The 57,671-nt window shown below is 57.3% G+C and carries 46 protein-coding genes and 5 pseudogenes (2 of these 51 running past the window's edge); 25 read left to right on the top strand and 26 right to left on the bottom strand.

Features of this window, described 5'->3' with window-relative positions; genetic code table 11:
• On the top strand, positions 1-415 hold the 3' portion of the coding sequence (locus ACZ522_RS02310) for a helix-turn-helix domain-containing protein (RefSeq protein WP_379694624.1). The gene continues 251 nt to the left of window position 1, outside the view; the window shows 415 of its 666 coding nt (coding positions 252-666); its start codon lies off the left edge, out of view; the stop codon is at positions 413-415.
• Between the two features lie 96 nt (positions 416-511).
• On the opposite strand, the gene ACZ522_RS02305 is transcribed toward ACZ522_RS02310, so the two are convergent.
• On the bottom strand, positions 512-772 hold the full coding sequence (locus ACZ522_RS02305; protein ID WP_379694628.1) for a hypothetical protein: 261 nt from the start codon (positions 770-772) through the stop codon (positions 512-514).
• Positions 773-1,522: 750 nt separating this feature from the next.
• Between ACZ522_RS02305 and ACZ522_RS02300 the strand changes: the two genes are divergently transcribed.
• The 4 genes from ACZ522_RS02300 (at position 1,523) to epsC (ending at position 8,095) form a co-directional block, all read left to right on the top strand.
• On the top strand, positions 1,523-4,096 hold the full coding sequence (locus tag ACZ522_RS02300; RefSeq protein ID WP_379694631.1) for a GcvT family protein: 2,574 nt from the start codon (positions 1,523-1,525) through the stop codon (positions 4,094-4,096).
• Between the two features lie 376 nt (positions 4,097-4,472).
• Positions 4,473-4,778, top strand: a complete 306-nt coding sequence (locus ACZ522_RS02295; RefSeq protein ID WP_379694633.1) for a molybdopterin dinucleotide binding domain-containing protein — start codon at positions 4,473-4,475, stop codon at positions 4,776-4,778.
• A 374-nt stretch (positions 4,779-5,152) separates the two neighbouring features.
• Positions 5,153-6,403, top strand: coding sequence for a serine hydroxymethyltransferase (locus ACZ522_RS02290; RefSeq protein ID WP_379694635.1), 1,251 nt, complete (start codon positions 5,153-5,155; stop codon positions 6,401-6,403).
• Positions 6,404-7,222: 819 nt separating this feature from the next.
• The gene (gene epsC / locus ACZ522_RS02285) at positions 7,223-8,095 is read left to right on the top strand and encodes a serine O-acetyltransferase EpsC (RefSeq protein ID WP_379694638.1); all 873 of its coding nucleotides are present in this window, start codon (positions 7,223-7,225) and stop codon (positions 8,093-8,095) included.
• Between the two features lie 209 nt (positions 8,096-8,304).
• On the opposite strand, the gene ACZ522_RS02280 is transcribed toward epsC, so the two are convergent.
• A complete protein-coding gene (locus ACZ522_RS02280; RefSeq protein WP_379694640.1) occupies positions 8,305-8,925 on the bottom strand; it encodes a phosphogluconate dehydrogenase C-terminal domain-containing protein in 621 nt (206 codons plus the stop codon).
• 634 nt (positions 8,926-9,559) lie between these two features.
• Between ACZ522_RS02280 and ACZ522_RS02275 the strand changes: the two are divergent.
• A pseudogene (locus ACZ522_RS02275) lies at positions 9,560-10,801 on the top strand (primase-associated protein); the annotation flags it as partial.
• 10 nt (positions 10,802-10,811) lie between these two features.
• Here the strand turns inward: ACZ522_RS02275 and ACZ522_RS02270 are convergent.
• Entirely contained in the window at positions 10,812-10,988 is a 177-nt protein-coding gene (locus ACZ522_RS02270; protein WP_379694641.1) for a hypothetical protein, read from the bottom strand.
• Positions 10,989-11,075: 87 nt separating this feature from the next.
• Here ACZ522_RS02270 and ACZ522_RS02265 point away from each other — a divergent pair.
• The 3 genes and pseudogenes from ACZ522_RS02265 to ACZ522_RS02255 form a co-directional block, all read left to right on the top strand.
• Positions 11,076-11,306, top strand: a pseudogene (locus ACZ522_RS02265) (DUF2270 domain-containing protein); the annotation flags it as partial.
• Between the two features lie 480 nt (positions 11,307-11,786).
• A complete protein-coding gene (locus tag ACZ522_RS02260; RefSeq protein ID WP_379694643.1) occupies positions 11,787-13,160 on the top strand; it encodes a four-carbon acid sugar kinase family protein in 1,374 nt (457 codons plus the stop codon).
• A gap of 95 nt (positions 13,161-13,255) precedes the next feature.
• Positions 13,256-14,935, top strand: coding sequence for a glycoside hydrolase family 13 protein (locus ACZ522_RS02255; protein ID WP_379694646.1), 1,680 nt, complete (start codon positions 13,256-13,258; stop codon positions 14,933-14,935).
• 30 nt (positions 14,936-14,965) lie between these two features.
• Here the strand turns inward: ACZ522_RS02255 and ACZ522_RS02250 are convergent, their stop codons facing one another.
• The 3 genes from ACZ522_RS02250 to ACZ522_RS02240 all read right to left on the bottom strand — a co-directional run bounded on the left by ACZ522_RS02250 (position 14,966) and on the right by ACZ522_RS02240 (position 20,259).
• The gene (locus ACZ522_RS02250; protein WP_379694648.1) at positions 14,966-17,098 is read right to left on the bottom strand and encodes an FAD-dependent oxidoreductase; all 2,133 of its coding nucleotides are present in this window, start codon (positions 17,096-17,098) and stop codon (positions 14,966-14,968) included.
• Between the two features lie 475 nt (positions 17,099-17,573).
• Complete coding sequence (locus tag ACZ522_RS02245; RefSeq protein WP_379694651.1) at positions 17,574-18,173, bottom strand: sugar phosphate isomerase/epimerase family protein; 600 nt, start codon at positions 18,171-18,173, stop codon at positions 17,574-17,576.
• 1,894 nt (positions 18,174-20,067) lie between these two features.
• Positions 20,068-20,259: a hypothetical protein gene (locus ACZ522_RS02240; protein ID WP_379694654.1), complete on the bottom strand. Its 192-nt coding sequence runs from the start codon at positions 20,257-20,259 to the stop codon at positions 20,068-20,070.
• Between the two features lie 161 nt (positions 20,260-20,420).
• Here ACZ522_RS02240 and ACZ522_RS02235 point away from each other — a divergent pair, with 161 nt between their 5' ends.
• Positions 20,421-20,732 (top strand): hypothetical protein, encoded by a 312-nt coding sequence (locus ACZ522_RS02235; protein ID WP_379694656.1) that lies wholly within the window; start codon positions 20,421-20,423, stop codon positions 20,730-20,732.
• A 33-nt stretch (positions 20,733-20,765) separates the two neighbouring features.
• Here ACZ522_RS02235 and ACZ522_RS02230 read toward each other — a convergent pair whose 3' ends face one another.
• The 4 genes and pseudogenes from ACZ522_RS02230 to ACZ522_RS02215 form a co-directional block, all read right to left on the bottom strand.
• A complete protein-coding gene (locus ACZ522_RS02230; protein WP_379694659.1) occupies positions 20,766-21,083 on the bottom strand; it encodes a hypothetical protein in 318 nt (105 codons plus the stop codon).
• 231 nt (positions 21,084-21,314) lie between these two features.
• Positions 21,315-22,670, bottom strand: coding sequence for a sodium:calcium antiporter (locus ACZ522_RS02225; RefSeq protein WP_379694662.1), 1,356 nt, complete (start codon positions 22,668-22,670; stop codon positions 21,315-21,317).
• A gap of 202 nt (positions 22,671-22,872) precedes the next feature.
• On the bottom strand, positions 22,873-23,055 hold the full coding sequence (locus tag ACZ522_RS02220; protein ID WP_379694664.1) for an HVO_2922 family protein: 183 nt from the start codon (positions 23,053-23,055) through the stop codon (positions 22,873-22,875).
• Positions 23,056-23,451: 396 nt separating this feature from the next.
• Positions 23,452-23,496: pseudogene (locus ACZ522_RS02215) on the bottom strand (hypothetical protein); the annotation flags it as partial.
• A 41-nt stretch (positions 23,497-23,537) separates the two neighbouring features.
• On the opposite strand from ACZ522_RS02215, the gene ACZ522_RS02210 reads away from it, so the two are divergent.
• Positions 23,538-23,687, top strand: a complete 150-nt coding sequence (locus ACZ522_RS02210; RefSeq protein WP_379694666.1) for a hypothetical protein — start codon at positions 23,538-23,540, stop codon at positions 23,685-23,687.
• A 448-nt stretch (positions 23,688-24,135) separates the two neighbouring features.
• Positions 24,136-25,950 (top strand): ribosome biogenesis/translation initiation ATPase RLI, encoded by a 1,815-nt coding sequence (locus ACZ522_RS02205; protein ID WP_379694671.1) that lies wholly within the window; start codon positions 24,136-24,138, stop codon positions 25,948-25,950.
• Between the two features lie 276 nt (positions 25,951-26,226).
• On the opposite strand, the gene ACZ522_RS02200 is transcribed toward ACZ522_RS02205, so the two are convergent.
• The gene (locus ACZ522_RS02200; protein ID WP_379694673.1) at positions 26,227-26,562 is read right to left on the bottom strand and encodes a TFIIB-type zinc ribbon-containing protein; all 336 of its coding nucleotides are present in this window, start codon (positions 26,560-26,562) and stop codon (positions 26,227-26,229) included.
• A gap of 585 nt (positions 26,563-27,147) precedes the next feature.
• On the opposite strand from ACZ522_RS02200, the gene ACZ522_RS02195 reads away from it, so the two are divergent.
• Positions 27,148-27,363, top strand: coding sequence for a hypothetical protein (locus tag ACZ522_RS02195; RefSeq protein WP_379694675.1), 216 nt, complete (start codon positions 27,148-27,150; stop codon positions 27,361-27,363).
• Between the two features lie 3 nt (positions 27,364-27,366).
• Complete coding sequence (locus ACZ522_RS02190; RefSeq protein WP_379694677.1) at positions 27,367-27,699, top strand: hypothetical protein; 333 nt, start codon at positions 27,367-27,369, stop codon at positions 27,697-27,699.
• A gap of 69 nt (positions 27,700-27,768) precedes the next feature.
• On the opposite strand, the gene ACZ522_RS02185 is transcribed toward ACZ522_RS02190, so the two are convergent.
• Genes ACZ522_RS02185 through ACZ522_RS02170 form a run of 4 tightly spaced genes read right to left on the bottom strand, consistent with a single transcriptional unit; the run spans position 27,769 to position 30,859 of the window.
• Positions 27,769-28,515: a YqcI/YcgG family protein gene (locus ACZ522_RS02185; RefSeq protein WP_379694680.1), complete on the bottom strand. Its 747-nt coding sequence runs from the start codon at positions 28,513-28,515 to the stop codon at positions 27,769-27,771.
• Positions 28,516-28,536: 21 nt separating this feature from the next.
• Complete coding sequence (gene cysC, locus ACZ522_RS02180; RefSeq protein ID WP_379694683.1) at positions 28,537-29,394, bottom strand: adenylyl-sulfate kinase; 858 nt, start codon at positions 29,392-29,394, stop codon at positions 28,537-28,539.
• Positions 29,394-29,645: a hypothetical protein gene (locus ACZ522_RS02175; RefSeq protein ID WP_379694686.1), complete on the bottom strand. Its 252-nt coding sequence runs from the start codon at positions 29,643-29,645 to the stop codon at positions 29,394-29,396. The genes cysC and ACZ522_RS02175 overlap by 1 nt, the downstream gene beginning before the upstream one ends.
• Positions 29,636-30,859 (bottom strand): hypothetical protein, encoded by a 1,224-nt coding sequence (locus tag ACZ522_RS02170; RefSeq protein ID WP_379694689.1) that lies wholly within the window; start codon positions 30,857-30,859, stop codon positions 29,636-29,638. The genes ACZ522_RS02175 and ACZ522_RS02170 overlap by 10 nt, the downstream gene beginning before the upstream one ends.
• Positions 30,860-31,172: 313 nt before the next feature.
• Here ACZ522_RS02170 and ACZ522_RS02165 point away from each other — a divergent pair, with 313 nt between their 5' ends.
• The 3 genes from ACZ522_RS02165 to ACZ522_RS02155 all read left to right on the top strand — a co-directional run bounded on the left by ACZ522_RS02165 (position 31,173) and on the right by ACZ522_RS02155 (position 35,384).
• Positions 31,173-31,775: a hypothetical protein gene (locus ACZ522_RS02165; RefSeq protein ID WP_379694691.1), complete on the top strand. Its 603-nt coding sequence runs from the start codon at positions 31,173-31,175 to the stop codon at positions 31,773-31,775.
• Between the two features lie 470 nt (positions 31,776-32,245).
• Positions 32,246-35,128 carry a bacterio-opsin activator domain-containing protein gene (locus ACZ522_RS02160; RefSeq protein ID WP_379694694.1) on the top strand — a complete coding sequence of 961 codons (2,883 nt, stop codon included), beginning with the start codon at positions 32,246-32,248 and terminating at the stop codon, positions 35,126-35,128.
• Positions 35,129-35,240: 112 nt separating this feature from the next.
• The gene (locus tag ACZ522_RS02155; protein WP_379694697.1) at positions 35,241-35,384 is read left to right on the top strand and encodes a rubrerythrin-like domain-containing protein; all 144 of its coding nucleotides are present in this window, start codon (positions 35,241-35,243) and stop codon (positions 35,382-35,384) included.
• A 138-nt stretch (positions 35,385-35,522) separates the two neighbouring features.
• Here the strand turns inward: ACZ522_RS02155 and ACZ522_RS02150 are convergent, their stop codons facing one another.
• The 4 genes from ACZ522_RS02150 to ACZ522_RS02135 form a co-directional block, all read right to left on the bottom strand.
• Entirely contained in the window at positions 35,523-36,494 is a 972-nt protein-coding gene (locus ACZ522_RS02150) for a diacylglycerol/lipid kinase family protein (RefSeq protein ID WP_379694699.1), read from the bottom strand.
• 144 nt (positions 36,495-36,638) lie between these two features.
• The gene (locus ACZ522_RS02145) at positions 36,639-37,280 is read right to left on the bottom strand and encodes a DUF2238 domain-containing protein (RefSeq protein ID WP_379694702.1); all 642 of its coding nucleotides are present in this window, start codon (positions 37,278-37,280) and stop codon (positions 36,639-36,641) included.
• Positions 37,277-37,867, bottom strand: a complete 591-nt coding sequence (locus ACZ522_RS02140) for a hypothetical protein (RefSeq protein ID WP_379694705.1) — start codon at positions 37,865-37,867, stop codon at positions 37,277-37,279. The genes ACZ522_RS02145 and ACZ522_RS02140 overlap by 4 nt, the downstream gene beginning before the upstream one ends.
• Before the next feature lie 189 nt (positions 37,868-38,056).
• Positions 38,057-38,866 carry a hypothetical protein gene (locus ACZ522_RS02135; protein ID WP_464391763.1) on the bottom strand — a complete coding sequence of 270 codons (810 nt, stop codon included), beginning with the start codon at positions 38,864-38,866 and terminating at the stop codon, positions 38,057-38,059.
• A gap of 499 nt (positions 38,867-39,365) precedes the next feature.
• On the opposite strand from ACZ522_RS02135, the gene ACZ522_RS02130 reads away from it, so the two are divergent.
• Positions 39,366-40,451: a hemolysin family protein gene (locus ACZ522_RS02130; protein ID WP_379694710.1), complete on the top strand. Its 1,086-nt coding sequence runs from the start codon at positions 39,366-39,368 to the stop codon at positions 40,449-40,451.
• Positions 40,452-40,480: 29 nt separating this feature from the next.
• Here the strand turns inward: ACZ522_RS02130 and ACZ522_RS02125 are convergent, their stop codons facing one another.
• The 4 genes from ACZ522_RS02125 to ACZ522_RS02110 form a co-directional block, all read right to left on the bottom strand.
• Positions 40,481-40,828 (bottom strand): DUF7344 domain-containing protein, encoded by a 348-nt coding sequence (locus ACZ522_RS02125; protein WP_379694713.1) that lies wholly within the window; start codon positions 40,826-40,828, stop codon positions 40,481-40,483.
• 755 nt (positions 40,829-41,583) lie between these two features.
• Positions 41,584-43,923 (bottom strand): DUF7827 domain-containing protein, encoded by a 2,340-nt coding sequence (locus ACZ522_RS02120; protein ID WP_379694716.1) that lies wholly within the window; start codon positions 43,921-43,923, stop codon positions 41,584-41,586.
• 1,091 nt (positions 43,924-45,014) lie between these two features.
• Positions 45,015-48,353, bottom strand: a complete 3,339-nt coding sequence (locus tag ACZ522_RS02115) for a nitric-oxide reductase large subunit (protein WP_379695227.1) — start codon at positions 48,351-48,353, stop codon at positions 45,015-45,017.
• A 382-nt stretch (positions 48,354-48,735) separates the two neighbouring features.
• Positions 48,736-49,407 (bottom strand): CPBP family intramembrane glutamic endopeptidase, encoded by a 672-nt coding sequence (locus tag ACZ522_RS02110; RefSeq protein WP_379694719.1) that lies wholly within the window; start codon positions 49,405-49,407, stop codon positions 48,736-48,738.
• Between the two features lie 640 nt (positions 49,408-50,047).
• On the opposite strand from ACZ522_RS02110, the gene ACZ522_RS02105 reads away from it, so the two are divergent.
• From ACZ522_RS02105 to ACZ522_RS02095, 3 genes are all read left to right on the top strand, one after another.
• Positions 50,048-50,296 (top strand): hypothetical protein, encoded by a 249-nt coding sequence (locus ACZ522_RS02105; protein WP_379694722.1) that lies wholly within the window; start codon positions 50,048-50,050, stop codon positions 50,294-50,296.
• Between the two features lie 29 nt (positions 50,297-50,325).
• Entirely contained in the window at positions 50,326-50,688 is a 363-nt protein-coding gene (locus ACZ522_RS02100; protein WP_379694724.1) for a PIN domain-containing protein, read from the top strand.
• A 219-nt stretch (positions 50,689-50,907) separates the two neighbouring features.
• Positions 50,908-51,717, top strand: coding sequence for an aldo/keto reductase (locus ACZ522_RS02095; protein WP_379694726.1), 810 nt, complete (start codon positions 50,908-50,910; stop codon positions 51,715-51,717).
• Positions 51,718-52,468: 751 nt separating this feature from the next.
• Here the strand turns inward: ACZ522_RS02095 and ACZ522_RS02090 are convergent.
• Both ACZ522_RS02090 and ACZ522_RS02085 read right to left on the bottom strand, forming a co-directional pair.
• The gene (locus ACZ522_RS02090) at positions 52,469-53,830 is read right to left on the bottom strand and encodes an arylsulfotransferase family protein (protein ID WP_379694729.1); all 1,362 of its coding nucleotides are present in this window, start codon (positions 53,828-53,830) and stop codon (positions 52,469-52,471) included.
• Between the two features lie 676 nt (positions 53,831-54,506).
• Positions 54,507-54,584: a hypothetical protein gene (locus ACZ522_RS02085; protein WP_379695229.1), complete on the bottom strand. Its 78-nt coding sequence runs from the start codon at positions 54,582-54,584 to the stop codon at positions 54,507-54,509.
• A gap of 16 nt (positions 54,585-54,600) precedes the next feature.
• On the opposite strand from ACZ522_RS02085, the pseudogene ACZ522_RS02080 reads away from it, so the two are divergent.
• A pseudogene (locus ACZ522_RS02080) lies at positions 54,601-54,705 on the top strand (hypothetical protein); the annotation flags it as partial.
• 36 nt (positions 54,706-54,741) lie between these two features.
• Positions 54,742-55,812, top strand: coding sequence for a D-xylose 1-dehydrogenase Gfo6 (gene gfo6 / locus ACZ522_RS02075; protein ID WP_379694732.1), 1,071 nt, complete (start codon positions 54,742-54,744; stop codon positions 55,810-55,812).
• Between the two features lie 586 nt (positions 55,813-56,398).
• On the opposite strand, the pseudogene ACZ522_RS02070 reads toward gfo6, so the two are convergent.
• A pseudogene (locus ACZ522_RS02070) lies at positions 56,399-56,488 on the bottom strand (helix-turn-helix domain-containing protein); the annotation flags it as partial.
• 98 nt (positions 56,489-56,586) lie between these two features.
• Here ACZ522_RS02070 and ACZ522_RS02065 point away from each other — a divergent pair.
• Together ACZ522_RS02065 and ACZ522_RS02060 are read left to right on the top strand one after the other, a co-directional pair.
• Positions 56,587-57,093 carry a Cdc6/Cdc18 family protein gene (locus ACZ522_RS02065; RefSeq protein ID WP_379694734.1) on the top strand — a complete coding sequence of 169 codons (507 nt, stop codon included), beginning with the start codon at positions 56,587-56,589 and terminating at the stop codon, positions 57,091-57,093.
• Between the two features lie 553 nt (positions 57,094-57,646).
• Positions 57,647-57,671 carry the start of an inorganic phosphate transporter gene (locus tag ACZ522_RS02060; protein ID WP_379694736.1) on the top strand. 1,220 nt of this gene lie beyond the right edge of the window, so only the first 25 of its 1,245 coding nucleotides appear in the window; its start codon is at positions 57,647-57,649; its stop codon lies beyond the right edge, outside the window.

Below are 57,671 nucleotides of genomic sequence, written 5' to 3'. Positions count from 1 at the left end.
TACACCCGAGACGAAGCTCATCAGTACCGCCGTGACGGACGTGAACGGATTCCTCACCTACACCGAGACGAAAGGGAGGGGGTGGCTCGTCCAACTCCTCTTACCCGACAAAGATGCGCTTAATACCGTCTGGCAGTACGCCAGGGAGAACGACATCTCGCTTAATATTATCGATATCTACGGAAGCGAAAGCATGAGTGAGGAGAGTGACAATTCCTACGGACTTACCCCCGAACAACGGGCTGCGTTATTGACTGCCTATGAGAAGGGATACTTTCAAGAACCGCGAGATATGTCGCTAATTGACGTCGCCGACGAAATGGGACTATCGTCAACGGCGATGAGCGGTAGACTGCGTCGGGGGATGCAGAATCTCATCCGCGCAACCATCGTGGAATCTCAGGACGAAAAGTGACGTCGGCTATCTCCGTCGGCGCCTCGCACAGAGGCGGAGACCCAACGTCCGTCTGTAGAGATACCGGCAACCGTTCATCGCGTTCCGACGTTCCCGCTATTCTGTCCGGTCCCGGTACACCGGCCGTAGCGACGTGCCATCTCTGTCGTAGCCGAGCCACTTGCTGAGCAGTGTGGCGACTATCACCAAATACGTCGGAAACAAGGCGAGTAGCACATATCCGATCACGGCGGGGGTGAGATGTCCCGACCGATACAGGAGTCCGACACTCGTGAGGCCGAGGACGGCGCCGGCTATCATGCCGTACTGGAAGGCGGAGGAGGCGGCGGGGCCGGGCGATATCCGATTTTCGGTCATGGGCCACCTAGCGCCCGGAATCAGTTAAGAAGCGCGCGAGAATGTGTGTCTCGTTACTCTGTACCGATGCTCGAAATAGTCGTGGAACCACAACTGGGCGATCCCCGGTCGTTGTCACCCAGTCGGTGCTGACCGTCTTAATGTCGCCATCCTCTGAGACCTCTCTCCCCCGAGATGCGGGTCGTTCCGACGATTGTGACGTTCCGCTTACGAGGGAGTAACGACCTTCCTCGTAAGTCGTCTAAGACCACCGGTGGTCTACCCGATGCTGAGAGTCTTGACCGGCCCATAAGTTGGTATCTCCGGAAAGGTCGCGACATGCACCTCATACCTGCCAAGGCGGACTAAGGGCCCTGTACTGTACCGCATGACGAAACCAACGACCCACTAGTGACCACCATTGCCAACGGCGAGGGAGTCCTGTTGCCCTCATTTCTGCCACCAGACCGACTCCTCGCCGTCCCCAGCAGATTCGACCTGCCCATCAGAACACACTTGGGGGTGATCGAAGAATACCTCCTAAAATAATACAGTTACTCTGATAGAGAGAGTCAAGTTCGGCAACGGATCTGGAAGGCGACTCCGTTGACACCGTCTGGGGATCATGGCCGACACCGCCGACGCCTCTTCGGCCTCCGCCGAACCACTAAGTGACAAAACTCTACATGACACTAGAGTTACCGATTGCAAATGAAGTTTATAAAGGCGTTAGCTATATTTACACGCCACAGGCACCCATAACGCAGATTGATGAATCCAACCGACAACTTACCAACCGAGGCAGGCACCGTCATCGTCGGTGCCGGTATCGTCGGCTGTAATCTCGCGTATCAGCTGACCCAACTTGGCCGTGACGACGTAGTGGTCGTAGACCAGGGGCCAATGCCGACAACCGGGGGGTCCTCAACGCACGCGCCCGGTATCATGTTCCAAACCGCCGAGGAGAAGATCCTCACCAAATTCGCGGACTACAGCCGGCGGCTGTACTCCGACCTTGAGGGTGCTGACGGCCGACAGGCGTACAACGAAGTCGGTGGCATCGAGGTCGCCCGCTCAGAAGAACGAATGGACTTCCTCGAACGCCGCGTCGAGAACGGCCTCGCGTGGGGAATCGAGGACCCGCAGATCCTCTCGCCGGAGGAGGTAAGCGAGCGTCTCCCGCTCGTGGACGAGGACGAGATTCTGGGCGGCTACTATTCGCCGACCGACGGGCAAGTCTCAGGCGTCGTTGCGTGCGACGCACTGGCCCGGGAGGCGATGGAACGAGGTGCCCAGTTCGTTCCGCACACTCGAATCGAGGACGTCGAGTTCGAGGACGGCGCGGTGCAGGCGGTTGCTACCGAGAAGGGCACCATAGACTGTGACGAGGTCGTGGTTGCGACCAACATCTGGGCTCGACAGTTGGGCGAGGAGCTTGACGTCCACCTCCCAGTGACGCCGGTCGAGCATCAGTACACGGTAACTGAACCACTCGGCGAACTCGCCGACAGTGCGGTCGACATCACCGACCACCCGTTGTTCGAGAACTACCGCAACGTCTCCGGCGAAAAGGCGAAGCGTCTCCTCGTCGGTCCCGATCGTCCCATCCTCCGAGATCAGGACAACGCTATGTACTATCGGACTCACGGGGACGCGTATGGTATCGGTTCGTACAACCACGAACCGATTGTTCCGGATCCCGAGGGGTTGGGTGGCAATGACTCGGATGGCGAGCAGGGGTCGGTCCACGAGTTCACCGAGTACCACATGGAGAACGCGACCCATCCAGACCGGCCGGACAAGGCCCCTCGGCGGGCCAGCGACGAACTCCTCCCTGTTACGGCCGGAAAGGAGCTCGAACACAAGTACAACGGGATGTTCTCGGAGACGCCCAACGGCCTGCCCGTGATGGGGCCGGTCGAGGGGTACGACGGACTCTGGACGGCCGCAGGCATCTGGGTTACTCACGCCGGCGGTGCCGGGAAGGCGCTCGCCGAGTGGATGGAACGCGGCGTTCCCCGCCTTGACGATAGGCCGATTGACCTCGCCCACGCGGACGTCAATCGGTTCGACGCCCACGAAGGGAGCTGGGACTTCGCGCGTGATATCGGCGGCGAGGAGTACCGTATCGTCTACAATATCATGCACCCCAAGTGGGTGTGGACGGACAAACAACGGGACATCCGGCGGACCCCTATGTACCACAGCCACAAGGAACTCGACGCGGAGCTGTGGGCCGAGGCGGGGTGGGAAGAACCACAGTGGTTTGAGTCTAACGCCGACCTCCTAGCGAAGTACGGTGACCGGATCCCCGACCGCGAAGGGTGGGAGGCGAAGTACTGGTCACCCATCGAGGGCGCGGAGGCACTGAACGTCCGCGAAAATGTTGGCCTCCACGACATGACCTCGTTCAACAAGATGGAGGTCGTCGGGAGCGATGCTGGCGAGTTCGTCCAGCAGCTCTGTACAAACGACATGGACCTCAACGTCGGCGATGTGCGCTACACCCTCATGTGTAACGAGGGAGGCGGCGTGCGTGCGGACATCACTGTGACTCGTATCAGTGAAGACCGATATCTACTATTGACAACCGGTCGCGAGGTCGGCAACAACCATGTCGCGTGGGTCCGCGAACGGGCTCCAGAGGGTATCATCGTCAACGACGTTACCTCCAGTCTAGCCGCGATGGTCTGTACCGGACCGAACGCCCGGAAGGTACTCTCGAAGATTGCCGATGTCGATCTCTCAGACGAGGCGTTCCCGTTCTTCACGAGCCAACAGTTCTACGTGAAGAACGTGCCCGTGACCGCGCTTCGCGTCTCTTACGCCGGAGAACTCGGGTGGGAACTCTACACGCCGTCGGAGTACGGCGAACGGCTCTGGGAACACGTGCTTGAGGCGGGCGAGGAGTTCGACATTCGGCCGTACGGCAACGGTGCTCTCGACATTCTGCGTATCGAGAAGGGGTTCCGGCTATGGGGTGAGGACCTCCACACCGAGCACAATCCTTACGAAGCGGGTCTCGGCTGGGCCGTTGACCTTGATACCGACTTCATCGGCAAGGAGGCCGTCGAAGCAGCGGCTAAGGGTGACAATATCGATCACAAGGTTGCTTGTCTGACGCTTGACGACGAGGAGGCGGTCGTACTAGCCGACCGGCCGGTGATGGACGGCGACGAACCTATCGGATACGTTCACAGCGCCGAGTACGGCTACACCGTCGGCGCCTGTGTCGTTTACACGTATCTTCCCCCGGAGTACGCGGAGCCCGGGACGGACGTCGAAATCCTGTACGAGGGTGAGCGCTACGACGCCACCGTTCGCGAGGAACCACTGCTCGACTGACGCAGAGGCAAAGCGTTCCTCGGCCCCCCATTTCTCGTCTCTTCTCCGTCTCAAGAACACCGACGCTCAGAGGCGTGCGATCAGCGACTTATGGCGATCGTCCCCACAAGACAGCTAAGCGGGTCTCAGATCACAGTGACGGTCTGAAACAGCCATCGGTCGATCGAACTTCAGTTCAGTGTTCTGCCCGAAAAAGGATCCGTCTATTCATCAAGACCGTCGTCAGTGATCGTTTCCGTCTTTCTGGGATCTCCAATCGCGGAACCCGAATAGCTGCCAGTTCGCTCAACGCCGAGGCATTCTCGTGAGGGTCGACGGTGCACAGTGGTTCAACGCCTCCGAACGTGCGCGATCTACCGACCGGGGTGAGGGACTGATGACCCACGTCGGCGAGAGCTTCAGCGAGGTCCATCCGTCGACGGCCGAGCACTATGGTGTTGACGACGGCGACTACGTCCGTGTCCACTCCTGCCGCGGTGATATCGTCGTTAAGGCGCAGGTGACAGAGCGTATCAGCGAGGGAGTACTATTCTCCCAATGCACTTCGCAGCCGGCGCAGTCAATAAACTCACTCAGGAAACGTTCGGCCCCCACGCCGGTGTTCCCGAATGCAATGTATCGACTTCTTCTGTGTCGTTTGGACCTCGCGGGCGTATCGCCGTGTTGCACGTTTAGTCGTTAGGGCACACCGTAGTCGATCTGCTCTCGAAGTTCGTTCCACGATTCGTGGAATCCGTACGTCGATTTCGATTCTCTGCCGGTGGTGTTCTGATAGACGTCGTCGTACTGTAACAGTCGCGTCCAACCATCGTGATAACGATAACTGCAGTATTGGCACATACACGGCCGTACTGCACCAGATGGAATAGAAGTATTGGTGAGACGTCTTGGGTTGTGTAGTCTGCGAACCTTCTGAGTTTCGTCATCTGGAGTGTCGCCTCACGTGCTAGTCGCCGATATCCGCCTTTTGACCCATATTCTATCAAATACCAAACCGTTCGAGGTTGAATGCTTACTCCGCGTAAGATACTTACCCATCATAATAGATGCATAGGTATGGCGTTCAAGCAGTCGCTCGACGAGATAGATCCTGACACCGCCGAGGCCATCGACCTCGAGCGGGAACGACAGGAATCGACGCTGGGGATGATCGCCTCCGAAAATCACGTCTCAAACGCCGTACTCGAGGCGCAGGGGAGCGTACTCACCAACAAGTACGCCGAGGGTTACCCCGGAAACAGATACTACGGTGGGTGTCAGCACGTCGACACCGTCGAGGAACTCGCTATCGAGCGAGCGACGGAACTCTTTGGGGCCGATCACGTCAACGTGCAGCCACACAGCGGCACGCAGGCCAACATGGGCGTCTACTTCTCGGTGCTCAACCCGGGCGACAAGATCCTCTCGCTGTCGCTCTCCCACGGCGGGCATCTCTCTCACGGTCACAACGTCAACTTCTCCGGGCAGTTGTACGATGTCGAACAGTACGAGGTCGACCCGGAGACGGGATACATAGATTACGACGAACTGGAGAACCACGCGCGCGAGTTCGAGCCGGACCTCATCGTCAGCGGCTCCTCTGCCTACCCGCGCGAGTTCGAGTACGAACGGATCGGCGATATCGCGGACTCGATCGACGCGCATCACCTGGCGGATATCGCTCACGTAACCGGACTCATCGCTGCCGGCGTTCACCGGTCGCCCGTTGAGCACGCAGAGTTCGTCACTGGAAGCACTCACAAGACGATCCGAGCCGGCCGCGGCGGTATTATCATGTGCGAAGAGGAGTTTGCGGACGATATCGACTCCGCAGTGTTCCCCGGCGCTCAAGGGGGACCGTTGATGCACAACGTGGCCGGTAAAGCCGCAGGGTTCGCGGAAGCCAACACTGACGAGTTCGCGGACTACGCCGAACAGATGGTGGCAAACGCGAAGACGCTCGCCGACGTGTTCAACGACCGAGGGCTCTCGCTCGTGAGCGGTGGAACGGATAAGCATCTCGTGCTCGTGGACCTCCGTAAGTCATATCCTGACATTACTGGGAAGGAGGCCGAGGAACTGCTATCCGACGTCGGCATCATCGTCAACAAGAACACTGTACCCGGTGAGACACGGTCACCGATGGTGACTAGCGGAATCCGCGTCGGATCGCCGGCGCTCACGACCCGCGGGTTCGAGAAAGGCGAGATTGAGATCGTTGCCGACCAGATGGTAGATGTGCTTGATAATCCTGAAGACGAGGATGTTCACAGTCGAGTGGCTTCGACGGTCGAACGTCTCTGCGAAGAGTTCCCGATCTACGGATAACGGACTGGGACGTCGAGTCATTCTCCGATTCAGGTGGCTTGACGCTTACCTTGTGTAGCACCTCTTCAAAGCGGAAATCGTTGCCTTTCCTCCCTCTTTTGAGGGTGTCATAGAAGGAATGAAGAGATTTGAATCCGGTTCGGGCAAAGCCGGAAGCAAGCAACTGTGATCGGTTCTTGAGGGAGGTAAGCTCTCGCAACGCGGTAGCTCAGACGTGCGAGATATCGACGAACGCAAAAGTACACCCTAAATCACGAAGAGGGACATCTAGAGCCGATAGTTTATACCTTGAGTCGGGGGTGTCTCAGTCGGCTATATTAGAACGGAGAGCCTACTGGGAAAGCATCTGCTTCAGCTCGTCACGTCGCGAGCGGAGCGTTACAGGCGACGTCCCAGCAGCTTCAGCAATCACTGCTTGAGTGAACGAACAGCTTCGTTCTTGCGTGGAGAGATAGAGACAGGCCGGCTCTTCTCTGAGTCTCATCATCGTCAAAAACAGTCCACCACTCAGGCTCACCCAGTCTGAGGCGTCCAATCCGCGCGTCCTGCACCAGGCTTCAGATCAGCGAGATCGCCCTTGTGCATTTCCTGGATTATGTACTTGCACTCCCCGGTGACGAGCGTAACTTTCACTCCTGTTATTGTTATGACCGTCGTGCTGAATAGAGAGGATATGCTCAGCGCAGCGTTACCGAGAGATCAAGGGGCATCGACACAACACGCAATCACGGAACAGGTAGTATATCAAAGGAATTGAAGGCGTTGTATGGATGCAAAGTAGAAGAACTAATTTTACCCACAGCATCAACACCAACACGAATGGGATACGAGTACACCGGCAATGCCCACAGAGAACTCGTCGAGGCCTATCGAGCAGATGAATCGCCCTTTCCGACGGACACCTCAAGGGACTATCCTCGCCGCGATTTTCTGCGTGACGAACCACCCCTCCTCAAACAGCTCCTGTTCCCGCGGTGCTGGAACGCGACTGAGCTGCTGGACGATCCCGACGAAACTCGTGCCCGCCTAACCGAGCTTGGTATCTGCATGCACAAGGCCATCACAGCCTATTCGGGTCACGACGCGGACGATTTGACCGCAACCGTCGACAGGACGCTCGACCGGTTGCCCGCGATTCGACGTACCCTCAAGAAGGATGTCGAGGCCGCGTACAAGGGTGATCCCGCGGCAAAGAGCTACTGTGAGATCATTCGGTCGTATCCCGGTTTTCACGCCATCTTGACTCACCGGGTGGCGCACATTCTCTACGAGGAGGACTGTTTTGAGTACGCTCGCGAACTCGCTGAGTACTCGAAGGTTGAGACGGGAATCGACATCCATCCAGGTGCGGAGGTCGGCGAGTATTTCTTCGTCGATCACGGGACCGGGGTCGTCATCGGCGAGACGGCGACAGTCGGTGACTGGGTCCGAATCTACCAGAACGTCACTCTCGGGGCCCTCCATTTCGAGGAGGAGGAGGGCGAGGACCACATGCTGGCGAAGGACTACAAGCGCCATCCCGACATCGGCGACCACGTCGTCATCGGCGCCGGAAGCAACGTACTTGGGCCGGTGGAGATTGGCGACCATGTGAGCATCGGTGCAAACTCCTGGGTGACTGACGATGTCCCAGACAACACGAGTGTGTTCATCACCGATCACCCTGATCAGGAGCGGAAATCGAACAGGTAGCTGACTGTAGAAACTCGGACAGTACCCAGAACCTCGCGGTCACAAAGCACTGTCTGGGTAGCAGTACTTCCAGTGTGACTGTTTGTGCCGTAACTCACTCATGAGCCGATAGCAATCTATTCCTACGATTAGCGAGAAAGAAATCCAATAAATCCTTGAGAATTTGTCAAATCCAGCTAATTCCTTATTGAGCTATATCTGCCGTCATCTCACGTAGCGTCGCTTCGGAGAACACTCGCTCCTTCCAAGACGATGATTTCGTCCTTTGTCTCTTCGATAGCCTTCCGCGCACCGTCGGAAAAGGGGGAAGTCGGCGAATCCGAATACGATACCCAGTTTGACTCTGAGGTGACCGAACAAGAAGTCCCTCGCCGCTTGGTCGGAACACCCATTTCGACGGCATGCTCGTACGCCTCTCGAATAGTGTACAGACACACGCCGAGGACCATCTCGACGAGAGCGGGCCCCAGTATGGCCATCCGTTCCGTCGTCAACTCGTGCGCACGACGGACGGGTCCGTAGATATCTCGTGCGATGACTTCCCCTCTTTCGTAATCCTCCTCTGGTCCCTGATGGAGGGTGCACACGATGTCCTGCTCATTTCGTTCCTGTCCTCCGAACCAATCCGGATTCTTATCGTTCAGGTCGGATTTCGTCTCGATGATCGACGGGTGAGACGGATGGGTGATGAAATAGGAGATATCGTCACGTTCGCTGAGGGAGCCAGCGTACGCAGCTGCCGGGTCCAGCAAAACGACCATACTGCCGCTGTCGAGGTTCGGGACAACGTCCTCGGAGACCGGTCCGATGAGGTCGTCCGGAACCGCCATGATGACGATTTCCGGTATCGGTCACCAGCCCACGCCAAGGGAACGATTCCGACCGTTCGAGCGACTTTGAGGGCCGTCACGAACAGCCCGATAGTCACCCCTGTCACGCCCAAGGTATCGATGAACGTTGGCAGCAACGTAAGTACGGTCATGAACCCCAAGGCTGCCAGCGAACCGAGAGAGATACAGAGAGCCGAACTGCAGTTCTTCGGTGTCGAGCATCTGGTGGATACAGTGCAGCGTATCTCGGCTACGCGTCATTAACGCTGTGCCCACCGGCAGTACACTCTCATAGTGGAATGAATCATTCCATAGACAGATGTCGCGTTGTGAAGTGGTGTATGCGTACAATTTTTATTGTATCTACGAAAACCATGGATTATGTAGACCGGAGGACAGGTACTCGGAATTTCCTCCGAGTACCTCATAAGTAGCAGCACTCACCCCTAAAATAACATGTATATGGGAATATAGGAAGTCATTTTTGAATGCCACCGGCTATATTACAATATTAGGATAGAACGCGGAAATGTTCCCTTTTCTCTCCCTTACGCAACCGATCCTGATGAAAATAGGAAATGGATATTCATCAAACATGGCGGATATAATTTATTGTATATGTGTAGTTGTTCCGATCTGCATCAAGGCACACCCGAAGTTCGAGCACGCCCCACCGCGGAAGGTGCAGATCCTCTACGATATTCGCGAGCTCTACGTCAACAATCTCGCCTCTCTCCTTCGAGAATTCGGTGACGCGAACCTCCAACAAGATATTGCAGAGGTACTGTACGCAAAAGACCCCGGAGAAGACGGTCCGCACCCTGGCCGCGTTTGTACAGGGATCAAGGAGATGCCGGTGTTGGGCGAGGGGTTATATCTCGAAATCCCGGTGGCTGCGGCGTCGAGAGACTGTCTCGTTCATGCCGACACTGAGACTGGAGAGGCCGGAGAACTGCTCACTCGCGTCAAGAACAACCGCCTCTACGTGCCAGTCGGAGATTTCGATGCGAAGTATCGCGAGTACGCCAGACGCGCGTTCAAGAAGCTCCTACGGGTCCAAGAGGAGAACCTGTCCGAAGACCAGCTGACGTGGCTGACGACGAATGAGTCGGCCATCACAGAGCGTATTGACCGCTTCATCGAGACAGGACACCACGAGCGAATCTGGCGAGACTGGAACCCTGGTGAACGGACCATCCGTGTGCTACGGGATGCAATTCGAGACGCCCCGGATGAGGTTGTCTCGCTGAGAGATTTCCACTCAGCAAAGGAGCTGTTTGAAGCAGTGGATGCGTACGACCCGAAAGCAGACTGGAAGCGAGACGTGTGTAATCGCATCTCGAGTCCCCGGAGTCTCGGGAATCTCCTTGCATCCCAGCGCGACCATCGGAGCCTGGCTATTCGGCAGCACGGAAATACGAACCAGTATCGGATTCAGGAGTCTGCGCGTGGCGTCCAGCCCCTCACTGTCGAGTCACTCGAGGATCTATTTGAACTCCCCTGCATGGCGAACATGGCCGAACGCCTCCACGAAAAGAAACCAGTCCGAAAGGACCTGTACAACTCCGTCCGGATGGTAATGTGGCTGCCACAGTATCAGGACAGCGACCTCGAAACGATTGTCGCAGACCTCAAGGACGTCTTCTCGCGGTGGTCCTGGTACGACGAACAGGTTACCGACTACCAGATTCGCTACGAGTTCTCGAATACGATCGGTGGCGACACCCCGCTTCCGATGAACTGCGACAACGACGATATGCAGCGGTACTGCATCGGACAGGACCAGTGTCCATACTCCATCTGGGGAAGTCTCCCCTTCCCAGATGAGATGTACGACCAACTGGATGAGGTCGGGTCTACTGGAGACGAGTTCTAGCTCTTGGTGTCTATGCTCTCGTTCGTCGGAGGTCGTGCATCCCGAGGTCGTGCCATTGATCGTCCTCAAGATCGGCCGCGAGTTCCTCCCGCGCCTCGCTAATCCAATCGCGGAGCGACTTGGTCGAGACGTCGATGAGGGGCTCGTCGGCGCGGAGGCGAGTAGCCGACTTCACTAAGTAGCGCATGTGTACTGTTCGATGGTCTCCAGCACATGACACTCAGATTACGCCGTCACTATAACTACTTATGGAACGAGGAGATGTCTCTCCTCTATGACCGATTCGAGTAACGACGAGTTCGACCCAACAGCACCAGACCAACGGGAGATCGGCCGCGAAATGGTTGACGACAGTACGGGACTCGGTTCGATGATGGCCCACGCCTATCGCGGAGAAATAGACCGAGTGGGGACGTGGCGACAGCGCCTCGACCAGACGACGACGTGTACTCCGGATACTCCTCGCGCCTCGGCGGCGTCATGTTACAGCGGTCGAGACTCACCCAGAGATCGGACTCGTCGAGAATCCGGCTGAACGCCTCGTACACGTCCGAATGCTGGCGGTTGTCCCAGAGCGCCTGGTGCTGATAGAGGTTGACCATTCCCGCGTACTGACCGTGGGCCGGTTCGTCGAGACCTGAAGGCGGGCCGTACCAGGCTTCTGGTTCGTCCGGTGACCTCCCGAGGAAGTCCCAGATCGCGTCGACGACGGCTTCGCACTGGTCGTCCGGAACAGCCTGCTCGATCTTGACGTACCCGTTTCGGCGGAACGACGATAGCTGGTCGTCTGATAACACCATCACTTGCCTCGATACTGACAGTGATCGAGCAAATACCTTTCCACCGCACGCTCGGCACAACGGTTAAATTCCGACGCAGACATCGTCGACTCGATGATCAACGAAGCGCCGCCTATTGCTCGTCGGAGACGTATCGGCAGTCGACGGCGGTCGGGACGGCCGGCACGTCGATGGAGGCGACACCGATGAGCGATCACGGACTCCTTCTGGCCTTCTACGGCGACGACATCACTGGATCGACGGACGCGATGGACGCGCTGAGCCGGGCCGGCGTCGAGACGGTCCTCTTCCTCGATCCACCCAATCCGTCCACGGTCGAGCGTGAGTTCGCGGACGCGCAGGTCGTCGGCGTCGCGGGGACCAGTCGATCGATGACGCCCGCGGAGATGAACGATGCGCTCCCGCCGGCGTTCGAGCAACTCGCCGAACTGCCGGCGCCGGTCATCCACTACAAGATCTGCTCGACGTTCGACTCGGCCCCGGATATCGGCAGCATCGGACGCGCCATCGACGTCGCGGCCGACGCCTTCGAGACGGAGTCGGTGCCGATCGTCCCGGCCGCCCCCGCGCTCGGCCGCTACGTCGTCTTCGGCAACATGTTCGCAGCCGACGAGGACGGCGTCTACAGGCTGGATCGCCACCCGACGATGAGCGAGCACCCAGTGACGCCGATGGACGAGAGCGACCTGCGCCGCCACCTCGCCGAGCAGACCGACAGGTCGATGGGACTGGTCGACGTGCTGGGACTGGAAGCGGACCCGGAGGCTTCGCTGGCCGACGTACGCGAGGACGACCCCGACATCGTCTTCTTCGACACGCTCGACGAGGAGCATCAGGCGACGGTCGGGCGACTGGTCTGGGAGGAGTACGCGGAAGCGACCGAATCGATGGCCTTCGCGGTCGGCTCCTCGGGCTTCGAGTACGCCGTGACGGACTACTGGTCGAACGCCGGAATCGCCGCCGAAACGCCGACGTTCGAGACGCTTGACCCCGTCGACAGGCTGCTCGTAGTGTCAGGCAGCGCGTCGCCGGTGACGAAGACTCAAATCGAGACTGCGCTGGCGGCGGGGTTCACGGGAGTTAGGATCGATACGGCAGCGCTGGTCGATCCAGCGACCGACGACGAGCGTGAGCGTGTCCGCGACGAGGCCCTGTCCGCTCTGCGTTCGGGCGACAGCGTCGTCGTCTACACTGCGCTCGGCCCAGGGGACAACGCCGTCGCGGAGACGAAGGCTCGCGCCGACGAACTGGCCGACGCCCCCGAGGATGTCGGGCGCTACATCGGGCGACAGCAGGGCCAACTGTTGCGTGAACTGCTGGAAGCGGAACCGCTCGACAGAATCTGTGTGGCCGGCGGCGACACCTGCGGCCACGTCACGCCCCACCTCGACGTGTACGCGCTCCGGTCGCGCTTCCCGCTCGCACCGGGGAGTCCGATCTGCACCGCTCACGCGGCGACCGAGCGGTTCGACGGGCTGAAGATCGCACTCAAGGGTGGCCAACTCGGAGGCTCTGACTTCTTCGTCCGTGCGCGAGACGGTGCCGACGAGTGGAACTGAGACGAGATGCGGTCAGCCAGCGGGCAACGAGGTAGTAGGCCACCGCGAGACCCGCGGTCAGTAACTATATTTCGGTGACCGTCCACCGGAGGGGTATGAGCGACGATCGACCATGGTGGCGAGACGCCGTCATCTACCAGGTGTATCCGCGCAGTTTCAACGACACGGACGGCGACGGAATCGGCGATATCCCGGGAATCGTTGAGAAACTGGACTACTTCCAGGAACTGGGCGTCGACGCGCTCTGGTTGAGCCCGGTCTACGACTCACCCAACGTCGACAACGGCTACGACGTGAGCGACTACCGCGCGATCATGACGGAGTTCGGCACGATAGACGACTGGGAGGACCTGATCGACGGTCTCCACGAACGGGGGATGCGCCTCGTCATGGACATGGTGCTGAACCACACCTCGACGGAGCACGAGTGGTTCCAGCGCGCCCGTCGAGGCGAAGACGACTACCAAGACTACTACTTCTGGCGCGAGAGCGACGGCGAATCCCCGCCGAACAACTGGGAGGCGGTGTGGGGTGGCTCCGCGTGGGAGTACGACGAGACGGCGGCGGCGTCGTACCTCCACCTCTTCCACGAGCGTCAGGCCGACCTGAACTGGGACAATCCGACGGTGCGCGAGGAGATCTTCGATATCGTCGATTGGTGGCTGGAGAAGGGTGTCGACGGGTTCCGACTGGACTCGATCAACCTCATTTCGAAGCCCGAAGGGCTGTCGGACACGGACGAGGGGGAGGACCCGAACGGAATCAGCGTCGTCGCCAACGGTCCCCGAGTTGAGGAGCACCTTCGCGCGCTCTGTGAACGTGTCCACGCCTACGACGACGTAGTGACCATCGGTGAGACGCCCGACCTCACCGTCGATAAGGCTCGCTCATACGTCGGCTCCGAGACCGATAGCCTGAGCATGGTACTGAACTTCGAGCACGTGGAGGTCGATCGCGCCGAAGGAGGGTTGCGCTGGGAGATGCGCGAGTGGGAACTCCCCGAGTTGAAGTCGGTGATCGAGCGCTGGCAGACCGGACTCGCCGACGACGAGTGGCAGGGGCTGTACTTCAACAACCACGACCAGCCTCGGGCCGTCTCGCGATTCGGCGACGACGGCGAGTACCGGCGCGAATCCGCGAAGGTCATCGCGACGCTGCTCTTGACGCTGCGTGGGACGCCCTTCGTCTATCAGGGCGAAGAGATCGGCATGACAAACCCACGGTGCGACGACCTCGATGGGATCCGAGACGTCGCGACCCGGCGGACGCTCGCTCACGCCATCGAGCGTGGCGAGGTATCGAGCTTCGAGGACGTCAAGGAGGACATCAACCGTCGGACTCGGGACAACGCCCGGACCCCGGTCCAGTGGACCGACGGAGAACACGCCGGCTTCACGGACGGCGAACCGTGGCTCGGAGTCAACGACGATTACGAGACGGTCAACGTCGCCGACGCCCAAGCGGACCCCGACTCGGTCTGGCACTACTACCGGGACCTCATCGATATCAGGAATGAGTGTTCGCTACTGGTCAACGGCGAGTTCGAGCTGCTGGCCCCCGACTACGAATCGCTCTTCGCGTTTCTGCGGTCCGACGGCGACGAACGTGCGCTTGTGGCCCTCAACTTCGACGAGGAAGCGACGGCGATCGACGTGCCGGAATCGGTCCTCGAAGGCGAGTTCGAAGCGCTGATCGGCAACTACGCGGACGAGACGGTTCCTGCTGTCGACGAGGCGCTGCGTCCCTACGAAGCTCGGGTCTACGAACAACGCTGAACCGCTAACCGGACTCTGGCTCAGCTACGTTCAGACGTCGATACCCCGACGATCGGTCACTATCTTGTAGACGATTTGGGCGGCTTCGCCGCGGGTGAGCGTCACCTCGTCGGGGACTCCAACCTCTGACGCAGCAGCCGCCGGGTCGGTGTCAGTTTCTAGTTCGTCTGCGAGCACCGCGAGAAAACCATCGCTGCCGACCGGTTCGGCGACGGATCGCTCTTCGGGAGTCGGCAGTCGGCGGGCTCGTTCCGCCGCGTCACCGTCGCTGGAGAGGAAGTCAGCGGTCACCACGGCCCACGCGTCTGCCGTCGCGGTATCGAGGGGGTCGCCGGGCCGGGCCGCGTAGCCGTCGAAGAAGCCCTTCGCGCCGAGGACCTGAACGGCAGCGGCCCACGGCTCCTCGGCGGTCGAATCGGCGTCCGAGAAGTAGGTTAGCATCGTCCCGGCTTCGGCCAGTTCGTGTTGGAGGTCGACGGTGTCGAGCGTCCCGGGGAGCGCGTCCGTCCGAAGTGCGCGGGCGGCGGCGACGCCGGCGGCCTCGCCGAGTTGGAACCACGTCGGTTCGAGCCGAACCGTCTGGAACCCGACATGGCTGGCCGACAGTGCGACCGGAACCAACAGATTGTCGAGCCCCTCGGGAAGCATCGTCCCGTAGTCGATCTGGGACGGGACGGTCGACTCGGTCAGGAAGAATCGCCCGTCCGAGGCGGTCCCAGTGCGTCGGACCGCCTTCACGTCGTGGGGGTCAAGCGGGAACTCCGCGATGGCGACCGACCCGTCGTTGACCGGTGCGCGGTTGAGCCCCTCGGCGAGGAAGGCGTCGTGTTCCGTGAACGTCTCGCGCCCCTCGATACGGCGAGCCTCGCGGACGTAGAGCTGGAACGGCTCGTTGTCGTTGTCCTCGAACTCGTCGGTCGCGAGCCCCCACTGCTGAGCCTCACTCCGCGCGCGTTCGGGAACCGCGTCGTCGTTCTGGAGGAAGTAGATGAAGCCGAGAGCGTAGTCAAGGTGCCGTTGGGCTATCTCGCGGCGCGTCTCCCAGTCGGCCTCGGGATAGGTGTGGGACTCGCCGACGAGGTCGCACGCGTTCATGTCCCGCTTGTCGTTGGGCAGGTTCCCCCAGACGAACTCCTCGCCCTCCTGGTTAAGGTGGATATCACCCGCGAGCCCTTCGGGGGTCCGGCCCAGCAGGCGCGTCTGGGCCGGCAACGGCAGTAGTTCGTCTTCGACGGGATCTGAGCCCCGGTACACATCGTCTGTCAGCGGAACCCAGCGGTCGTCGTCGTCGACGGCGACGGGGGGTTCGTCCCGGTCGTACCACCGCCGCATCGCGGTCGAGAGTTCCGGCGCCGACCGGTCCGAGAGTCCGAACGCCATGGGGTCCTCGACGCCCCGTTCGTCGAGCAGTTCGCGCATCTCCTCGAGGTCGTGCAGTACCCAGAGGTACTCCCGTCGGTCATAGCCGTCGGGTTTCTCCGGGTAACGCATGTTGTCCGGATCGCTACTCAGACAGATGCGGTAGTTGTACGACTGGACGGCCTCGTCACCCTCGCCCGTGCTGCCAGCCCCAATCGTCGTCACGTCGTCGGCATCCGTGAACACGGTACCGGCGAAGCGTTCGCCGTACTCCTCGCGGCCCTCGCGACCGACCCGATAGGGGACTCCCGCTGTTGCGGCCAGATCACCCTCGTAGGTCGCGTCGACGAAGGCTTCGGCGCTCACTGTCGTCGTCCGGTCGTCCTGAGAAGCGGCGAACGTGACGCACGAGACGGTCCGCCCGGAGCGTTCCGCGGTGACCGGGTGCCACTCACGTTCGACGTCGAGCGTCGCTTCTGCGTCCACGAGCGCCTCGAACGCCTCTTCGGCGACGTGGGGTTCGAAGGCGAGACCGTCGTTACAGGTCCGATACTGGGGCGAATCGGGTCCGTACTCTTCCCGGTAGTGTGTCGCGACCCGCTCGAAGAACTCGTCGAGAACCGGTGAGCGGCCCTTGTCGGGATGCAATAATGTGTCCGTCATCCCAAGCCCACTCGCCATCATGCCACCGAGGTGGTCGTTGTACGTGACGAGGAGCGTGTCGAAGTCTGATCGAGCGGCGCAGACAGCTGCACCGATGCCCGCAGGTGTCCCTCCGGTCACCACGACATCGTACTGTTGCATATCCCGATTTCCTTCCGAATCGATATGAGTGTTTCCTCTCTGCGAAGAGAGCAATTTGAGGCTGCAGTGTCGTACGAACCTATGCGATCGGTTGAGGAAACCCTCTGTCCTGCGGCAGACCTGTTCAGCCTATTCGAACATCGCCACAGACGACCTGAACCCGAAGCGATTCTGGCCATATGGGACGCTCTCAGCCGTACGACGGCTGATGTGAAATCATCGACGAGAAGAGATAGCGGAATGATACCAGATAAGTACGTTTCTGTCACAGAGATTACTGTGGGTATGTCTAGTATATATTCGAACAAAATAACGGCCTCACAGACATATATGTAAAATATACATCTCTAAAACGAAAATCAGGATATCGGCCAGGAATCAGAATGTAGTTCATCTAGGCTGAACGGTCGTTTTTCGGAGGTGACAGAGAGCGGCGTATTATGACGAAGATGCTACCGGTTCAAAAATATAAGATCTACTGTAGGTCTAAGAGGAACCTAGCACCGGTCTCGAGGGAGGCGAGTGGGTCGCTCGGTTCATCGTGCTCGTAGACGAACCAATCGACGCCCGTCGCCAGTGCTGCATCGACACAGGACGCGAGATCGACGTCACCTTCCCCGACCTCGACGGACCGTTTCTCCGCAATATCAACGTCCTTGATGTGGAGAATTTCGAGTCGGTCGCCCAGCGACTCAATTCGCTTAACCGGATCATCGCCACCCGCAGCGACCCAGCCGACATCGAGTTCGACGCCGACGGAGTCGTCGATTTCTGCCATCTGCACGTCGAAGATCGCCGTATCAGTCCCTGAGAGGGGCTGAAACTCCCAGTGGTGGTTGTGATAGAGAAAGTCGAGATCGTAACCTGCGGCTGTCTCAGCGAGTGACTCCAATTTTTGGGCCATTTCTGCGATACGGTCGGCTGACTCAAAGTACGCCCGATCGCCGACGGAAACCGCCAGGGCGCCACAGTCGACGGCCGCGTACGATTCGATGGTTCGTTCGAGCTCGGCTGGCTGTTCGTCCAGGCTGATAAACGGGCCGAGATGTGCACCAGGAACCTCCAGACCGGTCAATCCAGTGTCCGCTTGACAGCCTCCGAGTCGGCTTCCGGGAACCGATGGAGGAATTCAACGCCGTCGTGCCCTGCGTCTGCACACAATTCAAGCACCTCTGGCAGTGTATGTGTCTTCTCGAGATCGCTGAGGGTAAACAGATTGATTGCCGTTTGCATCATCAGGTATATGTGCGCAATGAACATGTGTTTACCGGTCACCAATGAGAGAGTCCCGACGTTGAGACACCTACCAATCGGCAACGTCGACGAAATCCTTGTTCAGCGTGTCTGAACGAGTGTCCAGGTGAGGCGTGTACTCGATCATCGGTCGATCTCAATAACTATCGAACGGCTAGACTGTATGGTTCGGGGCAGTTACAAAATTGGGGGTGTAACACCTAATTGACCGCATTGGAGTTAGTGAGTCTCGCATCACGTCCTCAACGGCGCTGATTTCGACCGGTTACCGTTATCCTCGCCGACTAGATAGAGGGACCGATACTTCGTGGACGTCCGCACCCGCCTGCCGGTTGATGCCCATACTGATGCGGACAGTGCCGCTTGGAAAACACAACAATATAGGTTCCCAAACGAGATCGAAACAAGAGTCTGATTCGGCCACTGACCGGCGTCACCGGTGCAACTAAACAACCAGAGAACAGATAGTCATCACGTCCTACTATTCACTCGATACTACACGCTGGCATTACAGTTCTATGTATGTAATCTCAGATGTCTAAAAAAGCGCGCTCACGGATATTACAACGACACAGCGTCGGAGAACGAGGAGTCTACGAACTCTCTTTATGGGGAAGAAGCATACATCGTCTCGTCAAAAGCCCATTTCGACTTGAATAAGTAAGGATAGAAGGAATGAGTAGATAGATGTAATTGGACAATCAACAGATAATTGGTAGGAGTATATTTGCTTAGTGAATGAAAGTGAACGGTATCGAATGTCGCCTATAAGAGTTCTATAAGGCGTATCTTAGGATATCTTCTAGTGAAATTCGCTATTATACAGTTCAACTGTGAGAAGGGGCCGTCGTAAAAGTTAGTTTGGCGAGAGTGGTTCTCTTCACCCAGATTACTGCAGGTAAGTGGTTTCAGGAATGTCTCCGCGCCGAAATACCAAGTGTACACACAGTTCCAATTGATACTGTGTGTTTTTCTAGCTGCTTGGTTAATAGATCACCTACATCGTGTAAACATGAGAGATGTAACGAACAATGCGTTAGTCTCTCCACGGCTTCGCGACGTCCAGATAAAACAAACAAAATCATCTTCAAACCAGATTCATAGTGTCAACTGGCTTTTTAAAGTGTACAACCTGGCGGAAGGATTGGACGTTTCCGATTCCGTCATTGACTAGCGGCCGGAAACTCCCTGGCCATGACCTGCCAAACTCCAGTTCGGTATGGACTCCTGCTCTAGTGGGGTCACAAACGTCCATCGTCGTATCGGAGGAATCATCCACGTCGACACCACCGTTAGAAGTGAACAACCGCGCATCGTCGCGCGGTTTTGGGCTGTGAGGGCACTTTGGCTTAGGGCCGTAAGACGAAGTAGAACATCCTGGCAGAGAATCCCGGATGACATGTTAACGCTGTCCAATACTTTTGAAGAGGGAGGGTTGAAGGAGTCAGGTCGTTTCCACCCTCCCAACAAAACTTACTCATGCCACCCGAAAGAGACTATTTGGCGACGAGGACCACAGTCCACTATCAACGAGTGACCACCACTCTCGAAGACACCTGGCCAGACCGGTCGGACGGCGCTCGTGAATCTACGGGCGGAGGTCCCAGTCGTAGCCGTCACCGACGGTGGGAGTGAGCCCTCGGCGACCGTTGAGGTCGATGGAACGCCGGTAGAGATTCATATCATCGTAGTTGACCTCCGCGTTATGACTCTAATCACCCGTGTTGTCGCCGAAAGCCGACAGCGAAGTGCTCCCCGCACTGTGCGCAGGTGGCGTCGATGATTCCGTCTGGGTTGTAGTCGGTGTATTCTACCTTCGAGGTCATCTTGACCGGGATTACGTTTTGACAGCTCGGGCAGGTCACGGGTAGCGCCTCGTCCGTCGAAATCGCGGTTACGGTGGTCATTGGTGAATTAGACTAGACATCCCAGTCGGCGTAAGCAAGATACCTCACAAGATAGGGCGGCACTCGATCTAGATTCGGCACAGCCTCGCGGTCAAAGGCGTCCCCTGCCTTTCTAAAAGCCAGCAGAGGAAATAGACTGTTGACGCTCGAACATCAGTCTAATGAAACAGTTCAGCACCTCGGACGGGGACGAGATTCGAGTTGAGTGCGAGGAGACAGATCAGTCTTTTTCCGGGAGTCTCTCGCTCGTCGTCAGTTGTGATTCTGATGCTGATGTGCAGTTGATCGACGGTGTGCTCACCAGCAGCGCGCATGGTGACGAGATCCACTCGCTGTTCGCCTGCGAGGCCGAATTTCGAATCATCGTCGAGTCCGCAGGAAGTGGTGAGACGATTGTATACGAGAACTGCACGCTACTCAGTTCGAGCGGGAAGTGGACGGCCAGCGACGAATTCGTACGATCACTCGATTAATCATCGGACGAGACACAGCCCTCGCGAGTGTTACTATTTACCGGCGATTGCTCGTTCGTACGTCGTCTCTGCTTGTTCCGCGACGGCGTCCCAGTCGAACCGCGTTGCCCGTTCGAGCGGATCTTCGGGAGATCGGTGGCCGTCGAGTGTGCAAGTTATTTTGTCGATGATCGACTCTACGCTCGGCTCGGCGAGGTAGCCCGCATCGCCGATGACCTCACTCGCAGCGGATTCCGGGTGAGCTGCACCGATCAGGGTACAGTCCGCGGCCATCGCCTCGGCGTAGGTAACAACCACTTGGACGACTTCATCAAAATTGGCCTCGTTGAGCAGACGGCCCAGTCGGGGCATTCTCAGTGGTACGAACTGAACAGGGACAGTGCGATCGCTGAGCACCTTTCTCAGCTCAATGGCCTCACGCTACGTGCTCTTCTCGAACAAGAGGGCCACTCACACTCGTGGCCTGTCCGATCGCTGGTGAACGGATCTGCTTCGGTTGTGTCGTAGCAAAGTGACCCCGCTGAAACTTCAGCTGCTAACAGAATTGGCATTCAGCCCAATCCTCTGCTCGGATCTTCTAAGTCAGTCCGCGTGATCGGGCTGTCCTTGCTCTCCACGGACTGTGAGTGCCTCCCGGATATCCTGAATCGTCCGGCGGAGGAGGCGCTGGACGCTCTGTCGGCGTCGTACAAACACCACACTAGCGAGCACGAGGTAGAGCAGGGTGTATGCGTAGAGGACGGTGATACTGAGCGCTGTCGCTGTTGCTTCCGGGTAGGTCTGGACGAGGTAGAATTCTGCGAGCACCTGGGATGCGAACAATCCGAGCAAGAGGAGGGCTTCGCGGGCACTGATCGAGAAGTTCGTGAGGATTGCGATGGCGAATAGGCTCTGGGCAGCCGTGATCCAGATTTCGGCGGCCTGCTTCCCGTCGAACGGGAGCGTCCCCACACTCCCGAGGGAGATAGAGTAGACGACGGCAAGGGTGCCGATGAGGAGTGTCCATTGGTTGAGTTTCGAGGAGATGAGTGCGTTGAACCCCGCCGTCGACCGTGCCTTGTTCACGAGGTAGGCGACAACGATGAGCTCGGGGCTCTCGGAGGCAAGCGGAGCGAGCCACTGGATCATGAAGAACTCCGGTACCCCGTACCGCAATCCCACTTGTTCAAGGCCTTCAGCAAATGGGTGGACAGCGGTGAAGATGACCGCACCGGAGAACACGAATCCTGTGAGCACCACAACTACACGCCCGAGTTTCGAGAAGTCTTGAAAGTATGTGGGGACGCTCCCGTGGGCTTCGGATGCTTCGACCTCGCCACGAACGATAACGACGAGATAGAGCACGTACAACCCGACGAGGACGAGCGTATCGAGAGGGCCAATACCGCCGCCGAGCGGAACGAGGAACGCGAAGGCGGTTGCCGCCAGCAGGAATGTGATCTCGAGGGAGATGCCACGGTCCAGACTGACGGCGTCCGCGAGCAGGCCATCACGTTTTTCGACTGCAGAGTCGGGGGATCGGGTGGCGCGGTAGATGCTGAACAAAGCGATACCGGCCCAACCGAGTCCTATGAGGATACGGTTCGCGCCCGTCATGTTCGCAACCGCGAGGTTCGCTGCTTTCATCGAACCCTGTCCGGCCTCCCACGCGTAGAGGGCGTCGACGGCATACTCGGGTGCGACGGCGAGCACTGCGAGCACCGCGATAGCGAACGCCTGCGGAACGTCCTTCTCCGCCGTCTCCGCCGCCCACGCCAGGATAAACGACGCTCCCAGAATCCCGAGGCCCGCGACAACGACCGCCACGACGGGCGTGATGTTCTTGCCGGGGTGAACGGCACCGTACCCACCGTAGGCTTGGAACACCCACAGCCAGGGTATGGTGAACAAGATTGTGACAGCAACAGGAACCAATGGATGACGCAATCGGGACAACATTTCTTACTTAGAACCCGCAAGTGGACCACAGATAACTCACAAGATAACCACGAGACCACCAGAAACGGGCGATAGAGGCCATGATACCCCCATCCCTTTCATTATCCGGTCGGATGAGGGTTCAGGAGGTAGAGACCGTGACGGCCCAATGTATCACCGATAGACGGGTTATCGTGAATTCACGTCAGAAATACTTCGAATACTACTCGTCGACAAACTGGATGTCGGCGCCTCCAGCGTTCCGTTTCACACTATCGATACCCCGTTCCACACCCTGTTTCGACTGATAACCTTCGCCGCTGTCCGCGATGATCTTCCCATTCGGCGCGACGAGCCGCCACCGCCACTCTCCTGCTGAATCCTGGAATACTTCGAACGTCGCCATGCTTGACCAGTCGTCTATCTCCTACTTACACCCTCGTACTCATCGAACTACCATCCCATCGTCAATCCCCGCTCAGTCGACTGAGTTTGAGCTCCTGTCCGACCCTGATCCTGAATTAGATATGGCGACGACGCTGCGGCCTGCCGAGGATATCCGAATGCGAGTGTCTAAACGATAAAGGATGGGCTACATTCATTCTGAAACTATTGGATACAGATGAACCCTGACCGCCTCTCTCGACGCCCGGGATTGCGGTGAGCAAGTGAGGTCCCTGCTGACGCAACCCCCAAAGTCGGACAGATGCATCCTCTGTCCCCGGTTACTCCGTAAGACATGAACGACTCCGAAGGGATAGAGTTCGTTAGTGAGTAGAGTGATGGACACGTTGCTTCGCGCTTAACGCTCCGAGACTTTGACGCGAAGGACGTGGCCGCCGCAGCCGCACTGCTCGACGGCCCGGCAGGACGCCGTGAGTGGTAGCGATGACTAACCCCACCGGCGGCCTTGATGACGACACGCTGGCCGCCCTCGAAGCCGAGTTCGGTAACGCCGAGGCCGGGGTCACGGCGTGCGTGCGGCTATGGTTCAGGCTAGAGAACCTCGAGGAAATGCTAGAGGCGATGACCGAATGAACAGCGACCCGCGCAGAGAGGCGGGTATTCCGGTGAGGTATGTCGCCCCCGACGGCACTTCCCGAGAGTGCCACCGCTGCGGTGAGCGGGGACATCCGTGACTGAACTCAGTTGCGAGCGATGTAACACTCGATTCGAGACCGAACGCGACAGAGCGGCCGACGGGAGCGACACTACCCGGTGTCCGGCGTGCGGGGAGAAACACGACGTTCTGGCTCTGTTGAAACCCTCAATCGGTGATAGTTTGACGAGAGTGTGCTGAATATAACGCACAAATACAGCATCGTCTTTGCGTGATTTGATCATCAGAGATGCTCAGTACAGGTAGATTCCATCATCGGCGGCCGCGCTGACTACCGAGGATAAGTCCATACACCAAACTATTACCTCCGTTCGGATCTCTGTATCTGCTTCAAATGACTTTGCGAGTACTGGTACTAATGAAGGCATGAACCATAGACTCGTACAATCTATGATGCCCCCTTCAAATTCTGGAACTGAGAAATACATCGCAATCATTGACCAAGACAAGGTCACCGACGAGGTACGGAACATTGCCGTCAAATACGATCCGCTGAATCGATCCGGTTACGAAGGTTTCTACGTCACCGAAGACGGGGAACTTCACATCGATGATGTGAACGTGATGCGCGAGCACAAACTCATTGAGAAGAAGATTCCGAACGACGCAATCCAGATTGTCCCGCTTCCATCTGAAACCGGCCAACTTGTTCACCAGTATGGCGATAACGGATTCCGGATGCACGATCTCCCTGTCCCGGAAGATGGTAGAATCGTCGGACTCCTCGGTCGCAACGGGATCGGGAAAAGCACTGTCCTCCGCATTCTGGCCGGTGAGCTGGTACCGAATTTTGGTACCACAAATGAGGAAACCGATTGGAATCAGGCAATAGAATCTTTTCGTGGGACAACCCTTCAGACGCATCTTGAGCGGCTTCGAGATGACAGTGTCACGACTGCCTATAAGAATCAACGTGTCGACGCACTTCACGAGGGCGATGTCAAGACGGTGAATGAGTTGCTTGTTGCACGTTCGGACGATCCAGACCGGTTCGTTGACGAACTCGATCTTCGGTCGATCCGGGATCGGTCGCTGGCTGATCTCTCCGGTGGCGAACGTCAGCGGGTTGCGATCGGGGTCACCTTGTCGACCGATGCGGATCTCTATCTGTTCGACGAACCATCGTCGTTTCTAGATATCGAACAGCGGTTGTCAGTCGCGCGGACAATCCGCAGCCACGTCCAGGAAACGGATGCAGCGGCACTTGTCGTCGAACACGATCTAGCGACACTAGACCTCCTCTCCGACGCGATCCACGTATTGTACGGTGAACCAGGTGGGTTCGGTGTCGTCGCTCAACGATTAGCGGTTCGAACAGGCATCAACCAGTTCCTGGATGGTCGGCTGAAAGAGGAGAACGTCCAGATTCGACGGAACTCAATCGACTTTCCCACGGCCGGCGAGCGTGGTGTCCAGTCGGGTGAGCCAGTCCTCAATTATCCACAATTGGAAAAAGCGTTCGGGGAATTTTCGCTTAGAGTCGAACTCGGACAGGTACATGCCGGTGAGACGATTGGTATCGTTGGGGAGAACGCGCTTGGTAAAACGACGTTCGTGAAATTACTTACTGGAAGTATAGATGCCGACAACGGAACCGGTCTGGATGAGGTGACAGTGTCGTACAAGCCACAGTACATTACACCGGATAGCGACGAAACGGTTCGTGAGCGGTTCACAACGGTCGCAGATATTCACTCACAGTCCTTCACGACGCGAATCCAAGACCCGTTCGAACTTGAACCGCTGTATGATCGTTCCCTCGGTTCACTCTCGGGTGGTGAGTTACAACGTGTTGGTATTGCACTCTGTCTCGCGCGTGACGCGGACCTCTATCTCATAGACGAACCGTCGGCATTCTTGGACGTCAACCACCGAGTGTCCATCGCCGACCAGGTCCAACAATTTAGTAAACAAACAGACTGCCCAGTACTGGTCGTTGATCACGACCTCTTCGTTATCGACCGGGTGGCAGACCGGTTGATCGTGTTTGACGGGGAACCTGGTCGCCGCGGGCAGGCAAGTACCCCACAAGCAATGCGGGCTGGAATGAATGCATTTCTCTCCTCGCTCGGGATCACGTTTCGGCGGGATGAGCAAACTGGTAGACCACGAGTGAATAAGCCAGGGAGTCAGCTTGACCAGAAACAGAAATCAAGCGGTGAATACTACTACGGTGACTGAATGCTCATCCGGTTAGTGGTAGTGCCTGTTGTCTAACAGGCCTTAGTAACGAGGTTGGATGGCTGATCGTCATTGATTCCGTCGCTTCAAATATGTCCGGCTTGACTCTGGTAGTACGGATGGCACGCTTGCGTCGAAGAACGCGGAATCCCATGCAATCAAACTCGCTGAGACGCACAATGCCACCCTTCATACTCTCTTTGTTGTAGACTACTTGAACCGCTTTGTGTAGTGCACAAACTGAAGGTATGCTTCGCAGCAGACGACAGAGATTCTTCAATCCTCGGTCCAGTACATGATATTCTCTTTTTCGGTCCCGCAGTTCGGACAGATCTCCGGGAATCCCTTGTCAATCTCGCCCATCTCGCCGCAGTTGGTGCACCGCCACATAAGCTCGGCTTCACCGAAGTCGTGCCCCGAACGGGCGTGTTCAATACTCAGACGTTCTACCCCCTCACGAGTCGAGACAAAGAATCCGGCCTCTGCGATCCCGCGGGCCTCCCCCAGAACTTCCCCATCGCCATTGTAGACGGTCTCCCCGAGACTAACCGTCACTATTTGACTTTGTTCCTCCTCGCTCTCTTCTTCGGGGGTTTCGCCGTGGCCACTCATACTGTGTTGTTCGTTCCGGGAACCTTTGAAGACTTCTGCTTGCCACAGATCCGTCATCGAATGAGCCTGAGAGCCTTAAATAACCGTGTCTCACACCGAAGGTCGTATTCCTTTATCGAGCACCGACTCGGTATTCACGAGTTTTTAAAGAGCCTTCAAGGAAATACCGACACTTGGTTGTATATACGGCGATATCATATTCTTCCCGTCGTTCAGAGTCTCCCTCCCATCCAACACCATCTCCGAGCACGCATGCCGACTCCAAGGCGGAATCAACGACAGCTCAAACTGGTTCAGAGCAAACAGTCCGTTCCACAGAATCGGCTACTCAAGAGCCAGACCTAGATAGTCTGATCCTGTTTAGTAGTCCGAATATCGGTCACCGGGATATGATTACTATCGTGACGGAATCAGCCCTTGAGCCGCCCGTTAGACTTCTTGGACTTGCTTTCGACTCTGGGCAACACTTTGAGAGGGATCATGGCCGCTATCTGACGCACGAACCGACACACAAACTGTCAGTACGTACCTCACGTTTAGGCAAGCATATGTCTCTATCAATCATTTTAGATTCGGTGAACCCGAATGGCACACAACGGACTGGCCTCTCCCTCACGCCGTACCGCACTCAAGTACCTTCTCGGTACGACAGCCATATTGGCCTTTCCAGCGACCACGGCCACTGCACAAACTGCGAAGAGTAAATTCAAAGACGAGGACCGCAACGGCTTCCCAGACGAAGGCGAAGTCGTCACAGGGAACTACAAAGCACTCTACGCCTACGACGCAAACGGTGATTAGTACATGGACTACGGCGACGGCCGACCAGGGAACCCTGGCGGAGCCGCCCGCAGTGTGGACCAACTGGACCAAGAGACCCTAACCGTCTGTAAGTACAAAATCCAATACCGAGGGACCTACGGGAACACACCGTTCCTCGACACAGGCTGGATAAAGAGCGCGATCAACTGCAAGGGGTACGATGACAACGGCACGTATAACTTCATCACGGTCCACAAGACCGACCCCAGGTACACGGGGGAGCGACCTCCCGCGTACGGAGGTGAGTGGGAATATCACGTCGACACCGAGTCTGGACTCGGAAACAAACTCGTACGTCCACACTCTCCACGGTAGAATATCTCCGATTACGTATTTTCTGCGAAGGGCCTCACGGAATATCCGTTATCTGCCACTGTGCTCTGATCATCCGGCATCTATCTCGAAGGGGAACTCGCTCATACTTTCATCGTCGGACTTTGGAAGCAGATACTGCTTCCACTCTCGAGTATCGGGATCGCCGTAGTCACCGATGTCCGGATGAGGAGATACATCGTCGTAGTCCTCTAACCGGTCTCTGATAATCGACCGGACACGCTGGCCCTCCGTCGTATCTCCGCTGATATCGTCGAGAACTCTCCGCGGCTGTATCGTTATCTCCAGTCCGTACGGCGTATATCTGCTCTTCCGATCCGTATAGAACGGAGCGCGACCGACGATAAACATCGACTCTCCGCAGAAGCAAAACTCCCACTCCGGATCAGTCGGGTCCTCGGGAACGTCACTGGGCCACGGTTCCGGATCCCGTTCGTTTAGGAACTCAAGCACCCTCCAGAATCGGTCACGGTACTCCTGTTCGCTCTGATCTCCGTCGGGAGGTTCGAAAAACACCACCAAGGTCGTTCGTTCGGCTATCGACCGATACCGTTCGAGATACTGTTGTAGCCCCTCTTTTAGTTTGAAGAGCGCATCACGGTCACGAGGACTCCCGACGAAGAGGTAACGAGCGGTATCGTTACGTTCCGCGTTCACCGCGAAGTGACACGGATAGCGAGTCTCCCGCATCGTCTCCCTGAACGAGGTATATCTCTTTTTCTTCCACGCGGTGAGCTCTCCCGCCTCTATCGCGTTCTGTAACTCGGACCGGTCGAACAGCAGCCCTGTCTTATCCATGGTCGAGATGACGATGACGAGTCATTCCTCGAGATGCTGTCCAGCGAGAAGTTCGCTCTTCTCGTATTGCTCGCGCGTCTCTGTTCCGCTGATCTCTGCGACCTCTTCCGGGACCGAGACGACCGAATACCCGACGTCCCGTCCGATGGCGACCGTATCGACGTCCGGAATGATCATCGTGTCCACGTTCTGATGGTCTCCGTAGACGTCCTCGATCAGCTCTCGGCGCTCCTGTGCGGTGAGCGGGTTCTTTTCGCTGAGTTCGGTGTCGCGGATGGCGATGACGACGTCTTTTCCGTTATCGGCGGCGGAGTCGATGATCGTTCGGTGTCCATCGTGGAGCGGCTGCCAGCGACCGATGAAGATGTGACTCGGATCGAATTTGAACTCCAGTTCTCTGTTGATCTTCTTGATACTCTCTTCCTCTGAGCGCCTCGCCGTCCGAACCGCGAGTCCGATCTCCTTTTCTGCCGGCTCCTCGAACGGTGCGTCGATACCGGTGAAACCCTCGATCTCTCCTTTGCGCGCCTGCTCGTACATCCCCTTCACGTCCCGTTCCTCGCACACTTCGACGGGTGCATCAACGTGGACGAACGAGACGTCCTCAACCTTCTCGGCGATCAGTTCTCGCTGAGAGCGGTACGGGGTGATGAACGACGCGACGACGTCGAATCCCTGGTCATTCAACGCCTGTGCAACTCCGGCGGCTCGCCTGAGGTTCTCGGTTCGATCTTCCTTGGAGAAACCGAGGTCGGAATTGAGGGTATTTCGGAGATAATCTCCGTCCAGATGGACCGTGCTCGGGCCGACCAATCCTTCGGCGAGGGTCGTCTTTCCGGAACACGGCAGTCCGAAAAGCCATATCGTTTGTCCGGACATCAGTCGATCTCCCCCGGAAGCGAAATACAGCAGAGTCCGTCCATGCTGTTCTGAATCTCGTCATCGGTGGTTTCGATACTGTGCGCCCGGGTCGGTATCGACTCCGTATTCGGCGTCTCGTTAGACATGAATTCGTCTCGTTTACTGTGGTTGTGGACTTCCTTGCCATCGGTCTCGACGGTCGTTGTCTCAGCGAACGACGCGACTCGCCGTGCTACTGTCCCATCCTTCGCTGTGTCACTCAGATCCACTCTGACTCCTCCGTGTATCCCAACTCCCGGACGACCTCGGTATACGGCTCGTCGGCCCGGGCGAGCGCGCTCTTGACAAATTCCTCCCTATCTCGCCAGCGAGCGTGTCTCGGCTCTTTTGTCGTCATCACCTTGTTGGGGTTCCCGACGTTCTCAGAGAGCAGTTCCGACTCGCCGAGATCGGCGAACTCGACGATCTCCTCGACGGTGGAGCGGGTGTCGGTGAGAAGATCCTCGAACCGGACTCGAAGGACGTCCCCGAACGCGTCGCGGTTATCGAGGATGTGGCGATGGGCCTGCGCCCACTGCATCAGACAGACGTCGACGAGTTTCCCTTCGCGGACCCAACCCGGCGGGAGGTCGTAGCACCACAACGAGCCGTCGTATCCGTCGATATCCAGATCTCCCACGTTGTACGTCTGGAACCCCCTGTTCAGCCGCCACCCGTCGTAGAGCCCGTTGGTCGACGCTGCTGGGTTGCGTGTGAGATGGACGACTTTGACGTCGGTCTCGGGGAATAACTGCTCGCGGATCCACGGGAGCCGGTACGCGTCGCCGCTCGCTTTCAGGACGAGCGTCCGATCGAAATCGTCTGCTGTGAGACCGCGCTTGTACCGATGCGAGGAGACGAACGGCCGGTCCTCGATCGTTTCGGCCTCGAACGGACTGCTCGAATCTCGCTCCGCATACTCATCGTACTGCAACGGGGGGATTCCGAATCCTTCGAGTATCTCGTCGAGCGACGCTCCCTCGAGCAGTTGTTCGCGTATCTGCTCGTAGGGGAGGTCTCGGTCGGGGAACTGCAACGGAAGGCGGAGGAGCGTGTTATCCACACGATGCGTTCGGTCGCCGGACCGGTCGGTCGCACCGACCTCGGCGAGAAGATCAGTCAGGAGTTTCTCCCTATCGAACGACTCGAAGTCGGCCGAAACGACGTCGGACTCCAGCGCGGGGTAACCGATCCCGTGTAGAGTGAACCACCTGTCGTGTTCGCCGTCGAGGCTACACGTTCCCTCGTGGTGACGAAGGATATCGAAAAGGAGGCTGCTACCCCCTCTCGGTGCCGTCGCGATGAGCAGCACGCCGTCGAAGTCGTCGGCTCGATACTCCGACAGAATCGACCGCTTTTCCTCCGAGATAACCTCGTTTTTCACGCGTTCGTAGTTCTGTTTGGCCCGCTCTCGGAGAGCGACTGACGGCTCTTCGACACTCACCAGTCGTCACCTCCCGACGTCTTGACCCTGTCTGTTTGAGGACGGATCCCCAGAGAGTCCATAACGATCTGAAGTATAGAGGCTGACACGAAAACGATTCTGGCGTGTGATTGAAATCCCGGTTGTAGTCGCCGAGGGGACGAAGCTATCGGGCGGTCCACTTCTCTGAAACGTGCAACGTAGTCCGCTTCGCACGTCCTTACTGTTAGGGCCTCGAACAGGCAGGACTCGCCAAGTCGACGAGCATCTCACCTTCAACGGTGGTGCGACCGAACAAGGTGGCGTAACGGCGGTCAGACCTACGGCTGGCGAGATGGACTCTGGGCGAACCGTCAGGGGGCGCGAAGAAGACGACCTTGTACTCAAAGATGGCAATGGGACCGAGTACATGCGTCTCTCAACGCTCGCGGATATATCGAAAGACCGCGTCCCTGCCATCTACAGCTACGACCATGCAGCCGATGAGTACGTCGTGTATGAACATGGTGAGCAACATGTTTACGACACGAAGGCGGCGTTCGAGGCTGACTGGGTGCGCATCAAGAAACCATTCATCCCTGACAATGAACTCCCGACGCCCGAATACAGCCATGAGTCGTACGCTATCGTCATCCTTCATGAGGGGGGTGAGCCGGTCGTATACTCCGACGGGGAAACGCACTCCCTAGAGAAACTATTCGAGACAGTGACATCGAGCAGAGATGGGGGAGCTGCGGACCAGCAGAGTGAGACTGCTCAACAAGCAGAAGCGCCGCCGATCGAGGATATTGCGGATGACCCAGATGCAGTCGTCGAGCGGTTCGCGGATCTCCACCTCATTGAGGACGCTGAAAGTACGGTGGCCGCGGGGGATGTATACAAGCAATACGAACAATGGGCTGAAAGGAATGATATCGAGCCAGACACGAAATCTTAGTTTGCTCGTCGGCTCAGTAATCACGTCACACTCGAGCGGACGACCCAACGCGAAAACGGCGATCCTATTCGATATTATGAGGGTCTCTCGCACATGCTACCTCAGTTGTGTTAATGCGAGCGACCCACTGATGTGGCCCTTCTCGATCACCGATAGCGGTCCCCCACTATAACAGCGCCTTTGCGTACCAAACGTGAACTAGATAGATATTTTTCATGTGACTTCCCGAAGTCAAGGTTACCTACCGAAGTTATTCAATGAGCTGAAAGGAAATCAGACAGTCCCCTCCAGCGACCTAATTTTGCCTGTCTGATCGGGCACGTCGACTGGACACGTACATAGGGGGAACTATGTATATTTAATCATTGACTAGCTACGAGCATGAGTCTCAATCCAGTCTCACAGCAGAACAGGGCCCAGGCTCGAATGGACATCAAGTTGCATTCCTGCTGGCCTCCAGCTTTCGAATAATGGTGTCCCCTTCAACCGTCCTCGATTCGTCGACCGTCTTGCTTGTCGGGGCAAGCGAGTGGATCACGCAATTCGTAGCGTTGCTCGAAACACGGACTAACGCAACTGTTCAAACGGTTGAAACCAAATCGGAGGCGGTTGATGTCGTTCAGAAGGGGGCTATAGACTGTCTCATTAGCGAGTGCATGCTGCCGGAGACAACCGGAATTAAGCTCCTCAGGGAGGTCCGCACCGAAACCACCACGCTTCCAGTTCTACTCGGTACTGCCGTCGGGAACGAAGCCATAGCTAGTGAGGCCATCGAAGCCGGCGTCACCGATTACATCGCGCTCACAGATTCAGCGGAGCAGAGGACCGACGAAATCATCGAACGAACTGAACGTGCAATACGGTCCGCACAGCGGTCGACCACGCAACGAGAGCGAGCCAGACAGTTCGACGCGATATTCAACGATTCTCGGACGGCGACCTGGGTACTGGATCCAGATGGCTCGCTCGCTCGTGTAAACCAGACCGCACGGGAGATGATCAACGAGGATATCGACACGATCGTTGGCGAACCATTCTGGACGCTCCCGTGGTGGTCACAACTGAACGCGGCGAACGCTGACGTCCAACATCTCGTGGAGAAGGCACTCGGCGGGTCGTTCGGCAATGCAGTTGTCCAACAGCCGCTGGGCATCAATGATCCGCGCGTCATCGATCTCTCCGTCCGCCCTGTCGAGAACGAACGTGGTGAACTGGTCTCGGTCGTCGTCGACGGCGTCGACATCACCGAACGTGTTGACCTCGAACGGGATCTCCGACAATCGGAGGAGCTCCATCGTATTACGTTGAACAACATGACCGACACCATCCTCATCACGAACGAAAAGGGCGAGTACACGTACGTCTGTCCCAACGTCCACTTCATCTTCGGCTACACGGCTGATGAGATTCACGAACAAGGGACAATCGACGATCTCCTGGGTGAGGATCTCTTCGATCGCGCCGAACTCGTCGAAGACGGTGTTCTCAAGAACATCGAAACCACGGCAACGGACAAGGCTGGTCGTAAGCACACGCTCCTCGTTAACGTCCGCAAAGTATCGATTCAGGACGGGACGCTCCTCTTCAGCTGCCGGGATATCACGAAACGCAAACAACGCGAGGAGGCACTCGCAACCCTCCAAGAGACCGCCCGTGATTTTCTATACGCCGAAACCCACCAGGAAATCGCCCAGCACATCGTCGACGATACATCCGGCGTCCTCAATTTGGATACGAGTGCGGTCTATCTCTTTGATGCCGATGCCAACGATCTTCGGCCCGCAGCACACTCGGACACGATAAAAGAACTCAACGGACCGCTCCCCACCGTTCATGCCGACGGAGAAACGCTCCCGAGCTACAGTTTCGTCGAGGACGAAGCGCTGTTCTTCGACGATGTCCACGAAGCTGATCGACTCGAAAACCGGGCGACTGATCTTCGCAGTGCAACCTACATTCCACTCGGCAACCACGGCGTGTTCATCGCTGGCTCGGACCAAGTCGGCGTCTTCGATGACGTAACCCGGGAGCTGGCCGATCTCCTCGCCGCAACCGCCGAGGCAGCCCTCGACCGCGTCACACGAGAGTCCCGACTCCGTGAACAGGATCGCACACTCCAACAGCAAAACGAACAGCTCACCGCCCTGAACCGCATCAACGAGACGATTCGGGAAATCGATCAAGCACTCGTACAAGCCGAAACACGAGAGGAGATCGATCATACAGTCTGTGAACTGTTGACCGCCGATGACCGGTTCAGGTTCGCCTGGATAGGTACGGTTGACCCGGCGACCGATACCGTCGAGCCACAGGCCTGGGCAGGCTCCGAACAGGGATATCTGGATAGCCAGTCGTTTGCCATCGACGTGGCAAATGCAGAGCCAGCCGGACAAACCGCGGCCACTGGCGACGTGACGATGGTGACAAACGTCGCTGCCGGGCTCCGTGACGAACCGTGGCGCAAAGACGCGCTCGCTCGCGATTACCTCTCTGTATTGAGTATCCCCCTCGTGTACAATGATCTCACGCACGGGGTACTGACGGTCTACGCACCGACTCAGGATGCGTTCGACGACACGACGAAGGCCGTCCTGGGTGAACTCGGCGAAACCATCGCGTCTGCTCTCAGTGCGATCGAGCGGAAGAATGCGCTGCTCACGACATCAATGACGCGTGTCGAGTTCACCATCGATGATCCGGCATTCGTCCTCTCACGGCTCGCACGGGACGCAGGATGCACACTCTCGTATCAGGGCGGAGTCCAACAATCTACAGAGGGGAGTTACGTGTTTGTCACTGTCGAAGACGCATCTCTGGAGGACGTCGCAGAAGCCGCCTCGCACATGGTTTCGATCGATGATGTCCAGACAATCAGTACCGATGGAGATGGCGGCGTCTTGCGGCTCCGGCTTACGCAGCCGTTCCTCGCCTTAGAGCTGGCCGATCACGGCGCCGTGTTCCGCGAAGCGACGGCTGATTCAACCACGACGACGCTCGTCATTGACATTCCGGACAGCATCGATGTCCGAACGATCACCCAACTCGTCCGGGAGACGTTCTCCACGGTCGAACTCCGCGCCAAGCAGACGCTCGATCAGACCGCAGCACACGATCTCTATTCGCGGTTCCTCGACAAGCTGACCGAGCGACAACTCGAGGTGATCCAGACTGCATACTACAGTGGGTACTTCGAGTCACCACGCGAGAGCACCGGTGAAGACGTGGCAGCGACATTGGGGATCTCTCCACCTGCCTTCTATAAGCATGCTCGGACTGTCCAACGCAAACTGTTTGCGACGCTCTTCGAAGAGAATAATCTCCCCGTCGCTGCTTCTGCTGAGGCGGTTAGATAACGAACCCCTGATTTCGGAAACGGTTTGTTAATCAACAGCCGAATATTCCCTTATATACGTCTGATTCATATCCAGAGTGCCCCGAGCTGCGTGCTGGCACTCGTGAACTCCAATGAGAGATGTCGACCCCAAATCGGACGAAGAAACCCCCTACGAGTGCTTCGACTGTGGGAATATCATCATCGCAGAGACCAGCCCCGGCCAGTGTCCCGACTGTGGTGGACCGATGCGGAATCGTCGAATCCCGCTCGAATGACCATGGCATCAAAAACCGATAGTACCCGCGACGGGCCAGGAGACGAGACAGGACTATCGGCTGAGATACGTCGAAGGGTCTCCCCCTCTCAGTAGAGGTTAGAATCGCCCTGAGTAATCGGTTGAGGGTAGAGATGCATTACTTCTCCACTGGTTCGGGGTCGTATTCTGAGCCTACACAGACGGTAAGTGCATTTGAACAGACATGTAGCACCAGCCGTTCGTGGGAACTTGGTTCACCATCGAGGCTGAACTCGATCGGTTCACCGTGTAACTCGTCGATTTCTAGCTGCCTTGCCTGCACATGGGATACGTGCTCGGTATCATGACCGAGCAATCGGTGGGCCACCGCCTCGATGAGGAGATCGCTCGTAGGCATCTGCTTGACAATCACCACGTCAAAGAGACCGTCCTCCATGTTCGCCTGACCGCCCTGTTTTACGAAGCGGCGGACGTTTCCGACGAGCGCACACAATGCCTCCCCCGTCCAAGTTGTCTCTTCCCCGTTCGAAACCACAGTAATCTCAATGTTGAGCCCGTCAAATGTCAAAACCTCTTGAACGCCGGTGATAACGAATGCCAGTGAACCAAAGCGCTCTTTCAGCTCTCCAGACGTTGCTACGCTCGCATTCGCAAGCAATCCAGCAATACAGGACATGACGAACGGCTCATCCCCGGCGAACCCAACATCGATGCGTCGTCGATCCCCGTACTCGAGTACTTCGAACCCCTGTTGGATACCCGTAACCCCAATGTTCGTTGCAAAGATATTCTTTGTACCTGCTGGGAGGACACCGAGGGTCACCTCGTCAAGTGCATCTGCGTCAACAAGACCTTGGATTACTTCGTGAAGGGTCCCATCACCTCCAGCGACGGCCAGTAGGTCGACACCATCTGTGACGGCTTCCCGTGTGAGTGCGACCGCATGTCCTTCACGTTCTGTTTCCTTAATGTGGTATCCCCAATCCGTCCCAAGACGGCGTACCTTGTCAATATGATCGGCAGTGCCACTCGTCGGGTTAAGGATTAGACAGCGCTTGTTTGCTTCTTGGCGACCTCTCCTCTTATCCTCCGGTGCGTCGGTGGCTTCTTTTTCTTCATCCTGGTTCATAGTTGTCTTCGTCAAGATATTTTCACGACCGGAGTCTCTTTCGCGGGACCCCCTTTGCGGAGCTAATTCGTTATTAGATCTCCGGGGGGAAGGCCCCTCTGTCTTAGATTGGGAACATGGGTTGTCCCTCTGAATAGACATATGCTACTTACTATTATTAGAGCTGAGCTGTTGTCTGAAGAATACAGCAAGACCACCGAAGTATCCCGTCCCCCAGAACGCCACGAGGACCGCGCCGACCGTGTTGAATAACATGTCCGTAACAATGTCGTCGATTCCGTAAACCGTAACCGGAGACGAAACACCGAGAACGCGGGACAGATACGGAACGGCGAATTCGAATACCTCCCAGAGTACGCCGGACGCGAGGACGAACACGACGATAAACACTGCTCGGAACTCCGACGAGACGTCTATGTCGTCAGAGTGGCACTCAAACGCCCGGAGCGTTGCGTAGCCAACACCGGCGATGACCGTCGCCGAAATCGTGTGCGTGATCTCATCATACCACGAGTACCTGCTATAGAGGCCGAGTGATCCGACGCTGTGGAGGAAGATAGCCACAGTAATCCAGAGGACAAGTCCGACGTCCATCGTGTAACCGTATTCCCGGCGCAGCAACGCTGGAAGGAACGTCACTGCCAGTGCGAGGCCTCCGTTGACAGCCATCCCCAGCTGGTACGTCGCCAGCCCGTAGACCAGGAGACCAGATAATGTGAGCTGCATCGCTCGCACGAGTAGCCGCTCTTGGCGGTCAGAGAGGTGGAGTACATCACCGAGCGTCATGATGACCCTCTCGCATCGACCGACTGTTCAGCCGCCCCAGCCGGGGAAAATCGCTCGAAGTACCGCTCGAAGATTCCTCCCTCGACGAGCCCGACGGCTGTCACGATAACGAAGTCCCACTGAAGTTCGGTCTGCGAGCGCAAGAGCTTCGTGCCCAACCACATATCTGAGTAGAACTGTGCAACTGTCCACAGCCCCTGAATCGCCATCGTAGTTAACACGGCAAATCCAACGGCAAAACGTCGACTCATCTCAACCGATGTGAATGCATCTAGTTCGACGACGACGACGAGTGCAAGCGTCGCGATAGCGACGTAACCTGCAATTTCTGGGTATACACCAACCGACCGGACGAGGACGGCGACGGCGGCGAAGAGGGGGAGCGGCCATGGGACGATGACCGTCCATTCACCAGTCGAGAATGCTGGCACCGCCACTACAGCGGCGATGAAGAGGGCAAACCCACCCCAGAGGATGGCATTCGTGAGGAGGCTCTCGACTGATCCGAGAACCACGACGCCCGTAGATGCCCACCCGAGAATTGCGTTCGGCCGTTCGTGGTGTACGAGTCCATCAGGTAGCGCCACGTGACAAATATGTGTGTCAATGCCATAAGGCATGCTGGCCCTGTATTGACTGTTCTCAATCCGATCAGGGATAGGATACACCCCCGGCCGAAAGGGAACTCTACGACCAGTGCACCACACTTCAAAAATCTCGGAGGCGCCCACGTTATTACCTGAGATGGTGCACCCTCGGAAAACGGCGAGTGGAGATTAGAAGAATCCGTCGTCGAGGTCGTCTTGATTGACCCGGTCAAGGTCCACCGTGAGAAGGGCCCCTTCAGGGTCCGTAACGTCGAACTCGTTACGCATCACGTACACAGCATCAGGTTCGAACTCGCCATCATGAGCGGTGTAGATGGGGAACTCGTCGTTCGTATTGAGGTACTCCGCGTGTCGGGTATTGTACGCCGAGAAGATGTCTGAACCTTGCACTTGCTGGCGCGGAGTCCACTCCAAGACGTCGCTCGTAATCTGGACGAGCGAACCGGGGTAGAAGTTGCCCGCGCGGACCAACGCTTTGCCCCCACCGTCGACGATTTCAAAGTCCTCGTTAGGGTCAAGTTGGCCGTCATCCTCGGAGATCAGCACGTCATCCTCCGAGACCGGCTCGAAGGAGACGGAGATGACGCCCTCGTCGTTTGTCTCGTCTGCGAACAACGAGAAGTTCGTCTGAAGTTCGTACACGGTCCCTTCCTGAATTTCGGCGTCGTGAGCGGGGAAGAAGTACACTTCCTCGTTGGTGTTTAGATACTGAATACGTCGGGTATTGTACTCACTCCAGATGTCTCCTTGTTCTACACCTTCGACGTCCGGGTTCTGTTCGAGGACCGGCGATACGACGCGGAACTGAGCGCCCGGTCGGAATTCATCGTTGAACATGAGCGCCTTGCCGCCATCGCCCACGTCACCACTGGTTCCGGTTGTCGTACCAGTTCCGTTCGTCGTCCCCGTCTCTTGCGCTGTTGCACTCCCAGTAAGTCCAACTGCGAGTGCGCCAGAGGTCAGTGCACTCTTCTTCATGAAGTCTCGTCGGGACTCTCGATGTGAGTTCTCTTCCATAGGTAGGTATATGTGGCCTGACATAGGTAAGTCCCCTGGGGAACCATTGAAAGCCCCGGGAAGAAACGGACGACCGCCGGGTCAAGATTAATATACACCCCTACCTATCAAATATCACGCAGAAATATTTGATCTCCAGAGTTGTCATCGCTAATGCTGCTATACGACCGTATCACTGAAAATGACAACGAGGAACATCAGTACCAAGACCAGTACCATGACGAGGATGAGGACGGACTCTCGACTCATGGTTAACTTCCGGGAGGATGCCGACACCGCTGCACTTCCCACTTCTGTGTCTTCCCGAAACAGGAGTGAATCAGAGTGTGATATGACATTGGTTAACAACACAAACTAGAGCCCCATAAACCGTTGTTTTACTCATAGAACAACTCACGATACTGTCGTCTCCATGTTCGCTGAACATTTCCCTCTTGGAACTAAATGATGAGTTATGCAGATGAACTCATTAGAATTAGGTGTACGCCTCATCGCCGGTGTGGCACTTATCCTAACGAACGGTTTCTTCGTCGCTATCGAGTTTGCATTGACACGAGCACGTCAGTTTACCGAGGAAGAGTTCGTCAGTAACGGTCGTACAGCACTACAACGAGCGTGGGAGATGACCAACAATCTGGAGATCTACCTCACTACCTGCCAAGTAGGGATTACGGCGTCTAGTATTGCAGTCGGAATCGTCGCTGAACCTGCGTTGGCGGCCCTCTTTGAACCGCTCTTCGCTAATACGGTGTTTGCTTCTGTCGGGGCAGGCGCTATCATCGCGTTCCTCATTATTAACCTCGTCCACCTGACTCACGGTGAGCAGACGCCGACCTACCTTGGCGTCGAACGCTCGCGGATGGTTTGCAGGTACGGTGCAGGGCCGTTGTACTGGTTCAACTGGCTTATCTCGCCGCTGATCACGCTTGGCGACTGGATTGCCAAAGGGACACTCAAACTCTTCGGTATCGAGATGACCGGTGCATGGCTCGAAACAGAAGAAGACGTCATCGAATCTCGAGCAGATCTCCGAAACCGACTTGGATCCGTTCTTGACGAGGGAGATCTATCCAAGGAACGCCGCGATGAGGTGATGAGTGCATTCTATATTGGAGAACGATCGGTTCGAGAAGAGATGGTTCCGCGTGACGAGATCGTCACTTTGTCCACGGAGGCCGATTCCGAGGAGAACATACGTCGGATGGAAGAGAACCCACATACCCGCTATCCCTTGGTTGGGAAGGACATGACAGACTTCTACGGCATCATCTACTCTCCGATACTAGCTAAGCATTATGATCAACTAGTCCAAGGGGAGGTTAACTTCACAGAATTATCTGCACCTCCTATGACAATGTCACCTGATGTTGACGTGAGTGATGCTATTGACCAGTTTCAAGCGGAGAATCAGGAGCTCGCACTCGTCATTGAGAATGGTGATGTCATCGGAATGGTAACCGTAACTGATCTCGTCGAGTTCGTGATAGGCGACATTGAAGACCCAGTAGACAGGGAGTCAGATACCTCGGTCGTCTCTGACCGATAGGCTGCAGCTGCAAGGGTGTAGTAAGTGCCTCACTTCGGCGAACCCATCTCTCGGAATCTCTCTACTGTTTCCAGAGCCTCAGTCGGAACCACGCGCTGGTCCTCAGGACAATACTTGAGAACGCCCACGTCGTCTAACATCGGCAGGGAGTTGTGGTGGAGTTTCACCTTCGTGCGTTTGATCTCTTGCTCGGCTATCGTCTCTCGCTCGACGCTCTGTCTCTCTGCGGCGACCCACCGTGCAAGAGACGAGAGGGTAACCGAGCGGTCTGTTGCTGCGAGGACCCTGACGACGGCCTGTCGATGTCCGGTGCTCAAGACCGCGAAGTAGTCGTCGATTGACTGCCCGGACAAAGTACCGTTTTGTGTAACTGCCATTTGCTGATTTTTGGAATCTCTTCCACTGTTAAGTGCTTTGTTATCACGACTTTGTGGATCAAGAACTGTTATCATCCTATCTAACTGAATGGGGACGATGAGCGGACAGAGAGGCATCCTCCTTCCTCCGTCGTCACGTGGTCGTGAGGGTGATCGACCATAGCGAGGATGATGTTGACGAGGAAGGATCCACGCGACGTCCTTCCGTTGTACAGAAGGTTGAGACACTCCCCGGGAGTGCATGAGGGTGCCCGTCGACGTCGTCCGTTAAGATTCATCCTTGACGAACTCGTCTCGGTCAGGATGTTCAAGCCCAGCGCGAACGACCTCCTCGAAGAAGTGCCGGTGTTTCTCGACTTTCTCCTCTCATGTGGAAATAGAGGGATATAGACCACCTGTTCTTGAGCGTATAAGGCGTGCGTGGTGTATCGGCTCATCCAATGTCTTCTGCACTGGTAGAAGAGCGGGATATCACACTTTGAACGTCGCTTGATTCTTCTCGAGCGTGATGGCGGACTCCATGGCCGTCACGCTACAGTCGAAGTCAGCTGCTTCGTCAAAGTACGCAAAGATCCAAGCGATATCGCCTGTCCATTCGTCAGGGAGGTTAAAGAGTGTACTCTCACGGGGGGAGGTCTGAATACAACTGTTCAAGCGTAATATCGACGACTTTTGCACTCCCGGTTCCACCGACGAGTCCGAAAAGAAAGGGATAAGGACCGAGTCGAAGGGAAACCCTCCGGGGGCTCGGTTAGTTAGTCGCGGCGGACGGCGAAGAGCGCCGCAGCGAGGAGCGCGATGACTGCAACGACCACGCCGAATCCGGGCGTGCTCGTGTCAGTTCCCGTCTGCTCTGCGGTCGTGGTCTCGCCGGTCGACGTCGTCGCCGGGGCCGTCGTCGTGGCCGACGTGTCGGTCGTCGCCGTTTCGTTCGGGCCCTGCGTCGTGACCGTACCGTTGTCCGTCACGGTTTCGGTCGTGTTGTTCGCACCTTCGACGACGTTGCCCTTGACCTCCGTGACGTCGCCAGCGGCGCCACCGGTGACGCGGACGGTGAACTTGTCGCCGACGTTCTGGTTGCTGAAGTCGAAGTCAGCAGAGAACGTGTTGTTCTCAGAGACGTAGACCGTCGCCGTCTTTAGGAAGCTCGGACTCGTGTCCTCCGAGCTGCGGACGCGGATCTGGAGTTCCGTGCCCGGTGCGACGTTGGATTCGCCTTCGATGGTCTGGCTCGCAGCGTTCGAGACGTTGACGGGTTCGTCAAGCGAGTGCTTGGCTTCAACGAGCTCGAAGTCGGTCTCAACGGACTGCTGGGAGTCGGCGAGGTTGCTCTCGTCCTTGACGGTGAAGTTGGCCGTGAGGCCGTCACCAGCGCCGTAGTCGACAGAGGAACCGTTGACCTCGCGGATAGCCTCAACACTGCTGTTGGAGCCGGTGTCGAACACGATAAAGTACGTGTCGTTCTCGGCATCAGCAATGACGTTCGTGTTCTCGGAGGTCAGGTCGAGCCAGAACGCGTCGCCGTTCGCGGGAGCCGTGGTCTGATTCACCGAGAACTTGAACTGCTCGTTGCCGAGGAAGTTACCGTTGGCCTCGTAGACACCACCGAGACCGGAGGCGTTGACCTGCGTGATGACGCGGTCGCCGTTAGCGATTTCGCTGTCCTGCGTGACGTTGCCGTTCGCGAGCGCCTCGTTGAGCGCGTCAATGTCGCTGAGGTTCGTACCGTCGGACGCCGTCCACGTGGTGACAGCGTTCGTGCTGCGCTCTTCGAGGGTGAGCGTCGCGACGTTCTGGGGGTTGGATGCGCCCTTCGTGCGGATTTCGAGGTCGTAGTCGCCCGCGTCGAGGAGCGAGCCGACGTCGGTGTTAATGCTCAAGTCGACGACGGAATCGTCAGAGTTCTCGACGGTGAAGACGTCACCGCTGACGCCATCGGTCGCCGTCCAGGTGTTGAAGAGGAGCGTGACCTTACCGTCGTTGTTACCGTCTTCGACCGTCACGTTAGCGTGGAAACCGGCGTCCTCGCTACCGATGTCGATGACGGCTTGTTCGGTGTTCGAGAGCATGACAGGAATCTCGACGATGTCACCGCGCTGCTGCGAGATGACAGATGCGTTGAAGTTAGCCTTGCTCTTGCCGGCCTTCTTGACGTTGACCGTCGAGGACTTGGCCGTCACACCGCTGTCGAGGTCCGTTGCCTTCACCGTGTAGCTACCAGCGCCGACGCTGGAGAACGAGAAGTCGTACTGACCCTGGCCGTTGAGGCTCTCACCAGTGATGTTGGCAACTTCCTCACCGTCGCTGTCGAGCAGCTGCAGCTTGACGTCACGGTTGCCAGCGTTAGCCGAGACCGTACCGTCGACGGTGCCGTCCGTCGTGATGTTCTGACTGTCGAGTGTAACGTTTAGACCGAGGTCGCGAACGGTGGTGGTTGCGGACGCGCCCTCAAACTCGAACTGGTACTCACCAAGCGCGCGGTCCTTCGTGTTGAACACGATGACCGTGCTGTTGGTACCGGTGTTACGACTGAACGCGTCCGAGTTCTCGTCAGAGGTGGCCGTCACCTCAACGTCCTCGCTGACGTTGGTGGTCTCAACAGCGACAAGGGAGCCTTTGTACGAATTACGGTCCGAGTCTGCGTCAACCGTCACAGCAGCGAAGACGACCTTCTTCTTGCCCGCGTTAGCGAGCGATTTGACAGTCGAACTGTTGTCCTTGATGTCACCAGAGAGCTGGATCTCGAGGTCCTGAGACTTGATCGTCTCATTCGTCTGGATGACAACGCGACCCGGTACGGGCTGCGTGATGCTGTCATTACCAGCAACGTACTTCGAGGTGACATCCTTGCCGTCGTTCAGGAGAGTGAAGTTCTCCGTCGTCAGGCTCGTGGAGTTAATTTCTTCGTCAAACGGTACTTCGATAACGCTGCCATCACTATCACTGTTGTAGTGGACAGCGTCGCCCACATATCGGGGGGCACCGGAACCCGCAGCAGTCGCGGAACCTGCGAACGCGATGGTGCCGGCGAAGACCGACAGGACCATCAGCGCGGCGAGCGCGACGGCGCGGATCTGCTTTGATTTCTGTGTCATATTTATCAGATAGGCTATAGGTCGGCAACAGCAACTTTAAGTCGTCCTCGTGGTCCAAACGCCCACCGAAGCGGACTTGGACGACGGTACTCATTCTGTCGCCTTTGGGTAGGGGTAGTCAAATAACAGAAGCACTACTCAATATATTTTGTGTATTTCACTACAAAATGTCATTTCGTTACACACATGTTTTTGGGCCGTATCTGCCCCTGTGACTGCTTGAGAAGACGAAAGACAGTCACTCTGAGGTTTATATTTTAGACGGAACTGATGATCTAGTAAGAGTTCTGATATTCCTGCACTCACGTGTGCGAAAACTGTCGTCTTAGGAGATACTGGATAGTGAGAGAGGGTGTCAATCAATATATTTGTGTTCCCGAGAAAGAGAGGTTTTCAGCGCGGTATTTTCTCTATGTCGGACGACCTTGTTATACGACATTCCTCCTCCATGAGGCGGGCCGGTTGAGTCACTGGTAATGTGAGCTGTCATCAAAATTTGTATTGATTAGATGAGTTGTTTTATTGGTCTATATTCCCTTTTTCGTGAGTATTTCCTCGAACCTTGCGGTTCTCTGTGTTGGGAGGTCACCGTCAGATCGTCTACTAAGAAGGTATGGGGTCGTTTCCGAGAGCGTCGCATCGGCGAGATGAACACGGTCAGATGTCCACTGCAGCGCATGGGGTTGGCTTTGCGAGAGCACACCCTCTGGTTGAACACAGTGTCAGCTGTTGCATAGGGTGTTTTTCTGAGAGGGGCATGGAGCCGTTCAGCGACAGTATCCAGAACCTCGCCCGGAGGGTCATCGATTCCGGGAGTCGCCGCTCTAGAGAGAGGTACGGTTGCCGGACTTCCACCGGTCCCATAGGGTTGTGTTTGTTTTCTGAGCGCGGCCGTGCAGGCAGACAAGACTACTCCCCGTGGAGTTCCTGCATGACAAGGAACTTTCGCGCCGCCTCTTCCGCGGTCGTGGTCTCTTCCTCAACCCTGCCTCTTCGAGTGTCGGCTTTCCCTTTTGCTCAAGCAGAGGCACGTCGAATCCGGCCGAGCGAAGGACGGCGACTGACCGGCGAAAGTCCGTGCCGATCACTGACTACAGTGGATGATTATCCCCTTGGCTCTCGCGGCCAGTTTCACTGTCCCGTCCCCGATTCGCCCTCTTTGAGGTCGACGAATTTGTCCCAGTCGGCACGAGAGAACTCTGCCGTGCTGCGTAGAGGTGTCGAATCGCGCCGATAGTAAAGGCGAGTGCACCGAGGATCATGGGCGTGTCTCCAAGTGTTCGCGCCCATAGTAGTGTCTGGACGTGATCTTGTTCGTAGAACTCGAGGCTCCGCGCGACAGCATACCCGTCCTGATAAGCGGTCTGTAGCTGTACGAATCCAACAGGAAGTAACGATGCAACGGACATGATCACGAGTCCAACGTTCGTCAGCCAGAACGCTCCCCGGAACCATGTCGGGTCCCACGCAGCTTCGGGTGTGACGACACGCAGAATATATGTGCCGAGACCAAGTGCCAGTAGGCCGAATGCGCCGAACAGCGAGGTATGAGCGTGTGCAACGGTCAGGTAGGTTCCGTGTTCATAGTAGTTGATTACTGGGAGGTTGATGAAGAAACCGAGTACCCCACCACCGACGAAGTTCCAAACACTACTACCGACGATGAACAAGAGCGGTATCGTGTAGGGGAACGCCTCGTCTTGAGCTTTCAAGGACCGATATTCACCGAAACTTCGATAGAGGACAAACACGAGCGGGACGAACTCGAGAGTCGAGAACGTCGTCCCGAGCGGGACCCAGAAGTCGGGGAGACCGACCCACCAGTAGTGGTGGGAGACGCCGACGATTCCTGCCGCCATGATCGCGAACACTTCAAAGAGAATCGCTTTTTCCGCGTCACCCCTCTCGAGGAGGTCCATCGACACCAATGCAACGGAAATCACGGCGGTGACGAAGAACTCGAAGACGCCCTCAACCCACATGTGAACGACCCACCAGCGCCAGAATTCCGTAACCGCCATGTTCGTCTCGGGCGTATAGAGCATGCTCGCGGCAAACATGAGCGCGATCGAGCCACCCGCGTAGGTCATGAAGTGACCCAAGCCGGTCAGCGGTTCATCCAACTGGCGGACGCTACGGAGCACCAACCCTGTCCAGCCGACGAAGCCGCCGAGCAACCCAACCTTCCAGAGTCGGCCGACTTCGAGATACTCGAGACCCTCAGAGCCGAGCCACCACCAGAGATCACCGTCCTCGGGCGCCCCGAGTTTGCCATGTGTGCCGAGCCAGACGCCCGTGAACGCGCCGACTGTCACGAATACGAGCACGCCGAGTAGTGCAGCTGTGCCCTCGGCCTGCCAAGGTGGGTCGTGATCGCTGAACAGTCCTGGCAGAAAGAGCCCGCCTGCGAGCCACAGCGTCGTGATCCAGAGGATACCGAGGTTAACGTGCCAGGTACGACTGACAGAAAACGGCAACAGCGAGACGATGTCGATCCCAAGTGCGTCCCCTATACCGTAGAACCCGGTTCGTTCGACATAGTAGTGGGCGAGCAGCGCACCAACGAGCGCTTGTGCGACGAACAGCGCCCCTGCGATGGGGACATACCACGCTGCAGCGTACTGGGTCGGCGTGATCGATACTTCATCGGGGGAAGGTACGTCGATAAGCTCGGTCGTCGGTTCGGCCAAATCGAACGAGTGGTACGCCCAGACGCCAGCGCCGCCGCCAGCAATGAGGAGAATGACACTGATCGTGCTCCAAACCAGTACCTGTCCAGTGGGTCGGTTTCCGGTCGCGGGCACGTACGGCCAGTCGTTCGTATAGGAGTGATCCGAGCCAGGCCGGTTGGTGTGGGACATCCATGCCGTCCAGCACGCAAAATCAGCGATTCGTTTGGCGTGGTCGACCGATTTAACGAACTTCGAGGGAATCCCTCGTTCGGGTGAGCCGCCGTAGTACCGGTCGACGTACTGGTCCCGAATCCGATGATGGGCATAGACTTCGGCCGCTGAGTACTGGGCAACAGACCCCTCCGGAGCATCTGCGTCGAGTTCCCGTTCGACGCGTTTTGCAATGACTGCCTGCTCGTCATCGTCAAGTGCGTCGAATGAATCAGCACCTTGTTGGCGAGCGTAATACTCACGCATGAACTCGGCTTTTAGCGCCAGCGCATCGGCGGTAAGATCGACCCCGAAGTACGAGCCGTTACCCAGGATCGAGCCCAAGTTCATGAGCCCGTTTGCCTGAAACGCTTTCTTGCCAAGTTGTACTTGCTCGTCCGTGACGATCAGCTCCCCATCCGGTCCGCGAATCTCATCGGGAATCGGTGGTGCACGCTTGTAGGATACCCACGCTCCAAGGCCCATCGCGATGAAATTAGCGACGAAGAGCGCGACGAGCACCAGTGACCCGGTCGACTGTGACCGGAGCGCTGCGAGATCGACGCTCCCGTCTCCAGTCTCGAGTACCAAATTCGAGAGGAGCTTGAATAAGACACGCTCTGGTGTGGCGGTTCCACTACCTCCGTTAGTCAGATTCGACGCCAGGGCCGGAAGCGTACGGGCGAGGGCTCGATCACCGACCACGTCGTCTGAGAGGAGTGCCGTTGCCGCAAGCGCCATCGCGGCCGCTGGTCGACCAGCCTTTCGATCAGACAGAACCTTGGTTGCGTCGCTCGATTGAGTACCCGCGCTCTGTGAGCCCTCAGTTCCGACCACGTCACGTGACTGGTCACTGACTATCTGCGGTACCTCCTCGGTCAACGTTCGTTCGAGTGCGTGGCCGACGACCACGGCGTCCCGCTGGAGGGCATCCTCGAGAACGCGGTCGAGGGACTGATCCGTCTCGATATCTAGTTCTGCACAGAAATGTGAGTACGCTTCCGTAAGCGCGCGGTCGACTGTCTCCGACGTGTCTGACTGCGAGCTCGCATCCGACTCCGCCGATGGCCGTCTCGAATCGTCGGCAACGAACTGCTCAAGTAGTTCGTCCGTACTCACGGCAGTTTCTGAGGCCAACTGGTTCCGGATCGCTGTCAGTGTCTCGTCGTCGAGACGAGTTGCATTCATGTTGTACCGCCGCAGGAACGACTCGAATGAATCGTCGATGTTTAGATATAGGTCGGACTGTTCACGGAGTTCGTCGACAGTTTGGTCAAGAACTCGTTCACACAGTTCGTTGGCGGCTCGCTCGACGAGTCGTTCGCGGATGCCAGTCTCAGTTTTGGCTTCAGACTGCGTTCGTAGTTCGTCTACACCCCGGTCGATAACACCGGAGACTTGCTCACTAGTCGTACGACGGACTCGTATCGAAAAACCGTTGATGGTCTCTTTCCCTGCTTTGAGACGATCTGTTACGTAATCGGTCGGATGGTGTGTCTCGGTTCCGCTGGACGAATCACCTGTTGACAGAACACTTGTAAGGTCCATGACCAGTTTGTGCACACCCGGCATCACTAGTCCCGGAACTGACAGATAATGGTATGCCCGAGATATGCAAGTAGTATGTCGTATCGCCAAGTCCTCTAACGTTCAATAGCAACTGACTCCCAGGAGGATGGGATCACCTTTGGCGTCTACTCGAGAGGTGCCCCGTGCACGCCACTAACCACGACTACGGCGAGTCCAGCGAGAACGCTAGTCGCGGTTCGCAATCGTTGACTGAACGTGATCTCTGTGGCAACGTACACTGCACCAACTAGTGCGAGTGTCAGAGACGGAAAGAAATTGATGGTATCGAGGCTCACGATCGCAGCGAGACCGTGCTCGTACGTACGAGAGAACGGAGTATCAGATTCGACATCGTCTCTGTTTAAGCGTACAGGAGTTGGAAGTAACTCACCACGAGCAGAACCACGTTGTAACTGGCATGAGCGAGAATCGGCGCTAGAAGGTTGTTGGTTCGTTCGTAGACTACTCCGAACACTGCTCCGACGGCGGAGATCATAAACGCGCCCGCAACAATAGGTACGAGGTCTCCTGAGTAGTTCGCAAGATGCATCGCACCGAACAGCAGACTCGCCCCCACGACCGCAGAGACGGGCCCGAACTGGTCTCGGAGCCGACGTTGGATAATGCCACGAAACAAGAACTCCTCGACAGGAGCGACAATGACGACGGAGAGGACGGCGAGACCGAGTAGATACGTAGGATCGGTCGCCCCGATGTCCCCGATAACAGAGCTCGGGAGGAGGTCGAGTGCCGATAAAACGACAGAGAGACTCGTCGCGACGATAAGTGCGAGCACCATCCCTCCGATGGCGTAACCCAGTGTTGAGAGAGAAGGCGTTGCGATTGGGACCGAAAGATCTCGATAGCGGAGGTACACGTATCCTAGTGCAAACATCCCAAGCTGCCCGGCAGCAGTTAGCCCTACGAGGACAGCGGTATTCTGGATGTCGTACCCGAGTATAATCAGCGGAACGATGAACACGACGCCAGCGACGAGAGCGACAATGAATGTAAGTACTGCTAACCCGACCATCTCGAGTACTGTTCGAAGACCCGATTGGGTCGATTGTTGTAAATTGTTCATATTATTGACTCAAAGGCAAGACAAGTGATTGTTCTGATATCCTCGTAGCAGAGAGGCTTTAGCGGTGCGACTTCACGTTTGAGCCGGCAGCGGTACGTGTCGACCCTGGAACCACCGTCGTCTGGGAATGGACCGGAAACGGTGACGCACACAGCCTCGCGGCGGTAGATAGGAATTTCAAGTCCAACCTAGTAGAGACGGTTGGGACAAGCTACGCCCTTCAATTCGACGGTGTAGGTGTTAGCAAATACGTGCCCGTCTCACGCACTGGAGGCCATGCGTGACCGCTTCGCCTTATATCGTAGAGCGGGAGTGCATGGGGATGAAGCCCGACGACATCAAGGGGGAGAGGACCCGTTGTCTTAACCAACAGTCAGAATGGGACACCCTCAGGTTGGTTAACGAATTCACGCATGGGGGTTATTTTCGACGACGAGTGGTGTCTGGGTGAATGTGGGTTAAGTCTCGTCTGGGGGCGCCGTCTTCCGGCGCGCCAGGAAGGGTTGATGCGTTCCTTTTGGACGCATGGGGTCGTCCGCTCTTAACCGTCGGCGTAACACTCTTAGAGGCATATATCTGAATATATTGTATGGTGAAAACCATCCGCGTCTCGGAGGAGTATCACAAGTGGCTGGACGCCCACAAACGGGACGATGAGACGATGGAGGACACTCTGCGCCGGATTACGCGCGGCCCCCACCCCGACGACGTTGCCGGCCTCCTGTCGAAAGAAGAAGCCGAGGAAGCGAAAGCCGCAGTTGAGCGTCTTCGCGGCCGCGACCGCGACCGTCTCGACGCCGCGCGCGCCGCGTTCAAGAGCGAGAACGCAGACGAGTGATAATCGACTCGTCGTTTTTGTTCGACCTGATGGCAGACGACCCGGACGCGTTCGCGAAGGGTGCGGAGCTTGTCGACCAAGGGGAGATGCAGTGGTTACCCACCCCGGTCGTCGCCGAGGCATACTACGGCGTCGCGACGGTTCAGAGCGATACCACCAAACAGGAGATGCGGAACCGTCTGTTAGGCTACCCTCGAGTCGACGTCGACGAGGAGGTCGCCAGGACCGCGGGTGAACTGCTTGCATGCGCCGATGATGGAACGGGCGGAGACGCCGGTGTTGGGATAAACGACGCCTACATCGCCGCGATGGCGGAGATACTCGACGATGCCGTCCTCACAGCCAACGTCGACGACTTTGAAGCTCTTGGTGTCTCGGTCGAAACGTACTGAGAGATGCCCCTATCTTAACCAACGCCAGCCACGGTACTCCTCGCCTGTTGGGTAATCTCTACTCCGGCGGGTCGTCAAGGAGATTCTCCTCAGCGAGCGTTATTGCAGGTTCCGAAGTCAGTGAGACGAACGCCGCGTCGACATCGAGGAGGTACAGAGCCGACCATGACCCAGAACCGTGGCGTATCTTCTTGCAACTGGCCGCCGAAGCAACAGCCTATGGAATACGTAACTACCCAGGGTGTGGACATCCCAGCACTGGGCTTTGGGACGTATCCGATGAGAGGCGAGACATGTCAAACCGCAGTCCACCAAGCGTTGGAAACAGGGTACCGGCACGTCGACACAGCCCAGATGTACAATAACGAGCGGGCAGTGGGCCAGGCAATCGCGGCTGCCGACGTGCCGCGCGACGATATCTTCCTCGTGACGAAGATCCTCCGCCAGAACCTTGCGCACGATGACGTCCTTGAATCCGTCGAGGAAAGCCACGGGCGGTTGGCAACCGACATCGATCTGCTGTTGATTCACTCCCCGAGTCGTACCATCCCGGTCGAGGAGTCGATTGCGGCGATGAACGACCTCCAGAAGCGGGGAATAGTCCGGCACATCGGAGTCAGCAACTTTTCTGTCGGCCAACTGCAGGACGCAATCGCGGCCTCCGACACCCCGATTCTCACCAACCAGGTGGAGTATCACCCGTTCAAGGAGCAGGCCAACCTGCTTGAGTTCTGCATCGAAAACGGGGTTATGCTGACCGCCTACAGTCCTCTCGCGGAAGGCCGCGTCATCGGCAACGACCGCCTTAAGGGGATAGGCGCTCGATACGGGAAGACCGAAGCCCAGGTCGCGTTGCGGTGGCTCCTCCAGCAAGAACAGGTCTCGGCGATCCCAAAGGCATCGAGCCCCGCACACATCCAAGCGAACTTCGACGTCTTCGACTTCGAACTCACAGACGAGGAGATGACGCAGATCTTCGATCTCCAAGGCGGGCTTCTCACCAGGCTCCAAACCGCACTTGGTCTCTGACTCAGCAACGGTGTGGCGCTGGGTCACCGACGGGGCGACGTAGTAATTCAGGCCCCTACTTGTTTGATCCAATTCCCAAATCGGTCCCCGTGCCTTCGAGGCAGCAGCCCCGCTGAAACCATCGACTAAACCACGTTACGATACAGAAATATCGTAGAGAGAGGACGCCGTCTCGACGGACAGTTACGTGCTGATACACTGTGACGCCGTGGGTGGTGGCGATGATTGAACACACCGGCGCCTTGATGACGACACGCTGGCCGCTCTCGAATCCGAGTTCGGTGATGTGGAGGCTGGGGATCGCGTACTCCCTATCCTCCAGAACGCACTCACCCATTGGGCGTTTCATACGAAACCGTCGACGTCGATATTGAGGTACAGCGGTCGGAGGAGTGGGAGACACTCGCCGACCGCGACGACCTGGCATCGCTCTCCCGCAGCTAACTGACGCAACTCCTCACGGCGGGGCTCATTTCGGGAGAGGAGCACGCAACGGCGCGGATGGAGAAGCGGCGGCGCAAGGCGGAGTAGTCAACCGCGGCGTCTCGGTGTCGTGTATGGGTTGCCCCGCACCCAGGGGACGTATGGAGACGTCGGCCGACGGCATCGCCGAGACTCGCTCTGACCCTCGCTGTTTTCCTGTCGCTCCCACGCGCGGCGTTCGGTCGTGTTCGGTGGTTATTCGCCACCTAGGGCGGTGTTTTCGGAACCGGACACCTGCCCGTGAGCGTGACCGACTCGGCCACCCCGCTTACCGTCGTCGGACCCACCACAGCGTCTCCGTTCCCGCCCAGAGGAGTACGACGACGACTCCCGCGGCGAGCGCGAACACTTCCGGGAACCCCATCCAAACGGGAGTGATGTACATCAATCCGTTAAGGTACTTCCCGGGAACGAGGCCCTTAAGCGCGCTCCAGAACCGGTCGCCGACTGTCAGAGACTGAGACGCGATATCACTTGACTGAGCACTGGAGCCACCGGTCGATTCGTCGCCGGTGCCGAGGCGTTCGGCCTCGTACGGGAAGGCGATGTTGACCTCCCAGACGATGTCGCCGTTCTCGTCCACCTCGAAGACACGGTTCCCGTTGGAGTCGGAGATGAGCGTATGCCCATTCGGCAGGCGGTCGGCGTCGCGCGGCCACTGCATCCGGGAGTCCCGCCAGAGCCACGTCTGCTCCCACGTACCGTTCGCACGCTGATATTCGATGATACGGTTGTTCTCGGAGTCTGCGACGATAGCAGCCGGACCGCCGTTCGAGCGGTTGACGAAGTCGGGATTGTGCTGCTCGTTCAAAATGCTGTAGTTGTCCTCCTCACCGAGTGTCCACGCTTCCTCGACAGCGTGCCCATCGGAGGACAGGAACACGACGCGGTCGAAGTTGCGGATGCTCACCATGATCCGCCCGTCGTCCACCACCTCAACGTCGTTGATGTGCGACCAGTCATCCGGGTAGGGACCGCCGGTCCCCTCAATGGGGAATGCGTCGGAGGCGTTCCAGCGCCACTCGATCTCGTCGGTTTCGGTGTTCACGACGAACACCCCGTCTAGGTAGATATCGGCGACGACGAGATGCGTCTCGTTGATGCGGTCGACGTCGTGGTACCGCGTCGCCTCCTTCCCAGGGGTCAACTGTCCCCAGACCTGCTCGACATCACCGGTCGTGAGATTCACACGCTCGACACCGTTGTAGGTGCAGGCGTTCACGTCCCCGTGCGCCTCGTAGTAGGTGTTCCACGTCTCCTCGTCGACGCCGTACTCGCTCGCATTCCACTCCTCGGCCGGGGGGCACCGATTGCCCTCCCGGTGGTCCGCGTATGAGTACTCGACGGTTGCCTCAGTTCCTGGGACGGGGTCCACGTCCCAGTACCGGGTATGAGTGTCGTTGTAGTAGCGGACCGTCCCGTTGGAGTTGAACGCGACGAGTTCGGCCCGCGCTCTGGGACCGTCGCTGGCCTGTCCGCGCCACGAGTTCGAGTCTGTAGCGACGACCGTGATTCCGCTTGCGTTAGGTGCGACGGTGGCGTTTCGGTCGATGTCGCCGCTCTGCGAGAGGTGCGACTCGAACGTCGTTTCCGTCGATGCGCTTGCGAATCCGTATCCGACGCTTAGCACTGAGAGCGAAAGGAGCACGGTGAAGAAAAGTCGCAGGTGTCGTTGGGAAAATCGGACCATCAGTGTACCGTACCGCCGTTTTCTCTCGACTCGGTGTCTATCGGTTCGGCGAAGAGATAGGCGATGTGGCGCGCTATCTCGCCAGCATGTACCAGTTGGGCATCAATGCTGTCAATCCGGAGATATTGCAAACCACATTGCCTATATCGGTCATTCCGCCCCGTCGTTATTTGGTCCCGTTCGGGAGTTCCGATGCGGGTGGTCGCGATTCGTTTCGAGGACATACCCTCACTTCAGTTGCGCTCGGTAAGTAGATTCTTCATTGTAGTACTCGCTCTTCGATATACTCCACCCCTATGTGTGACCGTCCCCGCACCGTCGTACACCGTTAAGATCACCGCCGGTGTCAAGGTCCCAAACTGGACGCTCACGTCGGCCGCGTTCCCTATATCCCGGCGGCGCGTCGCGACCGGCTCGCTCGAAAAAAGGCGACGTTGGTGGTGTTGGAACAGTCGCACGATCATGGGATTGGAGGGGACCATCCATTCTGCGTAACCGTTGACAACTGGTCGGCGTGACGGCTCTTCAGAAGTCATCAAGAATAGACTGGATGTGTCAGTACGTGTAGTCTTGGAAATAATAGAATCCAACCGCAACCCTTCTCTACAAAGAGGAATCAGTCGTTACGTCGTAGAGTGATGCGTTTGCCTTTATAGTCCTCAAGAAACGGCGTCGGTCCGCCGATACTTACCATCCCATCATTAGACACGATGCACAGGGTTATTTACAGTCTGGTAGAGGCATCGATGCGAGACGACGCAGTGGCCACTGGTAACGCAGTATTCGATCGGCTGGTTGGGGTGGTTCCTCGTTCGTGAAAATTATCTGCTATGAGGACCGAATCCTTGCTCATGGAGTTCGATCTCGACAGCTTCAGTGCCCGCGACTGGGAAGGCCCCACGGACACCGATCCGGTTCGATTCGCCATGGTCGGACTCGGGTGGTGGACGCGCGAACAAGCGATCCCTGCCGTCGAAAACGCAGATTACTGCACGACGACGGTCTTGGTCAGTTCCAATACGGAAAAGGCCGAGGAGGTCGCGGCTGACCTCGAGGGGATCGAGGAGACTCTCACCTACGAAGAGTACGCCGACGGCGCGGCGACCGACGCCTACGACGCGGTGTATGTCTGTACGCCGAACGGACTCCACCGCGACCACGTTGAAGCCGCAGCGACGCACAACAAGGCGGTTCTCTGCGAGAAGCCCTTGGAAGCGACCGTCGAGGACGCCCGGGCGACTGTCGACGCCTGCCAGGAGGCAGATGTCCCGCTGATGGTCGCCTACCGACTCCAGACCGAACCGGTGGTCCGCCGCGCACGAGAACTGATCCAAGACGGCGCCATCGGAGATGTTGTTTCGATACTCGGACACATGTCGGACACGATCCTCGACGCCGTTGACGAAACGAGCTGGCGGTTCGACCCCGATCTTGCCGGCGGGACGACGCTCAACGATATCGGGATCTACCCGCTGAATACGATCCGGTTCATTCTGGAGGAGGACCCCCAGGCGGTGTACGCCCGGACGGAGTCCGAACAGCCGGCCTACGAGGGAACCGACGAGCACGCGGCGTTCCAGTTAGAGTTCCCCGACGGCAAACTCGCCTCGTGTACGGTTACGCACAGTGCAACAGTAACCTCGAGCCTCCGATTCGTCGGTACCGAAGGCGAACTGAGCATGGAGGGGCTGTTCTTCCCAAACACCCGGAAGGTGCTCAGGGTGTCCGGACCAGACATTGAGGGCGAGTATCGGCCGGAACCGGTCGACCAGATGCGCGAGGAGTTCGATTACTTCGCCAACCGCCTCCAGCGTGGTCTCAACCTCGAACCCGACGGCGAACACGGGATGGTCGACATGCGCGCTATCCGTGCCCTCTACGACTCCGCCGAGCAGGGACGACGCGTCGAACTCGATCTGTGAACGGGGGAGAAGATGATGCCGCGAGCAAGTTTCCACCGACCAACACAGTACTTGGTCTCTCGACCTCCAAACAAACAAAACGACCTGTGTGTAGTACTTAAAGAATAAGAACAGACGAAACGCACTCTCCCTCAACGAGTTTACCCAGTACAAGCACAGGTTGGGAAATTAAGGCTCTGTTGAAATCCTGTTAGATAGACACTATCTGTAGTGGAATAGCCATAAAGTAGGTGTACGGGCTTGTCGATCAAAATTCTAATCAGAGCGCGCTGACGCTCTGCCCATCGTGATTAATAAATAGCCTCAGTCGATGGAGGACAAAATGAATTAAATCTAGCAAGAGTTTGGATAGGGCATCGACCTCCACTACGACGAGGACGGTAACTGGAACGGGCCGAGCGTTCAGTTTGCCGGAAATAGTCAACTCCCGGCAGATAGCTAAACAGACGTGACTTTTCTTCTGAACACTCGCCAAGGTTAGGAGTTCTTGAGCCTCATATCCGGATGAAGCAGAGGTCGCCTCAGGGCTACATCCGCGTGACTACTAAGAAGGCTAAGAAGGCAGTTTCAAGTTCAACGTCGCACACTACGCAGAGGACCTGGCGACGAACTCGGTAACGATCCTGTTTTCAGCCCGCCGAAGCAGCTTACTCATCGATGCCTTGTTGATGTCGTATCCTTCAGCTAGCTCGGTGAGCGTGCAGCGTTGGGTCGCCTCGTAGTACCCACGTTCAACCTCTCCAGAGCCACCTCAAAAGCAGTGAGCACGTCCCAATGACGAAATACAACCCCGACGAACTCGTCTCTATTCTCTCTGACCGCGCTCGCGTTGGTCTCACACAAGACGCTGCCGCTCGGTCCACCCTCGAACGGATTGCTGATGCCGCCGCCGGCGACGCCCGCGTCGCAATCGGGATGCTCAAACGAGCCGCCACCATTGCTGCTCGCGACGACGAAGACGCGATCACGCCCGGTGTCTTGGAAGAAGCGCTCCCGGATGCCGAACTCGAGATTCGGCACCGAGACATCGAGGCACTCAATGCACATCAAAAAACGGTGTTCGAGATCATCCGCGACCGCGGGCCTATCACCCCCAAGCGACTCTACGACCGCTACGAGGCTCGAGCCGACAATCCAAACAAGCGCCGGACCGTTCGGTCCTACCTTCGAAAACTCGCACAGTACGATCTTATCGAAGCAGACGGACAGACTCGCGACCGAACGTACCGTCTTGCACCCGACGTCAGCGAAGACCTCCCGGCCACGGACTCACCGTTTTGAGCGCTTTCCGGAACGATACCGGATTCCGGAAATCACCTCCTCCACGTCATGCATCTTTCTGCCTTAGCGGCCAGCTTTAAGCCGTTTCTCGTGGCCGGCCTGATGCGGGTCTGTGTCCAGCGCGACGGTCGTCGAGAATGCGCGCCGTGGTATGGCGCGCGACAGCGCAGACGGCCCAAAGCGCTGGGACGCAAAAGTCCGCCAGGGGCGCAACCGAAAACGCGCTTAATGCTGGCGTCAAGACCAGATTCACTTTAGCCCGGAACGGCGAGCGACGAGAGGAGCGAGGCGCAGCCCGGAATAGTCGGTCGCGAGCGACGCAGAGGTCTCGTGAGCGAAGCGAACGAGACATCGGTGAGCTTTGCTCACCGGAACCGACATGGTACGCGACTTTTGCCGGTCGATAGCAGAGCCGGATATCCCACGCCGGTCATGGATTGGAATACAGAATCCTTCACCCGTGCCGGTAGTGCGATCACGTCAGCAGCAACCCGAAACGGACTCCGGAGGATTATATGTGGAGGCCGAATAACGATGGCACAGATACGACACGATGGTATCACTGCTAACCGTCGCAG

Source organism: Halopelagius fulvigenes, from assembly GCF_055398025.1.
The sequence above is the reverse complement of the archived record's forward strand: the minus strand, read 5'-3'. Positions and strand labels throughout refer to the sequence as shown.

What these genes read in the sequence shown, in the direction of transcription:
- ACZ522_RS02185 (WP_379694680.1), bottom strand. Translation starts at nt 28,515, where the DNA reads ATGGATAAGACAGGGCTGCTGTTCGACCGGTCCGAGTTACAGAACGCG.
- gfo6 (WP_379694732.1), top strand. Translation starts at nt 54,742, where the DNA reads ATGGAGTTCGATCTCGACAGCTTCAGTGCCCGCGACTGGGAAGGCCCC.
- ACZ522_RS02260 (WP_379694643.1), top strand. Translation starts at nt 11,787, where the DNA reads ATGAGCGATCACGGACTCCTTCTGGCCTTCTACGGCGACGACATCACT.
- ACZ522_RS02290 (WP_379694635.1), top strand. Translation starts at nt 5,153, where the DNA reads ATGGCGTTCAAGCAGTCGCTCGACGAGATAGATCCTGACACCGCCGAG.
- ACZ522_RS02280 (WP_379694640.1), bottom strand. Translation starts at nt 8,925, where the DNA reads ATGGCGGTTCCGGACGACCTCATCGGACCGGTCTCCGAGGACGTTGTC.
- ACZ522_RS02300 (WP_379694631.1), top strand. Translation starts at nt 1,523, where the DNA reads ATGAATCCAACCGACAACTTACCAACCGAGGCAGGCACCGTCATCGTC.
- ACZ522_RS02160 (WP_379694694.1), top strand. Translation starts at nt 32,246, where the DNA reads ATGGTGTCCCCTTCAACCGTCCTCGATTCGTCGACCGTCTTGCTTGTC.
- ACZ522_RS02130 (WP_379694710.1), top strand. Translation starts at nt 39,366, where the DNA reads ATGAACTCATTAGAATTAGGTGTACGCCTCATCGCCGGTGTGGCACTT.
- ACZ522_RS02165 (WP_379694691.1), top strand. Translation starts at nt 31,173, where the DNA reads ATGGACTCTGGGCGAACCGTCAGGGGGCGCGAAGAAGACGACCTTGTA.
- ACZ522_RS02200 (WP_379694673.1), bottom strand. Translation starts at nt 26,562, where the DNA reads ATGAGTGGCCACGGCGAAACCCCCGAAGAAGAGAGCGAGGAGGAACAA.
- ACZ522_RS02145 (WP_379694702.1), bottom strand. Translation starts at nt 37,280, where the DNA reads ATGACGCTCGGTGATGTACTCCACCTCTCTGACCGCCAAGAGCGGCTA.
- ACZ522_RS02125 (WP_379694713.1), bottom strand. Translation starts at nt 40,828, where the DNA reads ATGGCAGTTACACAAAACGGTACTTTGTCCGGGCAGTCAATCGACGAC.
- ACZ522_RS02085 (WP_379695229.1), bottom strand. Translation starts at nt 54,584, where the DNA reads ATGGTAAGTATCGGCGGACCGACGCCGTTTCTTGAGGACTATAAAGGC.
- ACZ522_RS02195 (WP_379694675.1), top strand. Translation starts at nt 27,148, where the DNA reads ATGGCACACAACGGACTGGCCTCTCCCTCACGCCGTACCGCACTCAAG.
- ACZ522_RS02110 (WP_379694719.1), bottom strand. Translation starts at nt 49,407, where the DNA reads ATGGTCGGGTTAGCAGTACTTACATTCATTGTCGCTCTCGTCGCTGGC.
- epsC (WP_379694638.1), top strand. Translation starts at nt 7,223, where the DNA reads ATGGGATACGAGTACACCGGCAATGCCCACAGAGAACTCGTCGAGGCC.
- ACZ522_RS02115 (WP_379695227.1), bottom strand. Translation starts at nt 48,353, where the DNA reads ATGGACCTTACAAGTGTTCTGTCAACAGGTGATTCGTCCAGCGGAACC.
- ACZ522_RS02190 (WP_379694677.1), top strand. Translation starts at nt 27,367, where the DNA reads ATGGACTACGGCGACGGCCGACCAGGGAACCCTGGCGGAGCCGCCCGC.
- ACZ522_RS02295 (WP_379694633.1), top strand. Translation starts at nt 4,473, where the DNA reads ATGACCCACGTCGGCGAGAGCTTCAGCGAGGTCCATCCGTCGACGGCC.
- ACZ522_RS02135 (WP_464391763.1), bottom strand. Translation starts at nt 38,866, where the DNA reads ATGAAGAAGAGTGCACTGACCTCTGGCGCACTCGCAGTTGGACTTACT.
- ACZ522_RS02120 (WP_379694716.1), bottom strand. Translation starts at nt 43,923, where the DNA reads ATGACACAGAAATCAAAGCAGATCCGCGCCGTCGCGCTCGCCGCGCTG.
- ACZ522_RS02150 (WP_379694699.1), bottom strand. Translation starts at nt 36,494, where the DNA reads ATGAACCAGGATGAAGAAAAAGAAGCCACCGACGCACCGGAGGATAAG.
- ACZ522_RS02205 (WP_379694671.1), top strand. Translation starts at nt 24,136, where the DNA reads ATGAACCATAGACTCGTACAATCTATGATGCCCCCTTCAAATTCTGGA.
- ACZ522_RS02095 (WP_379694726.1), top strand. Translation starts at nt 50,908, where the DNA reads ATGGAATACGTAACTACCCAGGGTGTGGACATCCCAGCACTGGGCTTT.
- ACZ522_RS02220 (WP_379694664.1), bottom strand. Translation starts at nt 23,055, where the DNA reads ATGGCGACGTTCGAAGTATTCCAGGATTCAGCAGGAGAGTGGCGGTGG.
- ACZ522_RS02100 (WP_379694724.1), top strand. Translation starts at nt 50,326, where the DNA reads ATGGCAGACGACCCGGACGCGTTCGCGAAGGGTGCGGAGCTTGTCGAC.
- ACZ522_RS02105 (WP_379694722.1), top strand. Translation starts at nt 50,048, where the DNA reads ATGGTGAAAACCATCCGCGTCTCGGAGGAGTATCACAAGTGGCTGGAC.
- ACZ522_RS02305 (WP_379694628.1), bottom strand. Translation starts at nt 772, where the DNA reads ATGACCGAAAATCGGATATCGCCCGGCCCCGCCGCCTCCTCCGCCTTC.
- ACZ522_RS02230 (WP_379694659.1), bottom strand. Translation starts at nt 21,083, where the DNA reads ATGCCCCGACTGGGCCGTCTGCTCAACGAGGCCAATTTTGATGAAGTC.
- ACZ522_RS02250 (WP_379694648.1), bottom strand. Translation starts at nt 17,098, where the DNA reads ATGCAACAGTACGATGTCGTGGTGACCGGAGGGACACCTGCGGGCATC.
- ACZ522_RS02225 (WP_379694662.1), bottom strand. Translation starts at nt 22,670, where the DNA reads ATGTTGTCCCGATTGCGTCATCCATTGGTTCCTGTTGCTGTCACAATC.
- ACZ522_RS02270 (WP_379694641.1), bottom strand. Translation starts at nt 10,988, where the DNA reads ATGCGCTACTTAGTGAAGTCGGCTACTCGCCTCCGCGCCGACGAGCCC.
- cysC (WP_379694683.1), bottom strand. Translation starts at nt 29,394, where the DNA reads ATGTCCGGACAAACGATATGGCTTTTCGGACTGCCGTGTTCCGGAAAG.
- ACZ522_RS02255 (WP_379694646.1), top strand. Translation starts at nt 13,256, where the DNA reads ATGAGCGACGATCGACCATGGTGGCGAGACGCCGTCATCTACCAGGTG.
- ACZ522_RS02065 (WP_379694734.1), top strand. Translation starts at nt 56,587, where the DNA reads ATGACGAAATACAACCCCGACGAACTCGTCTCTATTCTCTCTGACCGC.
- ACZ522_RS02210 (WP_379694666.1), top strand. Translation starts at nt 23,538, where the DNA reads ATGACTAACCCCACCGGCGGCCTTGATGACGACACGCTGGCCGCCCTC.
- ACZ522_RS02235 (WP_379694656.1), top strand. Translation starts at nt 20,421, where the DNA reads ATGAAACAGTTCAGCACCTCGGACGGGGACGAGATTCGAGTTGAGTGC.
- ACZ522_RS02240 (WP_379694654.1), bottom strand. Translation starts at nt 20,259, where the DNA reads ATGACCACCGTAACCGCGATTTCGACGGACGAGGCGCTACCCGTGACC.
- ACZ522_RS02155 (WP_379694697.1), top strand. Translation starts at nt 35,241, where the DNA reads ATGAGAGATGTCGACCCCAAATCGGACGAAGAAACCCCCTACGAGTGC.